General features: G+C 73.5%; 49 protein-coding genes (1 of these 49 cut by a window edge). 20 read left to right on the top strand and 29 right to left on the bottom strand.

Annotated elements, in window-relative coordinates; translation table 11 throughout:
- On the bottom strand, positions 1-397 hold the 5' portion of the coding sequence (locus AB0L89_RS18895; RefSeq protein WP_365142129.1) for a Zn-ribbon domain-containing OB-fold protein. 143 nt of this gene lie to the left of the window's left edge; 397 of the gene's 540 nt are visible here — the first part of the coding sequence; the start codon lies at positions 395-397; its stop codon lies beyond the left edge, outside the window.
- 192 nt (positions 398-589) lie between these two features.
- Between AB0L89_RS18895 and AB0L89_RS18890 the strand changes: the two genes are divergently transcribed.
- The 3 genes from AB0L89_RS18890 (at position 590) to AB0L89_RS18880 (ending at position 5,426) form a co-directional block, all read left to right on the top strand.
- The gene (locus AB0L89_RS18890) at positions 590-1,747 is read left to right on the top strand and encodes an NAD(P)/FAD-dependent oxidoreductase (protein WP_365142127.1); all 1,158 of its coding nucleotides are present in this window, start codon (positions 590-592) and stop codon (positions 1,745-1,747) included.
- Positions 1,748-2,224: 477 nt separating this feature from the next.
- Positions 2,225-4,450, top strand: a complete 2,226-nt coding sequence (locus AB0L89_RS18885; protein ID WP_365142125.1) for an acetate--CoA ligase family protein — start codon at positions 2,225-2,227, stop codon at positions 4,448-4,450.
- A 148-nt stretch (positions 4,451-4,598) separates the two neighbouring features.
- Positions 4,599-5,426 carry an enoyl-CoA hydratase-related protein gene (locus AB0L89_RS18880; RefSeq protein ID WP_365142123.1) on the top strand — a complete coding sequence of 276 codons (828 nt, stop codon included), beginning with the start codon at positions 4,599-4,601 and terminating at the stop codon, positions 5,424-5,426.
- 47 nt (positions 5,427-5,473) lie between these two features.
- On the opposite strand, the gene AB0L89_RS18875 is transcribed toward AB0L89_RS18880, so the two are convergent.
- Positions 5,474-6,403, bottom strand: coding sequence for a hypothetical protein (locus AB0L89_RS18875; RefSeq protein ID WP_365142121.1), 930 nt, complete (start codon positions 6,401-6,403; stop codon positions 5,474-5,476).
- A gap of 83 nt (positions 6,404-6,486) precedes the next feature.
- Between AB0L89_RS18875 and AB0L89_RS18870 the strand changes: the two genes are divergently transcribed.
- The gene (locus AB0L89_RS18870) at positions 6,487-7,122 is read left to right on the top strand and encodes a flavin reductase family protein (protein WP_365142119.1); all 636 of its coding nucleotides are present in this window, start codon (positions 6,487-6,489) and stop codon (positions 7,120-7,122) included.
- Here AB0L89_RS18870 and AB0L89_RS18865 read toward each other — a convergent pair.
- Complete coding sequence (locus tag AB0L89_RS18865) at positions 7,112-8,437, bottom strand: MFS transporter (RefSeq protein WP_365142117.1); 1,326 nt, start codon at positions 8,435-8,437, stop codon at positions 7,112-7,114. The two genes, AB0L89_RS18870 and AB0L89_RS18865, sit on opposite strands and share 11 nt — an antisense overlap.
- Before the next feature lie 59 nt (positions 8,438-8,496).
- Between AB0L89_RS18865 and AB0L89_RS18860 the strand changes: the two genes are divergently transcribed.
- A complete protein-coding gene (locus AB0L89_RS18860; protein ID WP_365142115.1) occupies positions 8,497-9,471 on the top strand; it encodes a helix-turn-helix domain-containing protein in 975 nt (324 codons plus the stop codon).
- A 402-nt stretch (positions 9,472-9,873) separates the two neighbouring features.
- On the opposite strand, the gene AB0L89_RS18855 is transcribed toward AB0L89_RS18860, so the two are convergent.
- From AB0L89_RS18855 to AB0L89_RS18845, 3 genes are read right to left on the bottom strand one after another with little or no spacing between them, the layout of a single operon-like run.
- Positions 9,874-10,923, bottom strand: coding sequence for a Zn-dependent alcohol dehydrogenase (locus AB0L89_RS18855; protein WP_365142680.1), 1,050 nt, complete (start codon positions 10,921-10,923; stop codon positions 9,874-9,876).
- A 12-nt stretch (positions 10,924-10,935) separates the two neighbouring features.
- The gene (locus tag AB0L89_RS18850) at positions 10,936-12,222 is read right to left on the bottom strand and encodes an acyl-CoA dehydrogenase family protein (protein ID WP_365142113.1); all 1,287 of its coding nucleotides are present in this window, start codon (positions 12,220-12,222) and stop codon (positions 10,936-10,938) included.
- A 14-nt stretch (positions 12,223-12,236) separates the two neighbouring features.
- The gene (locus AB0L89_RS18845; protein WP_365142111.1) at positions 12,237-13,148 is read right to left on the bottom strand and encodes an SDR family NAD(P)-dependent oxidoreductase; all 912 of its coding nucleotides are present in this window, start codon (positions 13,146-13,148) and stop codon (positions 12,237-12,239) included.
- Between the two features lie 83 nt (positions 13,149-13,231).
- Here AB0L89_RS18845 and AB0L89_RS18840 point away from each other — a divergent pair, with 83 nt between their 5' ends.
- Positions 13,232-14,200, top strand: coding sequence for a cyclase family protein (locus AB0L89_RS18840; protein WP_365142110.1), 969 nt, complete (start codon positions 13,232-13,234; stop codon positions 14,198-14,200).
- Between the two features lie 443 nt (positions 14,201-14,643).
- Here the strand turns inward: AB0L89_RS18840 and AB0L89_RS18835 are convergent, their stop codons facing one another.
- The 3 genes from AB0L89_RS18835 to AB0L89_RS18825 form a co-directional block, all read right to left on the bottom strand.
- Entirely contained in the window at positions 14,644-15,249 is a 606-nt protein-coding gene (locus tag AB0L89_RS18835; RefSeq protein WP_365142108.1) for an ATP-binding protein, read from the bottom strand.
- A 500-nt stretch (positions 15,250-15,749) separates the two neighbouring features.
- Entirely contained in the window at positions 15,750-16,670 is a 921-nt protein-coding gene (locus AB0L89_RS18830; RefSeq protein WP_365142106.1) for an acyl-CoA dehydrogenase family protein, read from the bottom strand.
- Between the two features lie 8 nt (positions 16,671-16,678).
- Entirely contained in the window at positions 16,679-17,821 is a 1,143-nt protein-coding gene (locus AB0L89_RS18825) for an acyl-CoA dehydrogenase family protein (protein WP_365142104.1), read from the bottom strand.
- A gap of 156 nt (positions 17,822-17,977) precedes the next feature.
- On the opposite strand from AB0L89_RS18825, the gene AB0L89_RS18820 reads away from it, so the two are divergent.
- Positions 17,978-19,543, top strand: coding sequence for an AMP-binding protein (locus AB0L89_RS18820; RefSeq protein ID WP_365142102.1), 1,566 nt, complete (start codon positions 17,978-17,980; stop codon positions 19,541-19,543).
- 57 nt (positions 19,544-19,600) lie between these two features.
- Here the strand turns inward: AB0L89_RS18820 and AB0L89_RS18815 are convergent, their stop codons facing one another.
- Positions 19,601-20,113, bottom strand: a complete 513-nt coding sequence (locus tag AB0L89_RS18815; protein WP_365142100.1) for an EF-hand domain-containing protein — start codon at positions 20,111-20,113, stop codon at positions 19,601-19,603.
- A 207-nt stretch (positions 20,114-20,320) separates the two neighbouring features.
- On the opposite strand from AB0L89_RS18815, the gene AB0L89_RS18810 reads away from it, so the two are divergent.
- Positions 20,321-20,749: a hypothetical protein gene (locus tag AB0L89_RS18810; RefSeq protein ID WP_365142098.1), complete on the top strand. Its 429-nt coding sequence runs from the start codon at positions 20,321-20,323 to the stop codon at positions 20,747-20,749.
- Between the two features lie 14 nt (positions 20,750-20,763).
- Here AB0L89_RS18810 and AB0L89_RS18805 read toward each other — a convergent pair whose 3' ends face one another.
- Positions 20,764-21,138, bottom strand: coding sequence for an STAS domain-containing protein (locus AB0L89_RS18805; RefSeq protein WP_365142096.1), 375 nt, complete (start codon positions 21,136-21,138; stop codon positions 20,764-20,766).
- Between the two features lie 301 nt (positions 21,139-21,439).
- Between AB0L89_RS18805 and AB0L89_RS18800 the strand changes: the two genes are divergently transcribed.
- A complete protein-coding gene (locus AB0L89_RS18800; RefSeq protein WP_365142094.1) occupies positions 21,440-22,027 on the top strand; it encodes a sigma-70 family RNA polymerase sigma factor in 588 nt (195 codons plus the stop codon).
- Positions 22,024-23,328: a zf-HC2 domain-containing protein gene (locus tag AB0L89_RS18795; RefSeq protein WP_365142092.1), complete on the top strand. Its 1,305-nt coding sequence runs from the start codon at positions 22,024-22,026 to the stop codon at positions 23,326-23,328. The genes AB0L89_RS18800 and AB0L89_RS18795 overlap by 4 nt, the downstream gene beginning before the upstream one ends.
- Positions 23,329-23,373: 45 nt before the next feature.
- Here AB0L89_RS18795 and purU read toward each other — a convergent pair whose 3' ends face one another.
- Positions 23,374-24,243: a formyltetrahydrofolate deformylase gene (purU, locus tag AB0L89_RS18790; protein WP_365142090.1), complete on the bottom strand. Its 870-nt coding sequence runs from the start codon at positions 24,241-24,243 to the stop codon at positions 23,374-23,376.
- 55 nt (positions 24,244-24,298) lie between these two features.
- Complete coding sequence (locus tag AB0L89_RS18785) at positions 24,299-24,799, bottom strand: hypothetical protein (RefSeq protein WP_365142678.1); 501 nt, start codon at positions 24,797-24,799, stop codon at positions 24,299-24,301.
- A 118-nt stretch (positions 24,800-24,917) separates the two neighbouring features.
- On the opposite strand from AB0L89_RS18785, the gene AB0L89_RS18780 reads away from it, so the two are divergent.
- On the top strand, positions 24,918-26,189 hold the full coding sequence (locus AB0L89_RS18780; protein ID WP_365142088.1) for an ABC transporter substrate-binding protein: 1,272 nt from the start codon (positions 24,918-24,920) through the stop codon (positions 26,187-26,189).
- A gap of 79 nt (positions 26,190-26,268) precedes the next feature.
- On the opposite strand, the gene AB0L89_RS18775 is transcribed toward AB0L89_RS18780, so the two are convergent.
- On the bottom strand, positions 26,269-28,098 hold the full coding sequence (locus AB0L89_RS18775) for a hypothetical protein (protein WP_365142086.1): 1,830 nt from the start codon (positions 28,096-28,098) through the stop codon (positions 26,269-26,271).
- A gap of 196 nt (positions 28,099-28,294) precedes the next feature.
- On the bottom strand, positions 28,295-29,683 hold the full coding sequence (locus tag AB0L89_RS18770) for a transcriptional regulator (protein ID WP_365142084.1): 1,389 nt from the start codon (positions 29,681-29,683) through the stop codon (positions 28,295-28,297).
- Positions 29,684-30,020: 337 nt separating this feature from the next.
- Between AB0L89_RS18770 and AB0L89_RS18765 the strand changes: the two genes are divergently transcribed.
- The 4 genes from AB0L89_RS18765 to AB0L89_RS18750 all read left to right on the top strand — a co-directional run bounded on the left by AB0L89_RS18765 (position 30,021) and on the right by AB0L89_RS18750 (position 35,026).
- Positions 30,021-30,680 carry a bifunctional DNA primase/polymerase gene (locus AB0L89_RS18765; protein WP_365142082.1) on the top strand — a complete coding sequence of 220 codons (660 nt, stop codon included), beginning with the start codon at positions 30,021-30,023 and terminating at the stop codon, positions 30,678-30,680.
- Between the two features lie 87 nt (positions 30,681-30,767).
- Positions 30,768-31,550, top strand: a complete 783-nt coding sequence (locus AB0L89_RS18760) for an ABC transporter ATP-binding protein (RefSeq protein WP_365142080.1) — start codon at positions 30,768-30,770, stop codon at positions 31,548-31,550.
- Positions 31,547-33,187 (top strand): transporter, encoded by a 1,641-nt coding sequence (locus tag AB0L89_RS18755; protein WP_365142078.1) that lies wholly within the window; start codon positions 31,547-31,549, stop codon positions 33,185-33,187. Before AB0L89_RS18760 ends, AB0L89_RS18755 begins: the two co-directional genes overlap by 4 nt.
- Positions 33,188-33,652: 465 nt before the next feature.
- Positions 33,653-35,026, top strand: coding sequence for a PAS domain-containing protein (locus tag AB0L89_RS18750; RefSeq protein WP_365142076.1), 1,374 nt, complete (start codon positions 33,653-33,655; stop codon positions 35,024-35,026).
- A gap of 679 nt (positions 35,027-35,705) precedes the next feature.
- Here AB0L89_RS18750 and AB0L89_RS18745 read toward each other — a convergent pair.
- The 4 genes from AB0L89_RS18745 to AB0L89_RS18730 are packed head-to-tail and all read right to left on the bottom strand — an operon-like array spanning position 35,706 to position 39,182.
- Positions 35,706-36,908, bottom strand: coding sequence for an ABC transporter permease (locus AB0L89_RS18745; RefSeq protein ID WP_365142074.1), 1,203 nt, complete (start codon positions 36,906-36,908; stop codon positions 35,706-35,708).
- Positions 36,905-37,612 (bottom strand): ABC transporter ATP-binding protein, encoded by a 708-nt coding sequence (locus tag AB0L89_RS18740; protein ID WP_365142072.1) that lies wholly within the window; start codon positions 37,610-37,612, stop codon positions 36,905-36,907. The genes AB0L89_RS18745 and AB0L89_RS18740 overlap by 4 nt, the downstream gene beginning before the upstream one ends.
- On the bottom strand, positions 37,609-38,682 hold the full coding sequence (locus AB0L89_RS18735; protein WP_365142070.1) for a peptidoglycan-binding protein: 1,074 nt from the start codon (positions 38,680-38,682) through the stop codon (positions 37,609-37,611). Before AB0L89_RS18735 ends, AB0L89_RS18740 begins: the two co-directional genes overlap by 4 nt.
- Positions 38,679-39,182, bottom strand: coding sequence for a hypothetical protein (locus tag AB0L89_RS18730; RefSeq protein WP_365142068.1), 504 nt, complete (start codon positions 39,180-39,182; stop codon positions 38,679-38,681). Before AB0L89_RS18730 ends, AB0L89_RS18735 begins: the two co-directional genes overlap by 4 nt.
- 119 nt (positions 39,183-39,301) lie before the next feature.
- Here AB0L89_RS18730 and AB0L89_RS18725 point away from each other — a divergent pair, with 119 nt between their 5' ends.
- Entirely contained in the window at positions 39,302-39,982 is a 681-nt protein-coding gene (locus AB0L89_RS18725) for a response regulator transcription factor (protein ID WP_365142066.1), read from the top strand.
- Positions 39,979-41,214 carry an ATP-binding protein gene (locus AB0L89_RS18720; RefSeq protein WP_365142064.1) on the top strand — a complete coding sequence of 412 codons (1,236 nt, stop codon included), beginning with the start codon at positions 39,979-39,981 and terminating at the stop codon, positions 41,212-41,214. Before AB0L89_RS18725 ends, AB0L89_RS18720 begins: the two co-directional genes overlap by 4 nt.
- Before the next feature lie 20 nt (positions 41,215-41,234).
- Here AB0L89_RS18720 and AB0L89_RS18715 read toward each other — a convergent pair whose 3' ends face one another.
- The gene (locus AB0L89_RS18715; RefSeq protein WP_365142062.1) at positions 41,235-42,017 is read right to left on the bottom strand and encodes an SIS domain-containing protein; all 783 of its coding nucleotides are present in this window, start codon (positions 42,015-42,017) and stop codon (positions 41,235-41,237) included.
- 159 nt (positions 42,018-42,176) lie between these two features.
- Between AB0L89_RS18715 and AB0L89_RS18710 the strand changes: the two genes are divergently transcribed.
- Both AB0L89_RS18710 and AB0L89_RS18705 read left to right on the top strand, forming a co-directional pair.
- A complete protein-coding gene (locus AB0L89_RS18710; RefSeq protein ID WP_055702402.1) occupies positions 42,177-42,869 on the top strand; it encodes a metal-dependent transcriptional regulator in 693 nt (230 codons plus the stop codon).
- A 642-nt stretch (positions 42,870-43,511) separates the two neighbouring features.
- Complete coding sequence (locus tag AB0L89_RS18705) at positions 43,512-44,375, top strand: alpha/beta hydrolase (protein WP_365142059.1); 864 nt, start codon at positions 43,512-43,514, stop codon at positions 44,373-44,375.
- An 18-nt stretch (positions 44,376-44,393) separates the two neighbouring features.
- Here AB0L89_RS18705 and pdxH read toward each other — a convergent pair whose 3' ends face one another.
- Positions 44,394-45,032, bottom strand: a complete 639-nt coding sequence (gene pdxH, locus AB0L89_RS18700; protein WP_365142676.1) for a pyridoxamine 5'-phosphate oxidase — start codon at positions 45,030-45,032, stop codon at positions 44,394-44,396.
- A gap of 353 nt (positions 45,033-45,385) precedes the next feature.
- On the opposite strand from pdxH, the gene AB0L89_RS18695 reads away from it, so the two are divergent.
- Positions 45,386-46,486: a citrate synthase 2 gene (locus AB0L89_RS18695; RefSeq protein ID WP_365142057.1), complete on the top strand. Its 1,101-nt coding sequence runs from the start codon at positions 45,386-45,388 to the stop codon at positions 46,484-46,486.
- Positions 46,487-46,627: 141 nt separating this feature from the next.
- Here the strand turns inward: AB0L89_RS18695 and AB0L89_RS18690 are convergent, their stop codons facing one another.
- From AB0L89_RS18690 to AB0L89_RS18655, 8 genes are all read right to left on the bottom strand, one after another.
- Positions 46,628-47,218 (bottom strand): TetR/AcrR family transcriptional regulator, encoded by a 591-nt coding sequence (locus AB0L89_RS18690; RefSeq protein WP_365142055.1) that lies wholly within the window; start codon positions 47,216-47,218, stop codon positions 46,628-46,630.
- The gene (locus AB0L89_RS18685; protein ID WP_365142053.1) at positions 47,206-47,940 is read right to left on the bottom strand and encodes an enoyl-CoA hydratase family protein; all 735 of its coding nucleotides are present in this window, start codon (positions 47,938-47,940) and stop codon (positions 47,206-47,208) included. The genes AB0L89_RS18690 and AB0L89_RS18685 overlap by 13 nt, the downstream gene beginning before the upstream one ends.
- 49 nt (positions 47,941-47,989) lie before the next feature.
- Positions 47,990-49,168: an acyl-CoA dehydrogenase family protein gene (locus AB0L89_RS18680; protein ID WP_365142051.1), complete on the bottom strand. Its 1,179-nt coding sequence runs from the start codon at positions 49,166-49,168 to the stop codon at positions 47,990-47,992.
- Positions 49,165-51,072 carry a biotin carboxylase N-terminal domain-containing protein gene (locus AB0L89_RS18675; protein ID WP_365142049.1) on the bottom strand — a complete coding sequence of 636 codons (1,908 nt, stop codon included), beginning with the start codon at positions 51,070-51,072 and terminating at the stop codon, positions 49,165-49,167. Before AB0L89_RS18675 ends, AB0L89_RS18680 begins: the two co-directional genes overlap by 4 nt.
- A gap of 27 nt (positions 51,073-51,099) precedes the next feature.
- On the bottom strand, positions 51,100-52,704 hold the full coding sequence (locus AB0L89_RS18670; protein WP_365142047.1) for a carboxyl transferase domain-containing protein: 1,605 nt from the start codon (positions 52,702-52,704) through the stop codon (positions 51,100-51,102).
- Positions 52,705-52,750: 46 nt separating this feature from the next.
- Complete coding sequence (locus tag AB0L89_RS18665; protein WP_365142045.1) at positions 52,751-54,460, bottom strand: acyclic terpene utilization AtuA family protein; 1,710 nt, start codon at positions 54,458-54,460, stop codon at positions 52,751-52,753.
- Positions 54,457-55,293, bottom strand: a complete 837-nt coding sequence (locus AB0L89_RS18660) for a TIGR03084 family metal-binding protein (RefSeq protein WP_365142043.1) — start codon at positions 55,291-55,293, stop codon at positions 54,457-54,459. The genes AB0L89_RS18665 and AB0L89_RS18660 overlap by 4 nt, the downstream gene beginning before the upstream one ends.
- Positions 55,294-55,416: 123 nt before the next feature.
- Entirely contained in the window at positions 55,417-56,520 is a 1,104-nt protein-coding gene (locus AB0L89_RS18655; protein WP_365142041.1) for an EamA family transporter, read from the bottom strand.
- Positions 56,521-56,776 lie beyond the last annotated feature (256 nt).

The following is a 56,776-nucleotide window of genomic DNA, read 5'->3' as shown; positions in this document are numbered from 1 at the left end:
CCTCCGCCGCCCCCGTCTCCCGGAAGGCGACGCGGAGCGCCATCCCGATCCGCAGCGCGCCCTCCGCGCAGTCGACGACCTCGGTCATCATGCGCGGGCCCTCGGCGAGGTCGACGACCGCGGCGACGTACGGGACACGGCCGCCGAACGGCGGGAGGTCGTTCCGGTGCACCACCGACCAGGTGTAGAGCGTGGCCCGGCCGCTCGCCCGCTCCCAGGTGACGTCCTCGCTCCAGCACTTCGGGCAGAACTCGCGCGGATAGTGGTGCGCGAGGCCGCACGCGCCGCAGCGGCGTATCAACAGCCGCCCCTCCCCGGCCGCTTCCCAGTAGGGCCGGGTGAAGGCATCGGCCTCGGGGAGGTCGAAGCGGGGGGCGGCGGGCAGGTCCGTACTCATCGGAGGAGTCCCTTCACGTACGCGGCCCCCACGGGCGCCGACACCGATCTGACGGTACGTCAGTTCAGCGCACCGCACACGGGGTGCGCAAGGGGCGTACGTCGCGTACAGCCCGTACGCCCGTGATGAATTCGCAATCGGTTCCGGACTTCTCCGTCACCCATCCAGTAATCACGCGGTTACTCTCCCGTCATGACCGACTCGTCCCCTCCACTTATGCCCCAGCAGGACCGCCCGGTGTACGTCATCGGCGGCGGCCCCGGCGGGCTCGCCGCCGCGGCGGCGCTGCGCGCACGCGGTGTGCGCGCGGTCGTCCTGGAGAAGTCCGAACGGGTCGGCGCCTCCTGGCGCGGCCACTACGACCGTCTCCACCTGCACACCACGCGCCGCCTCTCGGCCCTGCCGGGGCTCTCCATACCGCGGTCGTTCGGCCGCTGGGTGTCGCGGGACGACGTGGTCCGCTACCTGGAGAAGTACGCCGAGCACCACCGCCTCGACGTCGTCACCGGAGTCGAGGTGACCGGACTGCGGCGCACCGACGACGGCACGGGCTGGGTCCTGCGCGCCACGGGCGGGCGGGAGTTGACCGGCAGCGCGGTGGTGATCGCCACCGGCTACAACCACACGCCCCACCTGCCGGACTGGCCGGGCCGCGACACGTACTCCGGCGAACTCCTGCACGCCGGCGACTACCGCAACCCCCTCCCCTACGCCGGCAAGGACGTCCTGGTCGTCGGCGTCGGCAACACCGGCGCGGAGATCGCCGTCGACCTGGTCGAGGGCGGCGCCGCCCGGGTCCGCCTCGCGGTGCGCACCGCCCCGCACATCGTGCGCCGCTCCACGATGGGCTGGCCCGCACAGCTCAACGGCATCCTGTGCCGCAGGCTCCCGGTCGCCCTGGTCGACCGGCTCGCGGGCCCGCTCGGCAAGGTCAGCGTCCCCGATCTGACCGCCAAGGGCCTGCCCCGCCCCACCACGGGCCTGTACTCGCGGGCCCGGCAGGGCGCGATCCCGGTGCAGGACGTCGGCCTGATCGACGCGGTGCGCACGGGCCGCGTCGAACCGGTCGCCGCGGTGGAGTCCTTCGAGGACGGCAAGGTCGCCCTCGCCGACGGCACCCGCATCTGCCCGGACGCGGTGATCGCCGCGACGGGCTACCGGCGCGCGCTGGAGGGCCTGGTCGGCGACCTCGGCATCCTCGACGCCCGCGGCCGCCCGACGTCCCACGGCCGCCGCAGCCCCCGGCAGACCCCGGGCCTCTACTTCACCGGCTTCACGAACCCGATCAGCGGCATGCTCCGGGAACTGGCCATGGACGCGGAGAAGATCGCCAAGGCGATAGCGAGGTAGCCCGCGGGGTCAGCACCACGCCCAGGAGGCGCCCCGCAAGGGGCGCGGGGAACTCCGCGAGCGACCACGGTCGACGGAAGGCCGCCGACAAGGCACGCCCCTCGACGGGTGGAGCCCCACTACAAGTGGAGCCCCACGACGAGTGGAGCCCCACGACGAGTGGGCGCCGGGCGGCGAGTGGGCGCCCGGCGACAAGCGGGCACCCGGGGACAAGTGGGCGCCCGGCGAACGGGCGCCCTCGTCCGAATCCCCCCTTGGCACCCACCGGATTCTGCGCTTCCGTGGACAACAGGGCCCCACGCACCACGCCGGCACCACCCCAGAGGGCCCCGCACCGCCCCGGGGCAGGACTCCTCACCGCCCCTGCGCGCCGCCCCCGGCGCCAGGCTTTGCCTGCAGCACCATTCCTGACGCAGCGTCAGTTCAGTAATCTGACTGTGCGTCAGTTAAGTGCTGTCACAAGAAGCGGGCGGACCGATGCTTGGATCGACTCACGGCACCTTCACCACCGACCCCCGCCGCGCGCACGTTGTGGCCTGCGGCGAACTCCCTCCTCGCGCCGTCCACGGCAGAGCCGCCGCGGCGGACGACGTGGACGTCAGCGGACGGCCGCTGCACGCCGACGTACCCGATCTGGACCGCTTCTTCCGCCCCGAGTCCGTCGCCGTCATCGGCGCGTCGGACGCCGAGGGGCGGCCCAACACCGGCATCACCCGCCAGCTCATCGCCTGGGCCGAGCGGGTCGGCGCCCGCCTGCACCCCGTGCACCCCACGCGCGCGTCGGTCTTCGGCATCACCTGCTTCCGCTCCGTCGCCGACCTGCCCGAACAGGTCGATCTGGCCGTGCTGTTGGTCGGCGACCCGCTGCCCGTCGTCGAGCAGCTCGCCGAGGAGAAGGTGCGCTTCGCCGTCGCCTTCGCCTCCGGGTTCGCCGAGACCGGCGAGGAGGGCGCGGCCGCCCAGGAGCGCCTCGCCGCCGCCGTCCGGCGCTCGGGCCTGAGGCTGCTCGGACCCAACACCAACCTCAACGCCTTCGAGCGGTTCCGCGAGGACCTCGAAGGCCCCGCCATCGCGCTGATCACCCAGTCCGGCCACCAGGGCCGCCCCGTCTTCACCCTCCAGGAGCTGGGCATCCGCCTCTCCCACTGGGCGCCCACCGGCAACGAGGCCGACCTGGAGACCGCCGACTTCATCTCCTACTTCGCCGGACGGCCCGAGGTCGGCGCCATCGCCGCCTACGTCGAGGGCCTCAAGGACGGCCGCGCCTTCCTGCTCGCCGCCGACCGGGCCGCGCGACAGGGCGTGCCCGTCGTCGCCGTGAAGGTCGGCCGCACCGAGACCGGCGCCCGCATGGCCGCCTCACACACCGGCAAGCTGACCGGCGCCGACGCGGTGGTGGACGCGGCGATGCGGCAGTTCGGCGTGATCCGCGTCGACGGCCTGGACGAACTCCAGGACACCTCCGCCCTGTTGGCGCGCGCCCGGCCGCCACGGTCCGACGGTGTCGTCGTCTATTCGATCTCGGGCGGCACGGGCGCGCACTTCTCGGACCTGGCGACCGAGGCGGGGCTGTCCCTGCCCACGCTCTCCGACGCCAAGCAGGCGGAGCTGCACGAGTGGATACCCGCGTACCTGAACGTCGCCAACCCCGTCGACAACGGCGGGCACCCCGTCGGTGACTGGCGCGGCCGGAAGATCATCGACGCGATCCTGGACGACCCTCAGGTGGGGGTGCTGATCTGTCCGATCACCGGCCCCTTCCCGCCGATGAGCGACAGGCTCGCGCAGGACCTGGTGGACGCGGCGGAGCGGACGGACAAGCTGGTGTGCGTGGTGTGGGGCTCGCCGGTCGGCACTGAGGAGGCCTATCGCACCACGCTGCTCGGCTCCTCGCGCGTCGCCACCTTCCGCACCTTCGCCAACTGCATCACGGCGGTGCGCGCCTATCTGGACCACCACCGCTTCACCGCCGGCTACCGCTCGCCCTTCGACGAGGCGCCGCGCACCCCCTCGCCCTCCTTCCGCAAGGCGCAGGCCCTGATGCGGCCGGGCCAGCAGCTCAGCGAGCACGCGGCGAAGCAGCTGCTGCGCGCGTACGGGATACGGGTGCCGCGGGAGCAGCTGGTGACCAGCGCGGCGGCGGCCGTGCGCGCGGCCGGGCTCGTCGGCTACCCGGTCGTCATGAAGGCCTCGGGCCCGCAGCTCGCGCACAAGACCGAACTGGGCCTGGTGAAGGTCGGTCTGACCTCGGCGAGCCAGGTGCGGGACGCCTATCGGGAGCTCACGGACATCGCCCGCTATGAGGGCGTCCCGCTGGACGGCGTCCTCGTCTGCCAGATGGTCGAGCGGGGCGTCGAGATGGTCGTCGGCGTCACCCAGGACCCGCTCTTCGGGCCGACCGTGACGGTCGGGCTCGGCGGTGTGCTCGTCGAGGTGCTGCGGGACGCGGCCGTGCGGGTGCCGCCCTTCGGCGAGAACCAGGCGCAGGCGATGCTCTCCGAGCTGCGCGGGCGCGCCCTGCTGGACGGGGTCAGGGGGGCGCCGCCCGCCGACGTCGACGCGCTCGTCGAGGTCGTGCTGCGGGTGCAGCGCATGGCGCTCGAACTGGGCGACGAGATCGAGGAGCTGGACATCAATCCGCTGATGGTGCTGCCCCGGGGGCAGGGGGCCGTCGCGCTCGACGCGTTCGCCGTCTGCCGGTGAGGCGGCCTGCGGTGAGGCGGCTTGCCGTGCGCCGCTCCCGCCCGTCCCCCCGCTCGCCCTCCGGCGCGGCGGAGCCGAACGAACCAGGCCCCGCACGCCACGACCGACACCCCGCACCCACCCCCGTACGAAACGGAGCCACTCCCCCATGACGGCCTCCCCCGACCCCACGACCCCCGGTGATCCCCTCGACTCCTTGATACTCCACACCACTGACAACGCCGTCTCGTGGATCACGCTCAACCGCCCCGAGGCCATGAACGCCGTCACCTGGGACCAGCGCGAACGCGTCATCGCGCTGCTCGACGAGGCCTCCGCCGACCCCGCCGTACGGGCCGTCGTGATCACCGCGACCGGCAAGGGGTTCTGCGCGGGCGCCGATCTGCGCGGCGCGCCCGCCACCGGCGAGCGCGTGGCCGGGGACGTGGCCCGCACCATCCGGCGGGGCGCGCAGCGGCTGATCGCGGCGGTCCTCGACTGCGAGAAGCCGGTGATCGCCGCGGTGAACGGCACCGCGGCGGGCATCGGCGCGCATCTGGCGTTCGCGTGCGATCTGGTGCTCGCGGCGGAACAGGCGAAGTTCATCGAGGTGTTCGTGCGCCGCGGGCTCGTGCCGGACGGCGGGGGCGCGTACCTGCTGCCGCGGCTCGTCGGGCCGCAGCGGGCCAAGGAGCTGATGTTCTTCGGGGACGCGCTGCCGGCCGCCGACGCCGAGCGGCTCGGGCTCGTCAACCGTGTCGTACCGGCGGACGAGCTGGAGAAGACGGCCCGGGAGTGGGCGGAGCGGCTCGCGGCCGGGCCGACCCGCGCGCTCGCCATGACCAAGCAGCTGGTGAACGCCTCCCTGGAGTCGGACCGCGCGACGGCCTTCGCCGCCGAGGCGGCGGCCCAGGAGATCAACATGACCACGGCGGACGCGAACGAGGGGGTGGCGAGCTTCGTGGCACGCCGCTCACCCTCGTACGAGGGCCGTTGACGGTCCCGTGAAGGTGCCGCCCGCGCGCACCCCGACGCGCTCGCGGTTCAGTCCGCGCGCCGCAGCCTCTCGATCTCCGGCGCGTCGGGGTCGCCCGAGGTCACGAAGAGTTCGGGGTCGTCCTCCGTGCCCCCGATGATCCAGCTCCGGAGCCCGTCGCAGGCGCTGTCGTGGGCGTCCTCGGTCCCGGGATCCGCCGTGTCGGCGGGGCCGTCGATCCGGACCGAGGGCCGCTTCAGGTCCGTGTCGACGTCCACGGTCCAGCCGGCGGTGCCGGGGCAGCCGGGCGCCCGGGCGCGGCCGTCCTCGCCCAGCCGCAGTTCGACCGGGCCGCCGTCCTCGCCGTGCCACACGCCGACGAGCTGGTCGGGGCGGAGGTCCGGCGGTGCGTACTCCTTGATCAGGCCCGTCGCGGTGGCCGCGAGGGCGAACGCCACGGTGCCCGCGAGGAGGACGACCGAGGCGGGCACGGACCACAGCCACATCCGCAGGTGGCGCGGCGGCCTGCCGGTGCGGGCCTCGCGCGCCTGGCGGTACGCGACGGCGAGCGCGGGCAGGACGCCGCTCACCGCGATCCACAGGGCGGGTCCGGCGTACGGTCCGCCCAGGGCCGCGAAGAGCACCGCCCACGCCAGGGCCAAGGGCACCAGCGCCGCGAGGTTCCACGCCCATCCGGGGCCGCCGCGCCACCGCGCGGCCGTGCGCCCGAGCGAGACCGCGGGGAGCGTCAGGACCGCCGCGTGCACGAGGCCGACGAACGGGAAGAGCAGTGGCCCGAAGACGAACAGGCAGGCGAGCCCGAAGGCGCCGCCTTGGGGTACTCCGTAGTCGTCGTTGTCGAACGACAGCAGCCAGGACAGCGTGATGGCCGCGGGTATCTGCGCGGCGCAGGCCGCCGCGGCGGCCGTGACGCCGCCATGGCCCCAGGCGTCGCGCACCGCCCCGCGTACGGACTTCTGCCCGTTCCCCCAGTTCATGGGGGTGAAGATACGCGTGGGTCCGGACCGGTCCGACCGCACCCTTCCCATCTGACGACCCGTCAGGTTCAATGGTTGGCGTGATGGGACACGCAGGGATGGCGGCCACCGCCGTCCGCTACCTCAGGTCGGTCGGGGCACCCACCACGGGCCCCGTCGAGGCACTGCCGCGCCCTCGGCTGCGCGCGGTCGGCGAGGACGAGCGGGCGCCGCTCGACCCGGCCGAATTCCGCCGCGTACTGGGCAACTTCGCGACCGGAGTGACCGTGATCACGGCGCCGCCCGCAGCGGACGACCAGGGCGACATCGCCGCGCCGCACGGCCCCGCCGGCTTCGCGTGCCAGTCCTTCGCGTCGCTCTCCCTGGACCCGCCGCTGGTCTCCTTCATGGTGGCGCGTACGTCGACGACGTGGCCGCGCATCGCGCGCGCGGGCGTCTTCTGCGTGAACGTCCTGGGCGCCGGCCAGGGCGAGCTCTGCCGCGGCTTCGCGGTGAGCGGCGCCGACAAGTTCGCCGGGGTGGCCCACGACGCGGCGCCGGTGTCCGGCTCGCCGCGCCTTGCGGGCGCCGCCGCCTGGATCGACTGCACGATCCAGGCCGTGCACACCGGCGGCGACCACCTCATCGTGGTGGGCCGGGTGGACGCCCTCGGGACGGCGGACGACGACGTCGAGCCGCTGCTCTTCCACAAGGGCGCCTTCGGCCGCTTCACGCGCTGAGCGCCACCGGGGCCGCGTCGCGCCGCCGGATCACGAGCACCATCAGCGCCGCCGCCGCGCACAGCGCCCCGGAGGCGTACCAGATCACGTCGTACGACCCGAAGGAGTCCCGCACCACGCCGCCGAGGAACGCGACGACGGCGGCGCCCACCTGGTGCGAGGCCAGGACCCAGCCGAAGACGATCGCGCTGTCGTCGCCGTACTGCTCGCGGCACAGGGCCAGGGTCGGCGGGACGGTGGCCACCCAGTCGAGGCCGTAGAAGACGATGAAGAAGATCATCGGCGGATGGACGTCCGGGGCGAGCAGCAGCGGCAGGAAGAGGAGCGAGACGCCGCGCAGCGCGTAGTAGACGGCGAGCAGGCGCCGGGAGTCGAAGCGGTCCGTGAGCCAGCCGGACGCGATGGTCCCGACGATGTCGAAGATCCCGATGACGGCGAGCAGCGAGGCGGCGGCCGTGGTGGGCATGCCGTGGTCGTGCGCGGCGGGTACGAAGTGGGTCTGGACGAGCCCGTTCGTCGAGGCGCCGCAGATCGCGAAGCTCCCCGCGAGCAGCCAGAACGGGCCGGTCCGCGCGGCCTTGAAGAGCGCGCCGACCGTGCGGCGCGCCGCGCCCGTGACCGGGGCGGGCTTGGGCACGAACTCCTTGGCGCCATACGGCTTCAGGCCGACGTCGGCGGGGTGGTCGCGCAGCAGCAGCCAGACGAAGGGGACGACGACCAGGGCGGCGAGGGCGACCGTGACGGCGGCGGGCCGCCACCTGTACGTGTCGACGATCCAGGCCAGGAGCGGCAGGAAGATCAGCTGCCCCGACGCGGAGGCCGCGGTGAGGATGCCGGTGACCAGGCCGCGCCGCTCGGTGAACCAGCGGTTGGTGACGGTGGCGGCGAAGGCGAGGGCCATCGAGCCGGAGCCGAGCCCGACGAGCAGGCCCCAGCAGAGCAGCAGCTGCCAGGCGGAGTCCATCCACACCGTCAGGCCGGAGCCGCACGCGATCACGACCAGGGCGACCGCGACGACCTTGCGGATGCCGAAGCGGTCCATCAGGGCGGCGGCGAACGGCGCGGTCAGGCCGTACAGCGCGAGGTTGATGGAGACGGCGAGCCCGATGGTGCCGCGCGACCACTGGAACTCCTCGTGCAGCGGGTCGATCAGCAGGCTGGGCAGGGAGCGGAACGCGGCGGCGCCGATGATCGTCACGAACGTGACTGCGGCGACGAACCACGCGCGGTGGATACGGCGGGCACGGCGCTCGGGGCCGTTCTGCGGGGAGGTCCGCGCGGGCGTCTCGGTTGTCTGGGTCACGTCATCCAGCATCCGAAAGCCGTCCGTTCCGAACGAGTGGCCCGAGGGACAGCATTCGCTAGGATCGGGCCATGGCAGAACACCGCGTCGTCGTCCTCGCCCTGGACGGAGTGATCCCCTTCGAGCTGGGCATCCCCCAGCGGATCTTCGGCCGCGCGCGCACCGCGGAGGGCCGGGGCCTCTACTCGGTCGTGACCTGTTCCGTCCGCCCGCCGGGGCCGGTGCGCACGGACGCCGACTTCTCCGTCCTGGTCGAGAACGGCCCCGAGGCGCTGGCCGACGCGGACACGGTCGTGATCCCCGCGTCGTACGAACTGGGGCCGGTGTTCGAGGAGGGCAGGCTCTCCGACGAGCTGGCGGCGGCACTGGCCCGCATCCGGCCGGGGACCCGCCTCGTCGCCATCTGCACGGGCGGGTACGTGCTGGCCGCCGCGGGTCTCCTCGACGGGCGCCCGGCGACCACGCACTGGTCGATGGCCGAGCACTTCCAGCGGCTCTTCCCGCGGATCGACGTCGACGCGGACGTGCTGTTCGTCGACGACGGCGACGTCCTCACGTCGGCGGGCGTGGCCGCGGGGATCGACCTGTGCATCCATGTCGTACGCCGGGACCACGGCACCGCGGTCGCCAACGACGTGGCGCGGCGGACGGTGGTGCCGCCGCACCGCGACGGCGGCCAGGCCCAGTACATCCAACGCCCCGTCCCCGAGCCGCAGTTGGCCACCACGACGGCGGCGCGGGCGTGGGCGCTGGGGCGTCTCGACCAGCCGTTGCAGCTGCGGGACATGGCGGAGCAGGAGGCCATGTCGGTCCGTACGTTCACGCGGCGGTTCCGGGAGGAGGTCGGGGTCAGTCCTCTGCAGTGGCTGACGCAGCAGCGGGTGGAGCGGGCGCGGCAGCTGCTGGAGTCGACCGATCTGTCGGTCGACCAGGTGGCGCGGGATGCGGGGTTCGGGACGGCGCAGTCGATGAGGCAGCACCTTCAGGTGGCGCTGGGGGTGACGCCCACGGGGTATCGCCGCACGTTCCGTGCGACGTCCGTCTGACCTGGCGTGCCCCGCCTGAGCCGGGGCGGGCACCTCCTTCATCGCCGCCCCGGCACGGTCCGGCTGCGCCGGGGCTGGAGCCACACTTATCGCCACCCGGCACCGGGGGCTGTGCCCACCCGTTCCGCCCTGCGGAACGCCTGCCCACAGCAGAGACCACCGACGGCCGGTTGCCGCCCTACGGCCCGAGGGGACGTGGGGGTATGTGCGAACGGAGCACCGAGCCAGCCATAGCGCCTTTGGACTTGAGGCGCGGCGCAGGGATGGCGAGTACGCACATACCCCCGCGGCCCCGCCCCACAGACGAAGCGAGCGCGCAGACCCGACAAGCCGCAGACGCCAACGACGCCCCGCCCAAGACGGACAGCGGGCGCCCCGCCCAAGGCGCCCCGCCAGAAGACGTCAGAACGTCAGCACCCCCCGCGCCACCCGCCCCGCCCCCGCGTCCTCCGTCGCCTTCGCGAAGTCCTCCACCGCGTACGTCGCCGTCACCAGCTCGTCCAGCAGGAGCTGGCCGCTCCGGTACAGCTCCGCGTACAGGGCGAAATCACGCTGCGGCCGTGAACTCCCGTACCGGCAGCCCAGGATCGACTTGTCCAGGAACATGGACGCCACCACGAACGACGCCTCAGCCGTCGCCGCCGGCATGCCGAGCAGTACCGCCTGCCCGTGCCGGTCGAGCAGGTCGACCGCCTCCCGCACCAGCTCCACCCGCCCCACGCACTCGAAGGCGTGGTCGACCCCGTCCGGCAGGACGTCCCGCACCGCTTCGGTCGACCCGAAGAAGTGCGTGGCCCCGAACCGCCGCGCCACCGCCTCCTTCTCCGCGTTCGCGTCGACCGCGACGATCGTCGACGCCCCCGCGATCCGCGCACCCTGGAGCACGTTGAGCCCGATCCCGCCCGTGCCGATCACCACGACGGAGTCCCCGAGCCCGACCCTGGCCCGGTTCAGCGCGGCCCCCACCCCGGTCACGACCGCGCACCCGATCAGCGCCGCCGAGGTCAGCGGAATGCCGTCCGGGATCCGTACCGCCTGCACGGCCTTGACGATCGTGCGCTCGGCGAACGCGGAGGTGGCCGCGAACTGGTACACCGGCCTGCCGCCCCGCGTGAACGGCCGGTCGGGCCGCCCGATGGCCTTGCGGCACATCGTCGGCCGCCCCCGGTTGCACTCCGCGCACGCCCCGCAGCTCGCGATGGTCGACAGCGCCACGTGGTCCCCGGGAGCCACATGCGTCACCCCGGCGCCCACCGCCTCCACCACGCCCGCCCCCTCGTGCCCCAGCACGACCGGCGGCGGGAACGGAATGGTCCCGTCGATCACCGAAAGATCGCTGTGGCACAGCCCCGCCGCGGCGACCGCGACCAGGACCTCCCCGGGCCCCGGGTCCCGTATCTCCAGATCGTGGACGACCTCGGCCCGCTCCCCGTCAAAGACAACGCCCCGCACCACGCACACCCCTCACCGAGGCCCTCTGGCCTCTCTCGGCAGACCGAGCACCCGCTCGGCGATGATGTTCCGCTGAATCTCGTCGGAGCCGCCGTAGATCGTGTCGGCGCGGGTGAACAGGAACAGCCGTTGCAGGGCGTCGAGTTCGTACGGGGCGTCGGCGCGCCAGTCCGCGGGCCCGACCGCGGCGGCCGCACCCCGCACCGCCATCCCGAGCTCCCCGAGCCGCTGGTGCCACCGCCCCCACAGCAGCTTGGCGACACTCGGCGCCCCGGCGTCCCCACCCCGGGAGTCGCCAAGGCCACCCGAACTCCCCAGCGTCCGCAACGCGTTCCACCGCATCACCCGCAGCTCGGCCCACTGCCGCACCAGCCGGTCCCGTACCACGGGATCGCCGACGGCACCGCTCGCCACGGCTTGGCGGACGACACCGGCCAGCTCCTCGGCGAAGCCGATCTGCTGGACCAGCGTGGAGACCCCGCGCTCGAAGCCGAGCAGCCCCATGGCGACGCGCCAGCCGTTGCCGACGCCGCCCACGACGTGCGCGGCACGCGCGTGCGCGCCGTCGAAGAAGACCTCGTTGAACTCGCTGGTCCCGGTCATCTGCCGGATGGGCCGCACCTCGATCCGCCCGGGCTGGTCCATCGGGACCAGGAGGAAGGACAACCCCCGATGCCCCGGGCCACGACCACCCGCGCCGCCTCCGCCTCCGGCCCCGGCCCCGGCCCCGGCTCCGGTCGCGCCCTCCTCCCCCGTCCGCGCCAGCACGAAGCACCAGTCCGCGTCCTGCGCCAGCGACGTCCAGATCTTCTGTCCGCTGATCCGGAACCCGTCCGCCCCGTCCCGCACGGCCCGCGTCCGCAGCCCCGCCAGGTCCGAGCCGGCGCCCGGCTCGCTGTACCCCTGGCACCACAGCGCCTCGCCCCGGGCGATCGCCGGCAGGAACTCGTCGCGCTGTTCCCGGGTGCCGTACGCGAGGAGCGTCGGCGCGAGGAGGTTCTCGCCGATGTGGCCGTAGCGGCCCGGCGCCGACGCGCGCGCGTACTCCTCGGCCCAGACGACCTGCTGGGTCAGCGTGGCCCGCCGGTTGCCGTAGTCGGCACAGTCCCAGCCGAGACCGATCCATCCGCCGCGCCCCAACTCCCGTTCCCAGGCGCGCCGCTGGTCCCCGCCCTCGTGCTCGCTGCCGGGGCCACCGCGCCCGACCGCCGCGGCGAAGTCACCGGTGAGGCGCTCCGCGAGCCAGGCCCGCGCCTCGGCGCGGAACTCCTCGTCCTCGGGCCCGAAGCCGAACTCCACCGCCCCGCCCCCGCCTACGCGTTCGGACGTTCTTTGTTGGCGGCCGCCTTGGCCATGGCCTCCAGCTGCGCCAGCATCGGCATCGGGTCGACCCCCACCGTCCCCGGCAGGAAGTCGGCGATCTTCTCCGGGGTCCAGGCCCCGTCCGCGTACCCGGCGCGCAGCTCGCGCGGCTGGGCCCAGACGGCGATCTTGGGCCCGGCGATCGTGTAGACCTGCCCGGTGATCCTCTCCTCGCGGGCCCGGTCGCTGAGCAGATACGTCACGAGCGCGGCGACGTCCTCCGGCTCGCCGATCTCCTTCAGCTCCATGGGGACGTTCGCCGACATCCTGGTCCGTGCGACGGGCGCCACCGCGTTGGCGGTCACCCCGTACTTGTTGAGGCCGAGCGCCGCGCTCCGCACCAGCGAGATGATCCCGCCCTTGGCGGCGCTGTAGTTGGCCTGCGCGACGGAGCCCTGGTGGTTGCCGCTGGTGAAGCCGATCAGGGTGCCCGAGCCCTGTTTGCGCATCACCGCCGACGCGGCCCGGAAGACGGTGAAGGTCCCCTTCAGATGGGTGGCGACGACCGGGTCCCACTCCTCCTCCGCCATGTTGAACAGCATCCGCTCGCGCAGGATCCCGGCGACGCAGACCACGCCGTCGACGCGCCCGTACTCCGCGAGCGCGACGTCGACGATCCGCTGCCCGCCCGCCATGGTCGAGATGTCGTCGGCGACGGCGACCGCCTCGCCGCCCGCGGCCTGGATCTCCTTGACCACCGCGTCGGCTATCTCACTGGTCGGCTCGCCGCCCTCCATGGAGACGCCGTAGTCGTTGACGACGACCTTCGCCCCCTCGGCCGCCGCGGCGAGTGCGACGGCCCTGCCGATGCCGCGCCCGGCACCGGTCACGGCCACCACCTTGCCTGCCAAGAAGTTCCCCACGTCGGCCCCTTCCCGCGGTTTCTGACGGACCGTTAGATTCTATGACCCGTCAGACATCCGAAGGCAAGCCCCGGGGAGGACTCATGTCGGACTCAGGAGCATCGGCGGACTCGGGCACGGCACCCAGCGCCCTGCCGCCCGAGTTCCACGAGATCGCCAAACGCGTCAACAACTGGGGCCGTTGGGGCTCCGACGACGAGATCGGCACGCTCAATCTCGTCACCGACGACGTCGTGCGCGAGGCCGCGGCCACCGTCCGCACCGGGCGCCGCGTCCCGCTCGCGCTGCCGCTCAAGGAGGACGGCGTACAGACCGGGATGATCCCGGGCCGGATCAACCCGCTCCACACGATGGTGCAGATCAACCAGCAGATCTTCGGCCCCGGCACGGTCGCCACCAGCGACGACGCGGTGACGATGGGCCTGCAGACGGCCACCCACTGGGACGCGCTCACCCATGTCTCGCACTCGGGAACGATCTACAACGGCCGCCCCGCGGACACCATCACGGCCCACGCCGGCGCACGGTTCAGCGGCATCGACAAGGTCCCGTACCTCGTGTCGCGCGGCGTGCTGCTCGACGTGGCGCGCGCCAAGGGCCTGGACCGACTGCCCGGCGACCACCCGGTGACACCCGAAGACCTGGACGAGGCCGAGGAGTTCGGGGGCGTGCGGGTCCGCGCGGGCGACATCGTCCTGGTGCGCACGGGTCAGGTGCAGGTCTATCTCGCGGGCGACAAGCACGCGTACGGATACCCCTCGCCCGGCCTCTCGGTGCGCACGCCCGAGTGGTTCCACGCGCGGGACGTGGCGGCGGTCGCGAACGACACCCTGACCTTCGAGATCTTCCCGCCGGAGATCGAGAACCTGTGGCTGCCGGTGCACGCGCTCGACCTGGTCGAGATGGGGATGCTGCAGGGCCAGAACTGGAACCTGGAAAACTTGTCCACAGCCTGTGCAGAAGATGCGCGGTTCGCCTTCCTGCTGTCCGCGATGCCCGAGCCGTTCATCGGCGGGACGGGCACACCGGTGGCGCCGGTCGCCGTCCTGTGAGACTCCGCCCGCGTCGGACGGCGGCGCGCCGGCTTCCGCCCCGAGCGCGCTGCCGCGCGCGCCGCCCTCCGACTCCGGCGCTCGGCCCTGCCCCGCACGGCCCTGAAGGGACTGACGCCGAAATCGCGACCCGCACTGCGCCGAGGACCTCCGTCACGAGCGCCCTCGACGTCCCCTCGCGGCGAATCGCTGCACACAATCGTGATCAACCGGACACGGTACGTCAACACCCGTCCGGCGATTAATGAATTATGTCTGATTCGCCCCACCCGCGCACGGGCGCGCGCATCGTGGCACACGACGGCGCATACAGGCTCGGAGAGCCCCGCACGGGAGCGAAGGGGGCTCGCACGGCTCAAAGCGGGTGCGGCTCAAAGCGGGTGCGGCTCGAACGGTGCGGCTTCAGACGGTCCGGCTCGGCCGGTGCCGCCCGGCGGCGCGGGTCAGACGGCCTCGTACGCGATGTCCGCGTCGTCGCGCGGCACCCGGCGATAGGCCGGCCCGCCGTAGGCCACTTCCTCGTCGCACACGCCCGCCGGCGCCCCGTCGAACGACGCGTCGTAGGCCGTGCCGTCGAAGGACGCCTCGTCGAAGGCGGCGGCGTCATAGGTCGCGCCGTCGAAGGCCACCGCGGCGACGCCCGGCTCGCACCGGTCCACCTCGCACCAGATGCTCTTGCCCGCGCCCTCGGGCTGCCAGCCCCAGCGGTCGGCGAGGCCGTCGACGAGTTCCAGGCCGCGGCCGTTGGTGTCGTCGCCGTCCGCGTGGCGCGGCGCGGGCGGCCGGGTGCTGCGGTCGGCGACCTCGACCCGGACCGTCCCCGGCGCGTCGGCGGGGACACCGGGGAGCAGCATGCGCAGGACGGCCGGACAGCCCGTGTGCACAACGGCGTTGGTGACGAGCTCCGAGATCAGCAGGATCAGCGTCTCGGCGACCGGCTCGTCGGCCTCTATCCCCGAGCACGCGAGTCGCGAGCGGGCCCACCGCCTGGCCCGTCCCACCTCGGCGGGGTCGGCCCCGACCTCCAGCTGAACTTGAAGCTCCTGCACCGCTCACACCATCCGAACCGGCGGACACATCGCCTCGCGACTCCACAGGGTCACGGAACGTGATCCCCTTGGGAGACAGCATGATTGACGTTCAGTCACCCCAACAAGCGCTTCGGGCATATTCCAGCGCGAAGGAGTACGTGTGCTGCATACTGTGCGACGCACGCCACGGGGGGTCGAACAGGCGGGCACGATTCCTCGTCCCGCGCCACGAGCGGCGGGCATTGCCGGGTCCGGAGTCGCCTCAGGGGCAACACCGGGATGGCTCAGCCTCAGAACCACTCGCATCTCACACAAGGTACCCGAGCCGGACGCCGACTCCGTGCCGTGACGAGTCACGCGTAGGACACAACCCGATATCGACGCTCAGTAGCCTGGGCGCGGCCGGGTTCCCGGGCCGACAACAACGGGACAAATCGCACGATATCGGGTAGACCAATTTTTCGAAGGGCTCGATTCCCCGTTCCCGTGGGGCCCGGCCGCCGGGCGGCCGCGCGCCCTCAGAGCGCCGCCGCCAGCTCCTCCTCCGCGTCCCGCGCCGAGCACCCCAGCTCCGCCCGCACCCAGGCCCGCTTGAGGTGCAGATGCACGTCGGCCTCCCAGGTGAACCCCATGCCGCCGTGGACCTGGAGGCAGTCCCGCGCGTTGCGCACGGCCGCGTCGTCGGCGAGCAGCTTGGCCCCGGCGATCTCCGTCGGGTCCTTCGTCACGGCCGCCGCGTACACGGCGGCGCGGGCGACCTCGGCCCGTACGAGCATCTGCGCGCAGAGGTGCTTCACGGCCTGGAACGCCCCGATGGGCCGCCCGAACTGCTCGCGCTCACGGGCATATTGGACGGCCGTCCCACAGGTACGGGTGGCACTGCCGAGCTGTTCGGCGGCGTAGAGGAGGGTGGCCTCGGCCCTCCGGGCACCCCGGGCGCCCCGGGCGCCCCGAAGGCCCTGAGTGCCCTGAGTGCCTTGAGCGCCCTGAGTGCCCCGCGCCGCCGCTTCGGCCCCCCGCACCCGGTGCAGCGGCGTCAGCGGGTCGACCGAGCGGAGCGGCTCGGCGCCGGTCACGTCGCCCAGCACCACGTCCGCCTCGTCCAGCCACGGCACCAGCGCGCCGTCGACCGCCGTCACCACGACCTCGCCCGACGCGGCGCCCGGGACGTCGCCCGCCGCGAGGAAGGAGGCCACCGCGGGCCCCGGCAGCAGGGCGCGGCCCGCCTCCTCGAAGACCAACACGGCCTCCGGGAGCCCCAGTCCGACCCCGCCCTCCGCCTCGGGCAGCGCGAGCGAGAAGAACCCGGCGTCCCCCAGTTCGCGCCAGAGCGTCCGGTCCAGGCGTTCCGTGGCGTCCCGCAGGGTGAACCGGCCCTCCAGGAGCGCGCGCAGCCCGTCCCGCAACGCCACCTGGTCCTCCGTGAGTTGGAAATCCATACGGACCCTCACCGCCCCTTCGGGAGGCCGAGAATCCGCTCGGCCACGATGTTCTGCTGGATCTGCGAGGTGCCCGCGGCGATGGTGTACGACAGCGAGGAGAGCCGGTCGAGGTTCCACTCGTGGCCGAGGTCGAGGGCGCCCGCGCCGAGGACCTCCGCGGCGGCGTCGTACAACTCCTGGCGCGCGTGCGAGTACCGCAGCTTGAAGACCGAGCCGCCCACCCCGGGTACGCCGCCGGTGCGCTGGGCCTCGCTCACGTTCCACTGCGTGAGCCGCCACAGCGCCGAGAACTCCGCGGCCAGCCGGCCGAGCCTGCGCCGCAGCACCGCGTCGTCCCAGCGGCCGTTCTTGCGCGCCTCGCGGGCCAGTTCGCCGAGGACGCGCCGGCAGGCCACCACCTCCCCCACGAAGGCGGTGCCCCGTTCGTACGACAGGGTCACCATCGTCACGCGCCACCCGTCGTTCTCGTCCCCGACGCGGTTGGCCACCGGCACGCGCACCTCGTCGAGGAACATCTCGGCGAACTCCGTGGACCCGGCGAGCGTGCGCAGCGGGCGGACCGTGATGCCGGGGGCGTCCATCGGCAGGGCGAGCCAGGTGATGCCCCGGTGCTTGGGCACGGCCTCGCTCACCGGGGTCGTGCGCACCAGGAGCTCGCACCAGTCGGCGACCTCGGCATGGGAGGTCCAGATCTTGGACCCGCTCACTACGTAGTGGTCGCCGTCGCGCCGCGCGCGCGTGCGCAGCGACGCGAGGTCGGACCCGGCGTCGGGCTCGCTGAAGCCCTGGCACCACACGTCGTCGCCGCGCAGGACGGGCGCCAGCCACCGCTCGCGCTGTTCGGGGGTGCCTTCGGAGGCGATGGTCGGGCCCGCGTGCAGCAGTCCCACGAAGTTGGCGCCCACGTAGGGGGCGCCCGCCTTCTCGGTCTCCTCCAGGAAGATGAGCCGCTGCGTGGGCGAGGCGTCCCAGTGGACCTCTCCGTAGCCCGCGTCGTACAGCATGCGCTGCCAGGTGGTGTCGTAGGCGCGGCGGCCGGGCCAGTCCTGGGGCGAGGGCTTGGCGGGGAGGTTCGGCAGCACCGTCGCGAGCCAGTCGCGCAGCCCCGCCCGGAAGGCCTCCTCCTCCTCGGTGTACGTGAGGTCCATGCGCTGTGTCCCCTCCGGCCCCTGCGACGCCATCTGATGCCCCGTCAGATGGCAGGCTAGCCCCGCACCCCTGGACCGACAAGGCGCGGAGCCTTACGCTCTCGGCACGATCTGACTACCCGTCAGTTCAGCCGGTTCGGCTGGGAGGGGATCGCGTTGAGGACCTCGGAGAACGAGACCGCGTACGAACTGGGGGCGTCCCGCACGCTCTGGGAGCTGATCGCGCGCCGCGCCGCCCTCACCCCCGACCGGCCCGTCCTGCTCCAGGCCGCGGCCGACCCCGCCGACGACCGCACACTGACCTTCGGCGCGCTGCGGGACGGCGCCGAGCGCGTCGCCGCCGGCCTGTACGGCATGGGGGTGCGCCCCGGCACGGTCGTCGCCTGGCAGCTGCCCACCCGGATCGAGACGGCCCTGCTCTCCTTCGCGCTCGCCCGCATCGGCGCCGTCCAGTCGCCCGTCATCCCCTTCTACCGCGACCGCGAAGTCGGCTTCGCCCTGCGGGAGTCGAAGGCGGAGTTCTTCGCCGTGCCGGGCGCCTGGCGCGGCTTCGACCACCTGGGGATGGCGCGGCGGCTCGGCGCGCGGGGCGTCTTCGAGGCGTACGACGCGCTGCCCGACGGCGACCCGGCCGTGCTGCCCCCGCCGCCCTCCGACGGCACGGCGGTGCGCTGGATCTACTGGACCTCGGGCACCACGTCCGACCCCAAGGGCGTGCTGCACACCGACCGTTCGCTGATCGCGGGCGGCTCCTGCCTGGCCCATGCCCTGCACCTCAAGGAGTCGGACGTCGGCTCGATGGCGTTCCCCTTCGCGCACATCGCCGGGCCCGACTACACCGTGATGCTGCTGCTCTACGGCTTCCCCGCGGTCATGTTCGAGCACTTCGCGCTGCCCGCCGCGCTCGACGGCTACCGAAGGCACGGCGTGACCGTGGCGGGCGGTTCGACGGCCTTCTACTCGATGTTCCTCGCCGAGCAGCGCAAGCTCCCCGCGGGGCAGAAGGTCATCCCGACCCTGCGCCTGCTCGCGGGCGGCGGGGCGCCCAAGCCGCCCGAGGTCTACCACGCGGTCGTCCGCGAGATGGGCTGCCAGCTCACCCACGGGTACGGCATGACCGAGGTGCCGATGATCACCATGGGCGCGCCGGACGACACCGCGGAGAACCTCGCGACGACCGAGGGGCTGCCCCCGCAGGGCATGGAGATACGCGTCACCGACGCCGACGGCAAGGAGCTGCCGCCCGGCACGGACGGCGAGGTGCGGCTGCGCGGGGAGGCCGTCTGCCAGGGGTACTTGGACCAGGAGCAGAGCGCGGCCGTCTTCGACGCCGACGGCTTCCTGGTCACCGGCGACCTCGGCCACCTCAAGGAGAGCGGCCATCTCGTCCTCACCGGGCGGGCGAAGGACATCATCATCCGCAAGGGCGAGAACATCTCCGCCAAGGAGATCGAGGACCTGCTCCACCAGCACCCGGCCGTGGGCGAGGCGGCGGTCGTCGGCCTGCCCGACCCCGAGCGCGGGGAGCGGGTGTGCGCGGTGGTCGAACAGCGCGTCGACTCTGGCAAGTTGACGCTGGAGGTGCTCACCTCGTACCTGCGCGGCGAGGGCCTCGCCACCCACAAGCTGCCGGAACAGCTGGAGCTCGTCGAGGCGCTGCCCCGCAACGAGACGCTGCGCAAAGTACTCAAGTACCGGTTGCGGGAGCGGTTCTCGGACTGACGTCGCGAAACGGCGGGGGCGGGTACCGGCACCGGTACCCGCCCCCGTCCGCGCCGGCTACTCCGGCACCGTGAAGTACTGCGCGAACGCCGTCACGATCTCCTGCTCCGCGACCCGGCCGTCCCCGTCGCCGTCCAGCGCGGTGGCCACCGTCGCGGCGACGTCCTCGGGCACGCCCAGTGCCTTCAGCGCGCGCCCGGCCTCGGCCGGGGTCACCGCGCCGTCGCCGTCGCCGTCCGCCACGGCGATCATCGCGTGCAGGAAGGGCCGCGCGATCTCGGCGAACCGACCCGGGTTGTCCCGCAGCCGCTTCACCGCGCCGCCCACGAACTCGTCCCGGGTGATCCGCTGGTCCCCGTCACGGTCCGCGATGCCCGCCATGCCCTGCCAGAACGCCTCGGCCCCGATGTAGAGGGCCTGGCCCTTCTCGGACCGCGCCGTCGCGGTGAACTCCGCGCACAGGGCCGCCGCCGCCGTGCTGAAGTCCTCACGGGAGATGTAGCCGTTGCCGTCCTGGTCGAAGGTGGCGAACCGGGCCGCGATTTTACGCTCGTACTCGGCACTGTCCATGGTCTTCGGGCCGCCTCACTTCCGCGGTTGGATGCTTGGTCAGGGGGTGTGTCCCCGGCAGCGAGCGTACGTGCTCGGGCGCCGCCCGGAGGCGGGAAAGCGACGCTTGTGCCAAGACCGCCGGAATTCCGGGACACAGGTGTGTCACAAGGGTGATGTGCTGCACTGTTGCACGTGGAAGCGGTTGCGGCGAGTGTCATAGCGGTGGTGGGAACTCTTCTGGGCGCGGGGGTCACGCACGCGTTCCAACGGAGGTCGATCGAGCGGACGGAGCAGTTCACGCGCGCGGAGAAACTCCGCCAGGAACGGATCGACGCGTACTGCGCGTACGCGGGGGCGCTGGTCAACTACCGGCGGATCCTGGTCGACCGCTGGTTCAGCAGGACGCAGAACCGCGAGGAGAGCGAGGAGACGCGCTTCCGCTCCTACGAGCTGCGCTCCGAGGCCCAGGAGGCACTGTTCCGGGTGCAGTTGCTCACCGGCGACGACGAGCTGGTGCGGCTGGCCGCGGAGACCCTCGACCAGGTGGCCGACGTGCACAGGACCGACGACCGCGCCGAGCTGGGCGAGCGGCGCCGGGTCTCGCGCGATGCCATCAACTCCTTTGTGGCGGCGGCCAAGCGGCACGTGGGCTGAGGACCGCGCGCCCGCTACGCCGACATCGGCGCCGCCTCTTCGTCCAGCGCGGCGCGCACGTCCGGGTAGACCTCGAACAGGCGCCGCACGCCGAGGGCGGCGAGCACGCGGTTCACGTGGGAGCCGTCGACGGCCCCCTTGGCAGGCAGGATCAGCCGCAGCCTGCCCTGGCAGGAGCGGATGAGCCGGCGCGTGGCGATCAGCACGCCGACGCCGCTGGAATCACAGAACAGCACTTCGGAGAGGTCGAGCACGATGCTGCGGCGGCCGTCGGCCACCGCGTCGTGCACACGCTGGCGCACCACGGGTGAGGTCAGCAGGTCCATCTCGCCGGCCACGCACAGCACGGCCCAGCCCTCCTGCTCGTCCACCGTCACCTTGAGGGTCACGCGCCACGCCTCCCGCTCGCCCTGCCTGCCCACTGTTCCGCAGTGATCCGGAAGCAGTCCCTACGGTTCGTTCTGCTTCGGCTGCCCCACCGCTCCCCCATGAAACACCAGCAGGTCACCGTCAATATCATCCGGTGCCCTGTGAGACGCACGCTTTACCGCAAACAGTTGTGCGCTGTCGGCAAACAGGAGTGCTCCACCGAGGGTGGCCACTACATTCGAAGGAGAGGCAGGGCCGGAAGTACGGCACGGGACGTACGGTCGGAGAAGGCAGAACAGGGCAAGCGCACGAGGGGGACGCATGCCGAAGGACGCGCCGCGGCGCTGGGACCACCGCATGCAGCAGCGGCTCGCGCACGGCGAGGCCGCCGCGCTGGGCGAGCTGTACGACCGCTTCGCCTCGCTGGTGCACGGCCTGGCCCACCGCGTCCTCGGCGACGAGGGCTCCGCGGACCGCATCACGCGCGAGGTCTTCACGCACATCTGGGAGAACCCCGACGCGTACGACCCGCGGCAGGGCCCCCTGCGCTCCTGGCTCGCCACCCTCACCCACCAGCGGGCCGTCCGCAGGCTGCGCCAGACCGAGTCCGCCGCCCTCGCGCTCGGCGAGGGCACCACGGAGGACCTGGAGCGCAAGGTCCGCAAGGCCTCCGTCGCCGCCCGCGCGGACTACATCGTCACGGCCATGCCCACGCCGCTGCGCGCCGCCCTGGAGCTCGCCTACTTCGAGCGCCGCGACTACCGCCAGACGGCCGCCGACCTCGGCGTCACCGAGGACGAGGCCCGCCGCAGACTCCGCCTGGGCCTGCAGCTCCTGTCCACGGCCAACGACACCGGCGACCTCTCCGCGGGACCGGGCACCACGCCCGGATTCGGGACAGCGCTGTGACCGGCGCCGACCGCCCCGAGCCCCAGGAGGAGCCCGACCAGCCGGACGCCGCGCCGCGCATACCGCTGCCGCGCACCTCCGTGGAGGACACGGGGCGGCCCGTGCCCGACCCGCCCGCGGCCCCGGACCCCGCGGACGCGCCCCCGGAACCCGCGCCCCTGGTCCTGGAACACCGCGTCCTGAAGTCGCTCCTCGGCGCCTGGGCGCTCTCCGCCTGCTCCCCGGAGGAGGCCACCGCCGTCGAGGAACACCTGGGCGACTGCGGCCCCTGCGCGGAGGAGGCGCTGCGGCTGCGCGACGCCGTCGGGCTGCTGCACCCCGAGGAGAGCCTCGACCTCGACCCCGGGCTGCGCACCCGCGTCCTGGAGAGCTGCCTCGGCCGCCGCCCGCCGCGCATCCCGGTGCCCGAGTGGGCCGTTCCCTACGACGCGGAGACCGCCCGCCTCGACGCCCTGCTCCAGGACATCGGCGACGCGGAGTGGCACGCCCCGGTGCGGCTGCGCTGGTTCGAGCAGGACGCCTCGGTCACCCGGAAGACCACCGTGGCCGGGGTCATCGCGCATCTGCTCGCCGTCGACGGCATGGTCGGGCTCTCCCTCGGCCTCGACGACCCGCTCGGCCCCGAGATCGTGGTCCCCCGGGACCCCGCCCAGCGCACCGAGGCGTACTGGCGCGCGTCGTACTTCCCGCCCACGCGCGCGGTGCGCACCCCCTGGCGGGTGCAGACGCACGAGCTGATCCGCAGGGTGTCGTTCGCGGGCGGCGGCTCGGGCAGGCTGCCCGTGCCGTACGGGACGGCGCCCGCCGGTCCCGGCGCCGGGACCGGACAGGAGATCGAGCTGCCCCTGCGGGACTCGATGGTCGACCGCGCCTTCGAGTGCTGGATCCACGCGGGCGACATCGCCGACGCGGTGGACTATCCGTACGAGCCGCCCGCGCCCCGGCACCTCCACCACATGATCGACCTGGCCGCCCGGCTGCTGCCCGGCACGCTCGCCGAGCGCCGCCGCACCGGGCTCGCCACCCCGCCGCGCGCGCTCGTCGCGGCGGGCACGCCGGGCCGCAGCCTGCGCCTGGAGATCGAGGGTCTCGGCGGCGGCGAGTGGCTGATCCCGCTCGACTCCCCCGGCGCGACCGCGTCGGCCGAGCACGAGGTGGCCCATGTGGCGCTGGACGGCGTGGAGTTCTGCCGGCTGGCGGCGGGCCACGTCTCCCCGGAGGAGGCGGCCGCGGGCCAGCTCGGCGACCGCGAGGCGATCCGCGACGTCCTGTTCGCGGCGGCCTCGCTCAGCCGGATGTGAGCGGAGCCGCCCGGCCGGACGTACCGGGCCGGGCGAGGACCGCGGCTAGGCGAAGACGACCGTGCGGCTGCCGTTGAGCAGGATGCGGTGCTCCGCGTGCCACTTCACGGCCCGCGCCAGCGCCTGGCACTCCACGTCACGGCCGATCGCGACCAGCTGGTCGGGGGTGACGTCGTGGCCGACCCGCTCGACCTCCTGCTCGATGATCGGCCCCTCGTCGAGGTCGGCCGTCACGTAGTGCGCGGTGGCACCGATCAGCTTCACGCCGCGCGCGTGCGCCTGGTGGTAGGGCTTGGCGCCCTTGAAGCTCGGCAGGAAGGAGTGGTGGATGTTGATGATCCGCCCGCTGAGCGCCTTGCACAGGTCGTCCGAGAGCACCTGCATGTAGCGGGCGAGGACGACCAGGTCCACGTTCTCCTCGCGCACCAGCTCCAGGAGCCGCGCCTCGGCCTGCGGCTTGTTGTCCTTGGTCACCGGGATGTGGTGGAAGGGGATGTCGTACGAGGCGACGAGCTCGGCGAAGTCCGTGTGGTTGGAGACGACGGCGGCGATCTCCACGGGCAGCGCGCCGATCCGCGAGCGGAACAGCAGGTCGTTCAGGCAGTGCCCGAACTTCGACACCAGCAGGACGATGCGCATCCGGTCCTCGGCGCGGCTGATCCGCCAGTCCATGTGGAAGGAGTCGCCGACCGCGGCAAAGCTCGCCCGCAGCTTGTCGACGGTCACCGGCGCCTCGGCCGAGAAGTGCACGCGCATGAAGAACAGTCCGGTGTCGTGGTCGCCGAACTGCTGGCTGTCCTCGATGTTGCAGCCGGTCATGAAGAGATAGCTCGACACGGCGTGCACGATGCCCTGCTTGTCGGGGCACGAGAGGGTGAGGACGTACTGCTCAGCGGGGGCGGACTGCTCGTTCATGCAGGCAAGGGTCCCATATGCGACGACCCCGGCGGGCGGGCGTTCCGCAGTGTGGCTACGCGGACCGCGTCAGGATCCGCAGCACGTCCAGGGTCTGCGGCGGCACGTCCGGATCCTCCCCGTCGCCCGCCGCGAGGCGGACATGGGCGTCCCGGGCGGCCCGCACGGCCTCCGGCCAGCCCGGGTGGTCCAGATAGACGGACACCTGCGCGTCCGGCCCCACCTCGTGCATGATCCGCAGGACCCGCAGCACCGCCGTGTCGACGAGCGCCGCCTCCTGCGGGTCACGGAAGATCGTCCCGACGTACTTCTCCGCGGACCAGTTGTCCAGCCAGGTGTCCTCGACCAGCCGGTACACGGCATCGGTCACGTCCCCGTACTCCGCGTGCCCCGCGAGCCAGCACTCGCGCTGGAAGTCCGGGTCGGAGAGCATGTGCAGCGCCGAGCGCACGTTGCTGCGCCAGCGCCACCACGGCATGTCGTTGGTCGGCATGCCGCCCATGGTGCTAGAGCGACGGCCGCGACGGGAAGACTTCTCCGAACCTTGCACGGTCAGCGATCGTACGTTCCCACCCCGCGCACGCGAACCGGACCCCGCCCGTTCACCTTCATGTCACTGTCCGTTGAGAACGAGTCACTCCACGGTTGGCCCGCCACCGGAATCGTGCAGGGACATGACCGGCAGGCGACGCACCTTCCTCCCCCGCCCCTCCCGCACCGCAGTACTCTCCGCGGCCGTGGCGGCGTGTACGTCCCTGATAGCCGGGTGCGGGGTCATCCCTGGAGCCACGGGGGGTTCCAGGGACGACCCCATCACCGTGATGACCTGGGCCCCCGAGAAGACCAAGGCCACCAACAAGCCGGGCGTCCCCGCCATGGCCCAGGCCTACGCGCGCTGGGTCAACGCGCACGGCGGACTCGACGGCCGCGAGCTGAAGGTCCTCACCTGCAACGACCACAACGACCCGGTGGGCGCCGCGGACTGCGCGCGCGAGGCCGTCGACCAGGACGTCGTCGCGGTGGTCGGCGCGTACAGCCAGCACGGCCGCTCCTTCCTCGCCCCGCTGGAGGTCGCCGGCATCCCCTACATCGGGGGCTATGGCATCACCGACGACGAGTTCAGCAGCCCGCTCTCCTACCCGGTCAACGGCGGCGAGCCCGCGCTGATGGCCGGAAACGGCCGCCAGCTCGCCTCCCGCTGCGCCCGCGTCTCCCTCGTACGCCCCGACACCCTCGCCGGCGACGAACTGCCCAAGCTGCTCAACCAGGGCCTGGCCGACGGCCACCACAAGCCCGTCGCGGACATCCGCGCCCCCGAGGACAGCACCGACCTCACCCCGCAGGCCGAGCAGGCCCTGCGGTCCGCGGGCACGCGGGACGGCTGTGTGACGGCCGCGCTCGGCGCGCGCACCGACACCTTCTACGACTCGTTCCGCCGCACCCGGCAGGACTATCCGCCGGTACGGATCTCCTCGGTGCTCGGCAGCGTCGACCAGTCGCTCGTCGACCGCACGGGCGGCGCGAGCGGCCCCTACGAAGGCGCGTACGTCACCGGCTGGTACCCGGCGTCCGGTGATGCCCGGTGGGACCGGATGCGCGAGGTGATCCGGGAGCAGGCGTTCGGCGACAACCGGGTCGACCCCTCGGACGCGGGCGTACAGACGACCTGGATCGCGTACACCGTCCTGAAGCAGACCGTCGAGTCGCTCGACGGCGACGACGTCACGGCCCAGTCGCTGCGCCGCGCCCTGGACGGCGGCCTCCGGGTCGACACGGGCGGGCTCACGCCGCCGCTGAGCTGGCGCTTCGAGGACCTGCTCGCGGCCAGCGAGTTCCCGCGCCTGATCAACTCGGGCGTCACGTTCCAGGTGGTGCGCGACGGGCGGCTCGTCCCGGCGCGCCGGGGCTTCGTGAACGTGGAGAAGACGCTGGAGCAGACGGCCTAGCGCCTCCGGGCCGCACGGCGACGGCCCTCGCACCCGCCGTCCGGGTGCGAGGGCCGTTTCCGTGCGGCCGTGCGGCGGATCAGAGCTGGGTCTTGTTCCGCTCGGTCAGTCCGTACTTGCGGGCGATCGCGTTCCAGTGGTTGGCGGCCTGCTCCTTGGCGGGGGTCGCCGCGTTGCTCTGCTTGTTGCCCGCCACGGTCTGCGAGGTGGTGCGGGCGTGGCCCTTCTTGCAGCCCTTCTTGCCGGCGCGGGCCACCTGGTCCGCCCACGCGGCGTAGTGGTTGTCGGCGGCGGCCGACGCCTTCCAGGCCTTGTTGAGGGAGGCGGTCAGCTGGTCGTTGGCGGGGAGCTTGTCGACCTTGAGGCCGGCGAGCCGGGTGACCAGGCCGTTGCGCTGCTTGGCGGCGGCGCGCAGGTCCTCCGCCGACTGGCCGAGGTTCTTGCAGGCGCCCACGTTGCGTACGGCGGCGATGACCGAGTCACGGCTGTTGTTGCTGTCGGCCAGGAGCTTGTCCAGGGCGACCGCCTGGTCCTTGGCCGGGTCGGCGGTCGGCGAGGGCCGCTCGTCGGGCTCGGCGGACGCGGAGACGGGCTTGCCGTCGTCCTTGCTCTCGTCGTCGTCACCGCTGCTGGAGCTCAGGAGGGCGCCCGCGCCGATGCCCAGCGCGGCGATGCCGACACCGACGGCGGCGAGGAGGGGCACCTTCTTCGAGCCGCCGCCACCGCCACCGCCGCGGCCACGGCCTCCGTGACCCCGGCCGCCACCGCCCTGCTCGGGGGCGGGCGCGGGGCCCGGCACGTCGACGCGGGGCATCTGCTGGGTGGAGGCGGGGCCCTCGGGCTCGGTGCGGAAGAGGCTGTCGAACTCGGCGGGCGGCTGCCGGTCGCCGGGGGCGCCGGGGCGGATGCCGTAGGGGGCGGCGGCCGGCTCGGGCGGCACGCCCTGGCCCGCGGGGGCGCCCGGGACGGGGGCGATGTACTGGGTGGCCTCGCTGTCGGGCGAGGCGCCGGGGGGCACGGCGCCCGGGGCGGCCGCGGCGGGCATGGCACCGGGGGCGGCGCCGGTCACGGGCGCGTTGGGTCTGCCGAGGAACTGCGTGGCGTCGGCGGCGGGAGTCTCGGGCGGCAGGGCTCCGGGTCCCACCGGGGGTATGTACTGCGTCGCGCCCTCGTCGGCACCGCCCGCGGCGGGCACGGGCGGCAGGTACTGGGTGGCGCCCTCGTCGCCGGCCGCGGGCACCGGCGCGATGTACTGCGTGGCGTCGCTGTCGGACGGTGCGCCGGGCGCGGCGACGGACGGCAGCGGCATGCTCTGCGGGACCTGGACGGCGGGCGGCGGCCCGGCGGGCAGCTGCTGGTGCTGCGCCACGGGCGGCAGCGGCTGCGCCTGCGGCGCGGCGTGCGCCCCGTGCCCCTGATGCGCCCCGTGCGCGCCCTGGACCGGCTGTCCGCCGTACGACGGGTCGCCGGGGCCCTGCTGCGGCGCGGGGGCCGCGTGGGCGCCGTGGGACGGCGGCGCGGCATGCGCGCCGTGGGCGGCCTGGGGCTGCGCGGGGTACCCCTGGGCTCCGTAGCCCTGGGTGCCGTAGCCCTGATCGCCGTAGGCCTGGCCGCCGTACCCCTGCTGGGGCGTGCCCTCGGCGGGCAGCGGCTGGGCGGCGGGCTGCTGTGGGGTGTCCCACGGCTGGCCCTGGCCGTATGTGTGGCCGCCCGGCGGCGGGCCCGCCGTGTCGGGCCCCCAGGGCTCGCCCCACGGGCTGCCGCCCGACGGGGCGCTGTGCCGGCCGGCGGTGCCGGGAAGCAGCGGCGCGCTGCCGTCCGCGGGCAGCACGACGCCCTCGTGGGCGGGCCGGGCCGCGGGCTGCTGCGGATCGGAGGAAGCAGCGCCCTGACCGCTCTGCTGCGTCACCGGGACTCCTACGAATGGGGGACCTACGGAACCGTCGGGTCACGCTACCGGGTCGCCACATCGCTCTGCCACGCAGCTCAGAACGCCGCCCTCCGCTCGGCGGCCGCAGTAACGAAACCTCCCTCCCGGACGCTGTTTACGGCTGGGCACGGATTTTGGGCGCGGGCACGGGCTTTTCGGCGCGCGTACGGGCCCCTCACGCCGCCTGGATGTCGACGCGCGCCCCGAACTCCCTTACCACCGGCTCCTCCCGGTACGGCTCCAGGCGCTGCTGGAAGTCCTCCAGATACTCCGCGCCGCGGTTGGAGCGCAGGGTGCCGAGGAGTTCGACGGCCTTCAGGCCCGTGTGGCAGGCCTGTTCCACCTCGCGCCGCTGGACCTGCGCGGTCGCCAGCAGGACCAGGCCGATGGCGCGGCGCCGCGCGCGCGTCTCGGGGTGGCCGTCCAGGGACTCCTGGGCGCTGCGCGCCGCCGCGTCCGCCTGGCCCAAGTCGCGGTGGCAGTGCGCCATTTCGTCGGCCAGATAGGCGTGGTCGAAGTGCCGGATCCACACCGGGTCGTCGCCCGAATCGCCCTCGCCCGCCGCCCGGTCCATCGCCTCGACCGCGCGGCCCGCCACGGCCTGCGTGACCCGGGCGTCGCCCAGCAGCGCGTGCCCGCGCGCCTCGGCGGCGTAGAACATCGCCTCCGCGCGCGGGGTGACCCGTCCGCGCGTCCCCTCCTGGGCGGCCCGCGCCAACTGCGCGATCTCGCGCGGGTTCCCGAGCTGGGCGGCGAGGTGGCTCATCGACGCCGCGAGCACATACCCGCCGTAGCCCCGGTCGCCCGCCGCCTGGGCCAGGCGCAGCGCCTGGATGTAGTAGCGCTGGGCGAGTCCGGGCTGGCCCGTGTCGACCGCCATGTAGCCCGCGAGCTCGGTCAACCGGGCTACCGCGGCGAACAGTTCGCGCCCGACCGCCTCGCGGTAGGAGCCCGCGAGGAGCCCGGAGACCACGGAGTTGAGGTAGTGGACGACGACCGGCCGCACATGGCCGCTGCCGAACTGGTGGTCGAGCTGGGTCAGTGCCTCCGTCGTCGCCTTGACGGCCGCCACGTCCGACATGCCCACACGCGGGCCCGCCGTCCGGCCGACCTGCGGGTCCGGCGAGGAGATCAGCCAGTCACGGCTCGGCTCGACGAGCGCGGACGCGGCGACCGAGGAGCCGGAGAGGAAGTCCCGGCGGCCCACGTCGCTGCGCCACAGCTCGCAGACCTGCTCGATGGCGCCCAGGACGGTCGGCGAGAACTGCAGCCCCACTCCGGAGGCGAGGTTCTTGCCGTTCGCCATGCCGATCTCGTCGATGGTGACGGTCCGGCCCAGCTTGCGGCCGAGCGCCTCCGCGATGATGCCGGGGGCCCGGCCGCGCGGCTGCTGCCCGCGCAGCCAGCGGGCCACCGATGTCTTGTCGTAGCGCAGGTCGAGTCCGTGTTCCGCTCCGCACATGTTGACCCGGCGGGCCAGTCCGGCGTTGGAACAGCCGGCTTCCTGAATGAGCGCCTGCAGCCGTTCGTTGGGCTGCCGCGCGACGAGAGGCCTGGCGGCCATGGCGTACCCCCTGTGTGCACCGTGGACCATCGTGGGGGGCGGCCGTCGCGGGCCGCCTCAGGATGATCAATGCCCTTGGGGCAAGGCGAAGATGCACCACTAAAGAAGCAAATGAAACCATGAAGAACAACAAGTACGACTCTGTCCGGACCTGTCGGACCCCGGCTTCCTCCGAGACGACCTCCGATTGCCCCTGACCTGGCTACCCGCGCCCGGATGCCAATCCCCATGCGCGCCCCCACCCGTGCTCCCATGCGCCCCGCTCGCAGGATCGATGCTCCTCCCCCGCCCTCGCGTGCGCCCGTAACCCGAGGTGGCGGCGGGAGTTGAGAACTGCGTGGAAGAGACCATCGGAGTCACGTCAGCCGCGCAGATCCCGAAGCAGCGCGGAGAGGCCTTGCTGGATATCGCCGTGCGGTACGCGGAAGAGCGTCACTGGGACGTGTTCCCCGGGACCTGGCTGGAGTCCGCGGAGGGCACCGAGCAGTGCTCGTGCGGGGACACCGCGTGCGCCGTGCCCGGCGCGCACCCCGCCCGCGAGGACTGGGCGACCCAGGCGACCGGCAGCGCGACCGTGGCCCGGCGGCTGTGGCAGAAGCAGCCCAAGGCGTCGATCCTGCTGCCGACCGGGCGGACGTTCGACGCGATCGACGTGCCCGAGACCGCCGGGTTCCTGGCGCTCGCCCGCATGGAGCGGATGGAGCTCACGCTCGGCCCCGTGACCTGCACGCCGGACCGCCGCATGCAGTTCTTCGTGCTGCCCGGCGCCACGGCCAAGGTCCCCGACCTGGTCCGCAAGCTGGGCTGGCCGCCGGCCGCGATCGACCTGGTCTCCCTCGGCGAGGGCGCGTACGTGGCCGCGCCCCCGACCCGCTTCGGCGCCTGCGGCGCGGTCCAGTGGGCCTGCCGCCCCACCGCCGCCAACCGCTGGCTGCCGGACGCGGAGGAGATCATCTCGCCCCTGGCGTACGCGTGCGGAAGGGAAGCCCGCCGCTAGCCTGCCGGGTCACTGCCCCGCGCGCCGAGCGCCTGCGACGTATCGTGCGGGCAGGGGTACGACGGTCTGCGACGGAGGGCGGAACGGGTGACCGAGGCAGCACCGCCGGCGGTACGGGTGACGGGGCTCTGGAAGCGATTCGGCGAGCAGATCGCGGTCGCCGGAATCGACCTCACCCTGCCCGCCGGGAAGTTCATCGGCCTGGTCGGGCCCAACGGCGCCGGCAAGACCACCACGCTCTCCATGGTCACCGGCCTCCTCAGGCCGGACCACGGCACGGTGGAGGTCGTCGGCCACGACGTCTGGCACGACCCCGTGCAGGTCAAGGCCCGCATCGGCGTACTCCCCGAGGGCCTGCGCCTGTTCGAGCGGCTCTCGGGGCGCGAACTCCTCGCGTACACCGGGCGGCTGCGCGGACTGCCCGGTGCCGAGGTCGACAAGCGCGCCACCCAGCTCCTCGACGTGCTCGACCTCGCGGGCGCCCAGCACAAGCTGGTCGTCGACTACTCGACGGGCATGCGCAAGAAGATCGGCCTGGCGGCGGCGCTGCTGCACAACCCGGAAGTCCTCTTCCTGGACGAGCCGTTCGAGGGCGTCGACCCCGTCTCCGCGCAGACGATCCGCGGCGTCCTCGAGCGCTACACCGCCTCCGGCGCCACCGTCGTCTTCTCCTCGCACGTCATGGAGCTCGTCGAGTCGCTGTGCGACTGGGTCGCCGTGATGGCCGCGGGCCGCATCCGCGCCCAGGGCACCCTCGCCGAGGTCAGGGGCGAGGCGCGCTCGCTCCAGGAGGCGTTCCTCGAACTGGTCGGCGCGAACGGCCGCGACGCCGGAACCGACCTGGACTGGCTGGGCGGCGGCGCCCGATGACCGCGCCCGCCGCCACCCCACCCGCGGCGACCCCGCCCGCGGCCACCGGGAACACGGGGATCACCCCCGTCTTCGTACGCCTGAAGCTGTCCCTCCTGCGCAACGGCCTGCGCCAGTCGGCGGGCCGCCGGGCCGCCTACATCGCGTCCGTCACGTTCGCGCTGCTCTTCGCCGCGCTCCAGCTGCTCGGCCTGATCGCGCTGCGCGGCAACGAACACGCCGCCACCGTCTGCGTCCTGCTCGTCGGGGTGCTGGCGCTCGGCTGGGCGGTCATGCCGCTGTTCTTCCCGAGCGGCGACGAGACCCTCGACCCCACGCGCCTGGTGATGCTGCCGCTGCGCCCCCGCCCGCTGGTGCGTGCGCTGCTCGTGGCGTCGCTCGTGGGCATCGGGCCGCTGTTCACGCTCTGCCTGGCGACCGGCGCGACGATCGCCCTGGCCCACGGCGCGGCGGCGGCCGTCACCGGCGTCGTGGCCGTCGCGCTCACCGTGCTGGTCTGCGTGGCGCTGGCCCGCGCGGTCGCCGCCGCCAACATCCGCCTGCTCACCAGCCGCAAGGGGCGCGATCTCGCCGTCCTGAGCGGCCTGGTCGTCGCGATCGGCGCGCAGGCCGTCAACTTCGGCGCGCAGCGGCTCAGTTCGTCCGGGCTCGGCACGCTCGACCCGGCGGCGGACGTGGTGCGCTGGCTCCCGCCGGCCGCGGCGCTCGGCGCGGTGGACTCGGTGAGCGAGGGCGCGTACGCGACGGCCGCGGCGCAGCTCGTCCTCACCGCGGCGGCCCTGCTGGCGCTCCTCGCGCTGTGGCGGCGCAGCCTGACCCGGCTGATGACGACGCCGGACGGGTCCACGCTGGCCACGGCGGAACCGGACAAGGGGGCCTCGCGGGCCTCCGGCGCGCTCGGCAGGCTGCTGCCCGCGGGGCGCGCGGGGACCGTCATGGAGCGCAGCCTGCGCTACGTGTGGCGCGACCCGAAGACCAAGGCGGCCTGGGCGACGTCCCTGGCCATCGGGTTGATCGTGCCGCTCTTCAACGCCCTCCAGGGCACCGGGTCCGTCTACTTCGCGTGCTTCGCGGCGGGGATGCTCGGGATCCTGATGTACAACCAGTTCGGCCAGGACACGTCGGCGTTCTGGATGGTGGCGACGACGATCTCCTCGACGCGCGACGCGTACGTGGAGCTGTGGGGCCGCGCGCTCGCGCTGCTCGCGATCACGCTGCCGTACGCCGCGCTGGTCACCGTCAGCACGACCGCGCTGCTCGGCGACTGGGGCGCGCTGCCGGAGGTGCTCGGCCTGTCGTTCGCGCTGCTCGGCGCGATGCTGGCCACGGGCGCGTGGTCCTCGACGCGCTTCCCGTACTCGATCCCGCAGGAGGGCTACAAGAACGTGGTCCCCGGGCAGGCGGGCCTGGTCTGGATCTCCGTCTTCGGCGGGATGGTCGCGGCGGCGCTGCTGTGCGCGCCGGTCCTGGCGTTCACGATCTGGCTGCACGTCTCGCGGGGGGCCTCGCTGACGTGGGTCGTGCTGCCCGTGGGAGTCGTGTACGGGGCGGCGGTCACGGAGGCGGGCATGCGCCTGGCCGCGCCCCGGCTGGCCCGCCGCCTCCCGGAGATCCTCTCGGCGGTCAGCAAGGGCTGAACCGCGCCGCGCCCCCGCGGGGCCCCGGAGACGCAGGCGACCCGCGAGCCGTGGTCCCTGCCGGACCGGGCGAGCCGGTCGCAGGAAGCCGGCCGGACGTACCGGCGGCTCGCGGGTCGGGTGACTGCTTGGGATTGGGCCGGCTGCACGCTCGTCTCGCGCGCTGGTCCGGCACCGCACTGGGTGTGGTGGCAGGCCGCTAGCCCGCAGCCACCTCTCGCGTCCGCAATGAAATCACTGCAGCAACACCTCCTTTCTCGAGTGATGCACACCTTAGGAAGCGGCGTCGCACCGCTCAACCGGTTTTTCGGAGGGCGCCTTCAGGGGCTCGTGGCGCGTGCGGTAGGCGTAGAGGTGGGGAGGGATGTTGGCACGACGATTTCTCCCCAAGTTCCGGGAACTACCTGTGGGGTGCGTCACGTTCGAGTTGAATGATCTGAGGACACGGCCTGCAGGGGGTTCCAGGTGAGCGCTTCTCGGCAGAGCGGAACTACTGACGAACTGGGTCCTGAAGAACCCGAGCCCGGCGGCGCCGAACTGCTCGCGGCGCTGCTCGACGGGATGGACGCCGCGCTGTGCGCCTTCGACGCCGACGGCGTGGTGACGCACTGGAACCGCGAGGCCGAGCGGGTGCTCGGGTGGTCCGCGGCGGAAGCCGTGGGACGGCGGGGGCTCTCGGGGTGGGCCGTGCGGGCCGCCGACGCCGAGGACGTCGAGAAGCGGCTGCTGTCCGCGATGGACGCGCCGGGCCGGCAGGTGCACGAGTTCGCGCTGCTGACCAAGGACGGCGGCCGGGTGCTGGTGCGCACGCAGTCCGCCTCCGTGCGCGGCGGGGACGGCAAGCCCGCCGGGGTGTACTGCGCCTTCGGCGAGGTGCACGCGCAGATCGACCTGGAGCGGTCCATCGCCCTGAGCGAGGCCCTCTTCGAGAAGGCCACGTGGGGCGTCGTGCTCGTCGACGCGGACCTGCGGCCCGCCGTCATGAACGAACACGCCGCGCGGGCCCTGGGCGTGGGGCGCACGGCCGCGCTCGGGCGTCCGCTGGCCGATCTGCTCGGGCAGGGCGTCGAGGAGCTGGAGAGCGCGCTGGCCCATGTGCTCGCCGAGGGGCCGCCGCCCGCGCCCGCCGAGCTGTGGGTGTCCGTGCGGGCCGGCGGGGGCCAGGAGGACGGCTTCGAGCGGCGGTGCTGGCGCAGCGGCTTCCTGCGGCTCGCCTCGCCGCTCGCGGAGGAGCCCGTGCCGCTCGGGGTCGGCTGGCTCTTCCAGGACGTGACGGAGGCCAAGCAGACGGAGCAGGAGGCGACGCAACTGCGGTTCCGTTCGCAGCAGTTGCACCGGGCGGCGCGGGCCGCCGCCGAGTGCGAGGACCCGATGGAGGCGGCGACGGTCCAGCTGGACTTCGCGCTCGCCGGCTTCGCCGACCACGCGCTGGTGGATCTGGTGGTGAGCGAGGAGCCGGTGCGGCTCGTGCGGGTCGCCGCGACGCCGGCGGGGCCGCCGGGGCCGTGCCTGCCGGTGGCCATGGCGGGTCTTCCCGTGCGCTACCCCGAAGGGCATCCGGCCACGCAGTGCGTGGCGCGCGCCGGGTCGGTCCGCGCGAGCGCGGGGGCGGCGTCGGCCGAGCGGCTGCGGGAGTGGGCCTCCGGGAGGCAGTGGCCCGCGGACTCCGTGCACGCGTTGTGCGCGGTGCTGCGGAGTCGGGGGCGGACGCTGGGGGTCGTGACCTTTCTCCGGGCCGGGGGGCGGGGGCAGTTCGTCCGTGCGGACGCGGATTACGCGGAGAGTGTGGGGGCGAGGGTTGCGGCCGCGCTTGATCTGGCGGGGCGCCTTGAGGGGTGACGGGGCTCTGTACGTTGCCCGGGGTTGCGGCCTCCTTGTCCGGCTGACCTGCACCGGGGGTGCCCCGGCTGCGCCGTGGCGGCGTCGCCTTCGCCCCTGGCCCGGGCCTCCCCTTTCCCGGCGCTCCGCGCCGGTCTTCCCCACCCACCCACCCGTTTCCCCGCACCGCCCTGCGGGACCGGCTGCGCCGGGCCGGGAGCCTCCTTCATCACCACCCGGCACGGTCCGGCTGCGCCGGTGCTTGAGCCACGGTCATCACTGCCCGGCACCGTCCGGCTGCGCCGGGGCTGAAGCCACACTTCCCGCCACCCGGCACCGGGGGCTGTGCCCACCCGTTCCGCCTTGCGGAACGCCTGCCCACAGCAGGAACCGCCGACGGCCGGTTGCCGCCCACCGCGGGGACCACCGGGCCGCTGCCGCAAACGCTCCTGAGGGGACGTGGGGGTATGTGCGAACGGAGCACCGAGCGGGCGCTGGCGCCTTTGGACTTGAGGCGGGGCGCAGGGATGGCGAGTACGCACATACCCCCGCGGCCCCGCCCCACAGACGAACAACAGGCGCACCGCCCAGGCGCCCCGCCAGACGCCCGCAGCCCCGCCCCACCGACGGACAACAGGCGCAGACCGCCAAGGCGCAGACGCCCACGCGCCCGCCCCGCCGGCCGGCGAAAGGCGTACCCCTACGTCGCGTGCAGCGCCAGTGTGGGGGACAGGCGGGCCGCTCGTACCGCCGGGTACAGGCCCGCCACCGTGCCGATCGCCAGGGTCGCGCCGAAGCCGCCCGCCATGGCCCAGGGCGGGACCACCCACGGCAGGCCGCCCGACACCGCGTACGCCGCCGTCGCCGCCGCGCCGAGGGCGACTCCCGCCACGCCGCCCAGGCCCGACAGCATCAGTGACTCCGTCACGAACTGCACCCGGATCTGGCCCCGCGTCGCGCCCAACGAGCGGCGCAGGCCGATCTCGTGGCGGCGTTCGAGGACCGAGATGATCATGGTGTTGGCCACGCCGACCCCGCCGACCAGGAGCGCGATCCCGCCGAGACCGAGGAGCAGCGTCGAGAACGCGCCCTCCGTCGCCGCCTTCGCCTGGAGCGCCGCCGACGGGTCGGTGACCTGGACGTTGCGCGGGTTCTCCGGGTCGATCGACGCGGCGAGCAGCTCCCGGACCTCGCCGACGGAGGCGTCGGAGGAGCGCTCGTACACCGAGGTCGGACGGCCGTCGAAGCCGAGGAACTTCTTCGAGGCGTCCCAGCCGGTCAGCGCCGACCGCTCGACGTCCGGCGCGAGCGGCAGCGGGCCGAGGATGCCGATGACCGTGAAGTAGCGGTCGTCGAGCCAGACCTGCTGCCCGGGGGACGTGACGCCGAGCCGCTCGGCCGCGACGTGTCCGAGGACCACCGAGGGGTAACGGCTGTTCGCCGCGTTGAACCAGCTGCCGTGCGCCATCGTGCCGCGCAACACCTTCAACAGGCCTTCCGTGGCCGCCTTCACGGAGATGCCGCCGGTCTCGTCCGCGGGGATCTTCTCGCTGCGCCGCACGGTCCGCTCGCCGAGATCGCCGGTCGCGCCCACGTCCTCGACGCCGTCGACCCGCGCGACCCGCCCCGCCGCGTCGCGCGGCAGCGTCACCTTCTCGCCGGAGAACATCGCCTCGCCGGGCGAGGCGACCAGCAGGTTCGTGCCCAACGCGTCCAGTTCCCGCATGAGCTGGGCCTTGCTGGAGGACGAGATGCCGACGACGGCGACCATCGTCGCGATGCCGATGGCGATGCCGAGCGCGGACAGGACGACCCGCACGGGGCGGCTGCGCAGCCCGGCGGAGCCGACGTGCAGGACGTCGCGCGGCCCGAGCCGCGCGGACTTCAGCTTCGTACGCTTCACGCGGCGACCTCCGCCCGTCGCGTGTCCGCGACGATCCGCCCGTCCTTGAGCCGCACCTGCCGCGGCAGCCGCCCGGCGATCTCCGTGTCGTGGGTGATGACGGCGATGGTCGCGCCCTCCGCGTTGAGGTCGTGCAGGAGCGCCATGACGGCCTCGCCGGACGCGGAGTCGAGCGCGCCGGTGGGTTCGTCGGCGAGCAGCAGATCCGGTTCGCCGACGACCGCGCGGGCGATGGCGACGCGCTGTTTCTGGCCGCCGGAGAGCTCGTGCGGGCGGTGCTTCATGCGGTCGGCGAGGCCGACGCGCTCCAGGGCGTACGCGGCCCTGCGGCGGCGCTCCGCGCGGGAGAGGCCGGAGTAGAGGAGGCCTTCGGCGACGTTGTCGCGGGCGCTGACGCCGGGGACGAGGTGGAACGCCTGGAAGACGAAGCCGATGTGCCGGGCGCGCAGCGCGGAGAGGCTGCGGTCGGCGAGCGCGGCGACGTCGTGCCCGGCGATGGCGACGGAGCCCGCGGTGGGGCGGTCCAGGGTGCCGACGATGTGCAGGAGGGTGGACTTCCCCGACCCGGAGGGGCCGACGATGGCGAGGAGTTCGCCCGCGGCGACGGTCAGGTCGACGCCGCGCAGGGCGGCGACACCGCCGGGGTACTCCTTGGTGACGCCCCGCAGCTCGACGACGGCGGCGGAGGCTCGGTCCTCGCTCATGCCTTCGGCACCCCGACCTTCATGCCGGCCCGCAGCCCGCCGCCGCTCACCTCGACCCGGCCCTGCCCGAACATGCCGAGCGCGACCTTCACCTCGCGCGTGCGGCCGCCCTCGACGACCTGGACGCCGAAGCCGCCGCCGGGCAGCGCGAGGAGCGCGTTGACCGGCACCGAGAGGACGTCGTCCCGGGTCTCGCCGGTGAGGTTCACGGTGACCGGCGACTGGTCGAAGCCGCCGACCTCGCCGGGGTCGTCGAAGGTGACGGTGACGGGGATCTTGGGGGACTTGTCGGACGGATCGTCGCCGGGCCTGGCGGTCTTGCCGACGGACGCGACCCGGCCCTTGGCGGTCGTGCCGTCGGGGAGCGTGACGGTGACCTTGGCGCCCTTCTTCGCCAGGCCGCCGTCGGCGACGTCGAGCTGGACGCGCACGACCCGTTCGGAGCCGGTCGTGGCCAGCACCGGCCTGCCGGGCGCGACCTGGTCGCCGACGGAGGACTCGGTGGACTTCACGCGGACCGCGGAGGGCTGGAAGGAGATCTGGTCGGGCCCGACGCGGCCGGTCTGCTTGCGGTCGTGGGCCTTCTGCCACCGCTTGACGGCGGCGGCCGTGCCGTCGGTGTAGGTGTCGTCGACGGCGAGCCCGGCGCCGTACCCGAGCGCCACCAGGTTCTCCTCCACCTGGCGTACGTCGTTGCCCTTGTCGCCCGGCTTCAGCGTGCGGTACATGGGCTCGGTGCCGTACATGAGCCGGACCGGCGCGCCGTTGACCTCATAGAGCCGGTCGTCCCTGCCGACCGTGGAGCCGGTCTCCGCGGACCAGGTGAGCGTGCCCGCCGTACCCGCGTTGACCTTGCGTTCCTTGGCGTAGCCGAGGGTGCCGTCGACCTGGCTGCCGCTGCTGAGGTCGCCGCGCTCGACGGACGCGGTGGCCGGCGGCAGCCCCGCGCCCTGCTCGGCGGAGTCGCGCGCGCCGCCGCCCGCGTCGGCGAGGGCGGTGACGGCGATGCCGCCGCCGGTGATCGCGACGAGGGCCACGACGGTGGCGACGACGGCGGTGCGGCGCCTCACTTGACGATGCCCTTGCACGCCTCGGCGGCCTTCTCCATCTTCTTGGCCTCGGCGCCCTGCGGCATGGGCTGGGCCTGCATGGCTCCGCCGTCGAACTTCGGGTCCGGCATGTCGTAGCCGTTCTTGCGCATGCACTGGGCGTACTTGAGCATCTTGTCCTTGTCGGCCTGCGAGACGCCGCCGCCCTTGGCGCCGCCGCCCATGCCGCAGTCCTTCATGGCCTTCTCCATCTTCTCCTTGCTCATGTCGCCGCCGATGGTGAGGCCGCGGCTGTCCTGGCCGGACTTGGGCTCGGGCACGTCCAGGCCGTGCTTGCGCAGGCACTGGCGCTGCTTGTAGGCCTTGTCGGCCTCGGCGCCCTTGCCGCCGTCGGCGCTGTTCGACGACGACTTCGACTCCGAGCCGGAGCCGCCCGAGCAGGCCCCGGCGAACAGGGCGAGCGCGGCGAATCCTGACGCAACGGCCACTGAGCGGGCGCGGGTCCCGGTGACGGTCCTCATGGCTTCCCCTTCACTGCTGGCGTGGGTGACGCGCACAGGCTGGCGGGAAGCGGGATTTCGTTTCTCTCAACGGGGACGCTTACACCGGCGAAAGGTCACTCTCCGGTACACAGGGCGGCATGCGCGTACTGCTGGTGGAGGACGAGGAATTCCTGGCCGAGATGATCGCGGACGGGCTGCGCCGGGACGCGCTGGCCGTCGATGTCGCGGCCGACGGCCTGGCCGCGCTGCGCAAACTCCAGCTCGGCGAGTACGACGTGCTGATCCTGGACCGCGACCTGCCGGGCGTGCACGGCGACGAGGTGTGCCGCCGGGTCGTCGAGCAGCGGCTGCTGACCCGGGTCCTGATGCTGACGGCGGCGGGCACGGTGCGTGACCGCGTGGCGGGTCTGGGGCTCGGCGCGGACGACTACCTCACCAAGCCGTTCGCGTACGACGAGCTGCTCGCGCGCGTGCTCGCGCTCGGCCGCCGCGCGCGCCCCGCGCTGCCGCCGGTCATCGAGCGGGCGGGCCTCGTCCTGGACACCGCGCGCCGCCAGGCCAGCCGGGACGGGCGCCATCTGGCGCTGTCGCGCAAGGAGTTCGCGGTCCTGGAGGCGCTGCTGCGGGCCGACGGCGCGGTGGTCAGCGGCGAGGACCTGATCGAGCAGGTCTGGGAGGAGGACACCAGCTACCGCACCAACGCGGTGCGCGTCGCGCTCTCCAAGCTGCGCGCCAAGCTGGGCGAGCCGTCGGTGGTGGAGACGGTGCCGGGGGCCGGGTACCGGATCACGGGCGACGGCGGGGGGAGCCCCCGGTGAGGGCCCGCGTCAGCGGCGAGCGGGCCCGGCTCACCACCCTGTACGGCGGCCTCCTCGTCCTCGCGGGGGCGCTCCTGACCGGGGTCGTGTACCTGCTGGTGCAGCAGGGCCTGTACTCCTCCATCAGCACGGCGGTGACCACGGCCGTGCCCCGGGGGCCCATGCCGCCGTGGCGGACGGTGCCGGGGGTGCCGGTGCCCGCCTCCTCGCTGACGCCCACCGACGCGGGGTCGGCCAGCCCCACCTCCCAGGAGATGGAGACGATCAAGGGACTCGCCCTGACGAAGATCAGCGATGTGGCGGGAGAGGCCGCCCTGAACCGTCTCCTGACCGTCTCCGCGATCGTCTTCGCCGCGTACGCCGTCCTGTCGATCGCCCTGGCCTGGTGGATGGCCGGCCGGGTGCTCCGCCCGGTCGGCGTGATCACCGGGACGGCGCGGCGCCTGTCCGGGGCCAATCTGCACGAGCGGATCGCGCTGGACGCCCCGCCGGGCGAGCTGAAGCGGCTCGCCGACACCTTCGACGAGATGCTGGACCGCATAGAGCGGCTGGTCGGGGCGCAGCAGCGGTTCGCGGCGAACGCGGCGCACGAGCTGCGCACGTCGCTCGCGGTGCAGCGGGCGGCCGCCGAGATCGGTCTGGCCGGGGAGCCGGACGCGGCGCGGGTGGCGAGGATCCGTACGAAGCTGATCTCCGTCGCCGACGACGGCGAGCACCTCATCGAGGGGCTGCTGCTGCTCGCGGCGTCCGAGCAGGGCCTGGACCGGCGCGAGGCCGTCGCGGTGGACGTCCTCGCGCACGCGGTGGCGGAGGGACTCACCGAGGAGGCCGCCGGGCACGGGGTCGCCGTGGACGTGCGGGCCGAGCCGCTGACGGTGGAGGGCGACGGCGTGCTCCTGGACCGCCTGGTGCACAACCTCGTGGCGAACGCGGTCCGCTACAACGTCAAGGGCGGCCGGGTGGACGTCCGTACCTCGGCGGACGGCGTCCTGGAGGTGTCCAACACCGGTCCCGAGGTGCCCGCGGAGACGGTCCCGCACCTCTTCGAGCCCTTCCGCAGGCTGCACGAGCGCACCCACGCGCGCGGGGAGGGCGCCGGGCTCGGTCTGTCCATCGTCGCGGCGATCGCGCGGGCCCACGGGGCGCGGGCATCGGCGGCGGCGAACGGCGAGGGTGGCGGTCTGACGGTGCGGGTGGAGTTCCCGCGCCCCGAGGGGCCCGAGGGGCCCTAGTGCCGGTGCGCGGGGCAGGCCTAGTGCCGGTAGAAGATCCGGTCGCCGTACTCCTGGAAGACCCGGCCGTTCCAGTCGTGGCCGCCGTCCACGTTCCCGGAGCGCAGCAGCGGCGGCTGGACGCCGCGCGCGGCCAGGCGCTCGATCGCGGCGGCGGTCATGGCCTGCATCAGCGCGTTCGTGACGACGCTGGAGGCGGGGCCGAAGGGCGCGTCGACGCCGTCGAGGGACAGCTCCGCGTCCCCCACCGCGATCTTGGAGTCGACCACGACGTCGCAGTGGTCCTTGAGGAAGGTCCCCGAGACGTGCCGCGACTTCGTCCGGGTCGCGTACGCCACGGAGGTCACGCCGATGACCTTCAGGCCCAGCGCGCGGGCGTTCATGGCCATCTCCACGGGCAGCGAGTTCCGCCCGGAGAGCGAGATGATCACGAGTACGTCGCCGGGGCGGGCCGGCGAGGAGTCGAGGACGGCGCCCGCGAGGCCGTCGACGCGCTCCAGGGCGGAGCCGAGGGTGGCGGGCATCACGTCGACGCCGACCACGCCGGGCACGGCGAGGAGGTTGATCAGGGCGAGGCCGCCCGCGCGGTAGACGACGTCCTGCGCGGCGAGCGAGGAGTGCCCCGCGCCGAAGGCGAAGAGACGCCCGCCGGACTCGACCGCGTCGGCGAGCAGCGCGCCCGCCTCGGCGACGTGCCCGGACTCCTCGTCGCGGACCCGCTGGAGCAGGCCGATCGCGGCGTCGAAATACTGACCCGCCAGCTTGCTCTCGACGCTCTCGCCGCTTCCGCTGCTCTCGCTCATGGAGCTCATTCGCATCACGTTGCGGTCTGGACCAGCGCCCTGTCAACACCGTCGCGGCCCTGTCCCGGCGGGGTTTTCCCCCGGCACGGCACGGTTGTCGGAGGTATGCGTCAGAATTGAGGGCAGGGCCAGCGCACGAGCGAATTCTGAGGGGCACCGATGTCGGGGCTGATTGACACCACTGAGATGTATTTGCGCACCATCCTCGAGCTCGAGGAGGAAGGTGTGGTCCCCATGCGCGCCCGGATCGCCGAGCGGCTCGACCAGAGCGGACCGACGGTGAGCCAGACCGTGGCGCGCATGGAGCGCGACGGCCTGGTGGCGGTCGCCAGCGACCGCCACCTGGAGCTCACCGAGGAGGGCCGTCGTCTGGCCACCCGCGTGATGCGCAAGCACCGCCTGGCGGAGTGCCTGCTCGTCGACGTGATCGGGCTGGAGTGGGAGCAGGTGCACGCCGAGGCGTGCCGCTGGGAGCACGTGATGAGCGAGGCGGTGGAGCGCCGCGTCCTGGAGCTCCTGCGCCACCCCACCGAGTCTCCGTACGGCAACCCGATCCCGGGCCTGGAGGAGCTGGGCGAGAAGGACGGCGCGGACCCGTTCCTGGACGAGGGCATGGTCTCCCTGACGGAGCTCGACCCGGGCGCCGAGGGCAAGACGGTCGTCGTGCGCCGGATCGGCGAGCCGATCCAGACGGACGCCCAGCTGATGTACACGCTGCGGCGGGCGGGCGTGCAGCCGGGTTCCGTGGTGAGCGTGACGGAGTCGGCGGGCGGCGTGCTCGTGGGCAGCAGCGGCGAGGCCGCCGAGCTCACGGCGGAGGTCGCCTCGCACGTGTTCGTGGCCAAGCGCTGAGGCGCGGCGGCGGCCGCCGTCGGCGCCCCACGGGCGCCGGCGCCGGCCGGCCGCGGACCCGACCCATGGACGGCTGTCAACTCCCGTTGTCATAGAGGAAGTTGACAAGACTCCGTAATCTCCACGAGATCTCGCGGAGTCCAAGATTCAGTGTGTGGAATCGCAGCGGCCGAGCGTTTTGCGTGCGAGGCTGTCGCGAGAGGCATATGACCCGAGAGGCATATGCCCCGAGGGCTCTTGACCGTGGCGGCGCCGGGTCTGGCCGCACGGCCGGAGAGGGGGCAGGAGGATGTGCCCGACTGGTGGGCGTGCTCGTACCTGCGGGAGTCCGCGCACGCCCCGCGGACAGGACGGACAAGGTGAGAGCCCCGGCGCCCAAGAGCGCCGGGGCCCATCCTCCCCTGTGCTGACCCGGAGCCCCGAGCTCTCAGGGTCATTCCCCTCGGACCGGTTTCCCCGAGCGGCCCGCCTCCCGGTGAAGATCTCCCCTCGGCCACGCCGGTCAATCCTTGAGCATGGTCACCCGAACGAGGGGTGTTACCGGCGAACCGGCCGCTTTCGAAAAGGGGTTCGATAGCGTGCGGGGGTGCAGGGCAGGACAGGCATGGATCCCGAGCTGACTCCAGGGGGGTGCCAGGAATCATGGTGCGGCGCATCGACGTGACGGGCGCGGGTGGCGTACACCTCGCCGCCTGGGAGTACGCCGACCCTCCCAAGCTCAGGGAGGCCGAGCGGGCCCCGGGAGGGGTGCTGTTACTCCACGGACTGATGGGCCGCGCCTCCCACTGGGCGGGCACCGCCCGCTGGCTCTCCGAGCGGCACCGGGCGGTCGCCCTCGACCAGCGCGGCCACGGCCAGAGCGACAAGCCCGCCGATGGCCCCTACACCCGCGAGGCCTACGTCGACGACGCCGAGGCCGCCCTCGTCCGGCTCGACCTGGCGCCCGCCGTCCTCATCGGCCACTCCATGGGCGCGCTCACCGCCTGGCAGCTCGCCGCGCGCCGCCCCGACCTCGTCCGGGGCCTGATCATCTGCGACATGCGGGCCTCCGCGCTGGGCGCCGCCTCGCAGCGCGAGTGGGAGGACTGGTTCAAGTCCTGGCCGGTCCCGTTCGCCACGCTCGCCGACGTCCGCAAGTGGTTCGGCGAGGACGACCCCTGGGTGGAGCGCCCCAACCCCTCGCGCGGCGAGTTCTTCGCCGAGGTGATGGCCGAGGGCCCGGACGGCTGGCGGCCCGTCTTCGACCGTACGCAGATGCTCAGGTCCCGTGAGACCTGGGTGCACGACGCGCACTGGGAGGAGCTGGTCCAGGTCCGCTGCCCCGCGCTGGTCGTGCGCGGCCAGGACGGCGAGCTGGGCCGGGCCGAGTCCCAGGAGATGGTCCGCGTCCTGCCCCGCGGGGAGTACGCGGAGGTGGCCGACGCGGGACACCTCGTCCACTACGACCAGCCGAGCGCGTGGCGGGCCGCGATCGAACCGTTCCTGGACGGGGTCCTGACCGGGTAGCGGCGCCCGGCCCGTCCCTCAGGGGCTGAGGCGTTCGACGCGCCACGCCGCCCGGCCGGGGGCCGTGCGCACGTACCGCAGGCGGTCGTGGAGGCGGTCCGGGCGGCCCTGCCAGAACTCCACCGCCTCCGGCGTCACCCGGAAGCCTCCCCAGTGCGGGGGCACCGGGACCTGCTCGCCCTCGGGATAGCGCGCCGCCAAATCCGCGTACGCCCGGTCGAGTTCGTCGCGGGAGGCGAGCACGGAGGACTGGGCGCTCGCCCAGGCGCCCAGCTGGGAGCCGTGCGGGCGGGTGCGGAAGTAGGCGACGGTCTCCTCGCGCGCGACGCGCGCCGCCGTGCCCGTGACGATCACCTGGCGGGCCATGGGGTGCCAGGGGAAGAGCAGCGACACGTACGGGTTGGCCGCCAGCTCACGGGCCTTACGGGATTCGTAGTTGGTGAAGAAGACGAAGCCCTGCTCGTCGAAGCCCTTCAGGAGCACCGTGCGGGAGCTGGGCCGGCCCTCGGCGTCGGCGGTCGAGACGACCATGGCGTTCGGCTCGGGGACGGCGTCCCGCTCGCGCGCCGCCTCCTTGAACCAGAGCGCGAACTGGTCCATGGGCGCCGCGGGCAGCCCGTCCTCAAGAAGTCCCTCGCCGGCGTACTGCTGTCGCATGTCGGCCGGTGCAGTCGAGTCGGTCACGCGGTCATCTTGCCGTATACGAAGGGATGTCCGAGGGGGCGCAGGGCACTTCGGAGAGGTGACGTGTGGCACTGAGTGCCGCGTTCCATCGCCAAAGGTGGCACCAAGGGATATCGTCCTGCTGCCGCATCGGTTGGGTGACCACCAGCCTCACGGGGCATCACCGGGGTGAACGTTCCGGACCGCGAGTCGCCGAAATCGCCGGACCCTGGCGTTTTCGACCGTGGAACCGGACCGTAATCGCCCACTTTTGACACATGGTCATGAGCTGATCGCACCCCATCTCTCGAAACCATCATGTCGAACCCATCACGAGGAGCCGCCTGATGTCCGACTTCGTACCTGGACTTGAAGGAGTCATCGCGTTCGAGACGGAGATCGCCGAACCGGACAAGGAAGGCGGTGCCCTGCGCTACCGGGGCGTCGACATCGAGGACCTGGTCGGCCACGTCTCCTTCGGGAACGTGTGGGGCCTGCTCGTCGACGGCGCCTTCAACCCCGGCCTGCCGCCCGCCGAGCCCTTCCCGATCCCGGTGCACTCCGGTGACATCCGCGTCGACGTCCAGTCCGCCCTGGCGATGCTCGCGCCCGTCTGGGGCCTGCGTCCGCTGCTCGACATCAGCGAGGAGCAGGCCCGCGAGGACCTGGCCCGCGCCGCCGTCATGGCCCTCTCCTACGTCGCCCAGTCGGCGCGCGGCCAGGGCCTGCCGATGGTGCCGCAGCGGGAGATCGACAAGGCCGAGACGGTCGTCGAGCGGTTCATGAAGCGGTGGCGCGGCGAGCCCGACCCCAAGCACGTCAAGGCCGTCGACGCGTACTGGACCTCGGCCGCCGAGCACGGCATGAACGCCTCCACGTTCACCGCGCGCGTCATCGCGTCCACCGGGGCGGACGTGGCGGCGGCGCTGAGCGGGGCGGTCGGCGCGATGTCCGGGCCGCTGCACGGAGGTGCCCCGTCCCGGGTCCTCGGCATGATCGAGGAGATCGAGCGCACGGGCGACGCGGTCGCGTACGTGAAGCAGGCCCTGGACAAGGGCGAGCGGCTCATGGGCTTCGGGCACCGGGTGTACCGGGCCGAGGACCCGCGCGCCCGCGTGCTTCGGCGCACCGCCCGTGAGCTGGGGGCGCCCCGCTTCGAGGTCGCCGAGGCGCTGGAGAAGGCGGCGCTCGACGAGCTGCACGCCCGTCGGCCCGACCGGGTCCTCGCCACCAACGTGGAGTTCTGGGCGGCGATCGTCCTCGACTTCGCCGAGGTGCCTGCGCACATGTTCACGTCGATGTTCACGTGCGCGCGGACCGCGGGGTGGTCGGCGCACATCCTCGAGCAGAAGCGGACGGGGCGGCTTGTCCGCCCCTCGGCGCGGTACGTGGGCCCCGCCTCTCGGGGCCCGCAGGCCATCGACGGGTTCGACGAGATCGCCCGCTGAGGTCCGCCTCCGGCGGTCTTTTCCCCGGCCCCGCCCCTTCCCGGACATTCCGGCTCCGCCGGGCGGGGCTCGGCCTTCTGGGGCTCCGCCCCGGACCTCGCTCCTCAAACGACGGAGGGGCTGGATTTCCCGGCCCCCTCGTCAGCGCAGTGCCGACTCCACCAGGACCGTCCACTGCGTCACCACCCGGTCCCGGCGGGCGCCGTCGTCCGTCAGGAGGTTGGCGAGGCCCAGGCCGCGGGCCATGTCCAGGAGGCCCTGAATCGTCTCGCGGACGCCCGGCCGGGACTCGTCCGCGTTCAGGAGTTCCACCGCGATGCGGTGCGTCTCGCGGCCCACGCGGGACTCCAGTTCCGTCACCCGTGAGCCCAGCGCGGGCTCGTTCGACGCCGCCACCCACAGGTGGAGCGCCGCGCGGAAGAGCGGGCCCGTGTAGAGGTCGACGAGGGCCGCGACCACCGAGGCCCGGTCCTGCGCCGGGAGGGCGCGCAGGGCCGTGGAGCGCTGCTCGGCGACGTACTCGACCGCGGCCGTGAAGAGGTCCTCGCGGGTCGGGAAGTGGTGCTGGGCCGCGCCCCGCGAGACGCCCGCCCGCTCGGCGACCACCGAGACCGTCGAACCGCCCCAGCCGTGCTCGGCGAGGCAGGACACCGCGGCCTCCAGGAGCTTCTGGCGGGTGGCGCGGCTGCGGTCCTGCTTGGGCGCGCGGTCGGCGGCGGTCACAGCACCCATGGGCGCTCCCGTCGTTCGAGGAACGCCGTCATCCCCTCGCGCGCCTCGGCGGAGCCGAAGAGCCGCGCGGACAGGGCCATGACGGCCTCCGATTGGTCGTCGAATGCGTCGAGCACCCTAGCCGTGAGCAGCTTCTTCGTCTCGGCCAGGGCACCCGGCGCCGCCGCCCGCAGGCCGTCGAGCAGCGGTTCGAGGGCGGCGCCCGCGTCGGACCCGTACGCCGTCACCAGGCCGATCCGCGCCGCCTCCGCGCCGTCGAAGCGCTCACCGGTGAGGAAGTAGCGGGAGGCGGCGGCCGGGTCGAGGCGGGGCAGGAGCGGCAGGGAGATCACGGCGGGCGCGACGCCGATGTGCACCTCCGTGAACGCGAAGGACGCCCCCGGCCCCGCCACCGCCAGGTCGCAGACGCCGAGCAGCCCGAGGCCGCCCGCCCGCACATGCCCGTCGACGCGGGCGACGACCGGCTTGGGCAGCGCCACGACCTGCCGGAGCAGCGCCACGAACGCGGCGGGGTCCGGCGGCTCCTTCAGGTCGGCGCCCGAGCAGAACGTCGTCCCGGTGTGGGTGAGCAGGACCGCGCGGACGCCGGGGTCCTCGTCGAGGCCGTCGAGCGCCTCGGCGAGGGCGGCCAGGAGCTTCGCCGAGAGGGCGTTGCGCCGCTCGGGGAAGTCCAGGGTGACGGTGGCGATGCCGCGCGCCGGGGAGGAGACGGACAGGGGCATGGGGGCTCCTGGAAGGGGATCGGCGGGACGGGCCGGGAAGCGGCGGGACTCAGTAGGACTTGGGCAGGCCCAGCGTCTGGTGCGAGACGAAGTTGAGGATCATCTCCCTGCTGACGGGGGCGATCCGGGCCACGCGCGAGGCGACGATCAGCGAGGCGAGGCCGAACTCCTTGGTGAGGCCGTTGCCGCCCAGGGTGTGCACGGCCTGGTCGACGGCCTTCACGCAGGCGTCGGCGGCGGCGAGCTTGGCCATGTTGGCGGCCTCGCCCGCGCCCATGTCGTCGCCCTCGTCGTAGAACCGCGCGGCCTTCTGCATCATCAGGCGGGCCAGTTCCAGCTCGATGTGCGACTGGGCCAGCGGGTGCGCGATGGCCTGGTGGGCCCCGATCGGGGACTTCCACACGCTGCGTTCCTTGGCGTACGCGACGGCGCGGGACAGCGCGTACCTGCCCATCCCCACCGCGAACGCGGCCGTCATGATCCGCTCGGGGTTGAGGCCCGCGAAGAGCTGGAGCAGCCCCGCGTCCTCGTCGCCGACGAGCGCCTCCGGGGGCAGCCGCACGTCGTCGAGGACCAGCTCGAACTGCTTCTCGGCGGCCTGGAGTTCCATCGCGATCCGCCGCCGCTCGAAGCCGGGGGCGTCGCGCGGGACGATGAACAGGCACGGCTTGAGGCTGCCGGTCCGCGCGTCCGAGGTGCGGCCCACGATCAGCGTCGCGTCGGCGATGTCGACGCCCGAGATGAAGACCTTGCGGCCGGTGAGGAGCCAGTCGCCGGAGTCGGGGTCGCGGCGGGCGGTGGTGGTGATGCGGTGGGAGTTGGAGCCCGCGTCCGGCTCGGTGATGCCGAAGGCCATGGTGCGGGAGCCGTCGGCGAGGCCGGGCAGCCACTCCCGCTTCTGCGCCTCGGTGCCGAAGCGGGCGATGACCGTGCCGCAGATCGCGGGCGAGACGACCATCATCAGGAGCGGACAGCCGGCCGCGCCCAACTCCTCAAGGACGATGGAGAGTTCGGCTATGCCACCGCCCCCGCCGCCGTACTCCTCGGGCAGGTTCACGCCCAGGTAGCCGAGCTTGGCGGCGTCCGCCCACAGCTCGTCGGGGTGGCCGCCGGACTCGGCGACGCGGGTGAGGTAGTCGCGGCCGTAGCGCTTGCCGAGGGCCGCGACGGCGGCGCGCAGGGCCTGGTGCTCATCGGTTTCGAGGACGGTGCTGCGAGCGGTGCTCATGCGGACTGTTCCTCCTGTACGACGTCCTGGTCGGGCGCCTGGCCGGCGGCCCGTACGACGGCCAGCAGCGCGCCGACCTCCACCTGATGGCCCGGCACGGCGTGCAGGGCGGTGAGCGTGCCGGAGGCGGGAGCGCAGATGCGGTGCTCCATCTTCATGGCCTCCAGCCAGACGAGGGGCTGCCCGGCGGTGACCGGCCGCCCCTCGGCGATGTCCTCGGCGACGCGCACGACGGTGCCGGGCATCGGGGCGAGCAGGGAGCCGGGGGCGCGCCGCGCGGCCGGCTCGGGGAGCAGTGGCAGCGGGGTGAGCGCGGTGTCCGAGCCCGGCGCGGTGACGTGTACGCGTCCCTGCCCGTACCGCGTGACCGTGAACGGCCGCCGTACGCCGTCGACTTCGAGGACGACGAGCGTGTCCGTCACGCTGACGACGCCGACGCCCTCGGCGGTCAGTCCGGCGCGGGTGTGGTCGTAGCGGACCTCGTGCTCGGTGCCGTCGGGCTCGGTGCGGTAGCGCTTGAGGTGGGGCTGGGAGCGCAGGTTGCGCCAGCCGCCGAACCGGGAGCGGCCGTGCGCGTCGGCGAGCGCGGCGGCCAGTGGGGCGTGCGGGTCGGGTGCGGGGGCCGTGAGGGCGGTGGCGTGCCGGTCATAGAAGCCGGTGTCCATGCGGGCGCCGGTGAACTCGGGGTGGCGCAGGGAGCGTACGAGCAGCTCGCGGTTGGTGACCGGGCCGTGGACGGCGGCGCGCTCCAGGGCGCCCGCCAGTTTCCGCACGGCCTCGGCGCGCGTGGGCGCGTACGCGACGGCCTTGGCGAGCATCGCGTCGTAGTGCACGCCGATGGTGTCGCCCGCCGCGTAGCCGCTGTCCAGGCGCACGTCGCCGGGGACGTCGAGGCGGTGCAGGGTGCCGGTCTGCGGGGCCCAGCCGGCCGCCGGGTCCTCGGCGTAGAGGCGGGCCTCGACGGCGTGGCCGTGCGCGGGCGGCGGCTCGGGGTCCAGGGCCTCGCCCTCGGCGACACGGATCTGCAGCGCGACGAGGTCGAGGCCGAACACGGCCTCGGTGACGGGGTGCTCGACCTGGAGGCGGGTGTTCATCTCCAGGAAGTGCGCGCGGCCGCCGGCCACCAGGAACTCGACGGTGCCCGCGCCGCGGTAGTCGGTGACGCGGGCGGCGCGCACGGCCTGCGCGTGCAGCTCCTCGACCAGTGCGGGGGCGAGGCCGGGCGCCGGGGACTCCTCGACGACCTTCTGGTGGCGGCGCTGGAGGGTGCAGTCGCGGGTGCCGAGCGGCCACACGGTGCCGTGCGCGTCGGCCATGAGCTGCACCTCGACGTGCCGGCCGCCCTCGACGTACGGCTCGACGAACACCTCCCCGTCGCCGAAGGCACTGGCGGCCTCGGCCCGCGCTGCGGCCAACTCGGCTGCCAGGTCCTTCAGTTCGCGTACGACGCGCATGCCGCGTCCGCCGCCGCCCGCCGCCGCCTTCACCAGGACGGGCAGGTCGGCCTCGGTGACCTCGCCGAGGGGCGCGATGCCCATGAGTTCCTTGGCGCGCGTCTTGGACGCCATCGCCTCGATCGCCCCGGGCGGCGGGCCGATCCAGGCGAGGCCCGCGTCCAGGACGGCGCGCGCGAACCCGGCGTTCTCGGACAGGAAGCCGTAGCCGGGGTGGATCGCGTCCGCGCCCGCGGCCTGCGCGGCCTTCACGACGAGGTCGCCGCGCAGGTACGTCTCGGCGGGCGCGGCCCCCGGCAGGCGTACCGCCGTGTCGGCCTCGCGCACGTGCAGGGCGTCCGCGTCGGCGTCGGAGTACACGGCGACCGTGGCGATGCCCAGCTCCCGGCAGGTGCGGAAGACGCGGCAGGCGATCTCGCCCCGGTTGGCCACCAACAGCGAAGTGATCATCGGGAGTTCCTCGCAGGAGTCATGGGGTCACATCCGGAAGACGCCGAAGCCGCCGCGCGCGCCCTCATAGGGGGCGGTGTGGATCGCGGACAGGCACAGGCCGAGGACGGTGCGGGTGTCGCGCGGGTCGATGACCCCGTCGTCGTAGAGCCGCCCGGACAGGAACATCGGCAGCGACTCGGACTCGATCTGCTGCTCCACCATGGCGCGCAGCCCGGCGTCCGCCTCGTCGTCGTAGGGCTGCCCCTTCGCGGCGGCGGACTGCCGGGCGACGATGGACAGGACGCCCGCGAGCTGCTGGGGGCCCATGACCGCCGACTTGGCGCTCGGCCAGGCGAAGAGGAAGCGGGGGTCGTAGGCGCGCCCGCACATGCCGTAGTGCCCGGCGCCGTAGCTCGCGCCCATGAGCACCGACAGATGCGGCACCCGCGAGTTCGACACCGCGTTGATCATCATCGCGCCGTGCTTGATGATGCCGCCCTGCTCGTACTCCTTGCCGACCATGTAGCCGGTGGTGTTGTGCAGGAACAGGAGCGGGATGTCGCGCTGGTTGGCCAGCTGGATGAACTGCGCGGCCTTCTGGGACTCCTCGCTGAACAGCACGCCCCGGGCGTTGGCGAGGACGCCGACCGGATAGCCGTGCAGGGTGGCCCACCCGGTGACCAGCGAACTCCCGTACAGCGGCTTGAACTCGTCGAAGTCGGAGCCGTCGACGACGCGGGCGATGACCTCGCGCGGGTCGAAGGGCTTCTTCAGGTCGCCGGGGACGATGCCGAGCAGCTCGTCCTCGTCGTACTTGGGCGGCGCGACGGACACCGGGTCCGGATCGGCGTACTCCTTGCGCCAGTTGAGGCGGGAGACGACGCGGCGGGCCTGGCGCAGCGCGTCGCGCTCGTCCTCGGCGAGGTAGTCGGCGAGGCCGGAGGTGCGGGCGTGCATCTCGGCGCCGCCGAGCGACTCGTCGTCGCTCTCCTCACCGGTCGCCATCTTCACCAGCGGCGGACCGCCGAGGAAGACCTTCGCCCGCTCCTTCACCATGATCACGTGGTCGCTCATGCCGGGCACATAGGCGCCGCCCGCCGTCGAGTTGCCGAAGACGACGGCGATGGTGGGGATCCCGGCGGCCGAGGACTGCGTGAGGTGCTTGAAGAGGGCACCGCCCGGGATGAAGATCTCCTTCTGGGAGGGCAGGTCCGCGCCGCCGGACTCCACGAGGTGGATCGACGGCAGCCGGTTGGCGTGCCCGATCTCGTGCGCGCGGAAGGCCTTCTTGAGCGTCCAGGGATTGGAGGCGCCGCCGCGTACCGTCGGGTCGTTGGCGGTGATCAGGCACTCGACGCCCTCGACGACGCCGATGCCGGTGACCATGGAGGCGCCGACGGGGTAGTCGCTCCCCCAGGCCGCCAGCGGCGACAGCTCCAGGAACGGCGTGTCCGGGTCGAGGAGCAGCTCGATGCGCTCACGGGCGAGCAGCTTGCCGCGCTTGTGGTGCCGGGCGACGTACTTCTCGCCGCCGCCCTCCAGCGCCTTGCCCTGCTCGGTCTCCAGCTCGGCGAGCCGGGCCAGCATGGCCTCGCGGTGCTCGGCGTACTCGGCGCTCTGCGGGTCGAGCGCGGAGGCGAGGACGGTCACGTCCGCACCTCCGGCGGCGCGTGGTCCTCGCGGCGTTCTTCGGGGCTCACAGCAGTACCTCCGGGATGTCCAGGTGGCGGGAGCGCAGCCATTCGCCCAGGGCCTTGGCCTGGGGGTCGAAGCGGGCCTGCGCGGCCACGCCCTCGCCGAGCAGACCCTCGACGACGAAGTTCAGGGCGCGCAGGTTCGGCAGGTCGTGGCGCACGACGGTCACGTCGGCCGTCTCCGGCAGGAGTTCGCGCAGCCGGTCGACGGTCAGTTCGTGGGCGAGCCAGCGCCAGGCGTCGTCGGTGCGCGCCCAGACGCCGATGTTCGCGTCCCCGCCCTTGTCGCCGCTGCGGGCCCCGGCGACACGGCCGAGGGGGGCGCGGCGGGTGGGGCCGGACGGGAGCGGCGCGGGCAGCGGCGGCGGTTTCGGTTCCTCCAGTACGCGGGTGTCGGCGCCGACGGGGACGGGGCGCCGCTCCCCGTCCGGCAGCACGGCGACGTGCGCGACCTCGGCACGGTCCACGTACGCCGCCTCGAAGACGCCGTAGGGGGCGCCCTTGCCGGGCGGTGCCGTCACGTGGAAGCCGGGGTAGCTGCCGAGGGCGAGTTCGATCGCGGCGCCGCTGAGGGCGCGGCCGACCGCGTCCGCGTCGGGGTCGCGCACGACGAGCCGGAGCAGGGCGCTCGCGGTCTCCTCGGTCGACGCGTCGGCGCGGTCGGTGCGGGCCAGCTCCCACCGCACCTCGGCGGGCCGTGACGTGGCGCGGTCGAGGGCGTCCTCCAGCTGGGCGCGCACCAGCGCGGCCTTGGCCTCGACGTCGAGGCCGGTGAGGACGAAGACGACTTCGTTGCGGAAGCCGCCGAGGCGGTTGAGGCCGGCCTTGAGGTGCGGGGGCGGCGCCTCGCCGCGCACGCCGTCGATCCGGACGCGGTCGGGGCCCTCCTGGGTGAGGGCGACGGTGTCGAGGCGGGCGGTGACGTCGGGGCCCGCGTACCGGGCGCCCTGCGTCTCGTAGAGGAGCTGCGCGGTGACCGTGCCGACGTCGACGAAGCCGCCGGTGCCGGGGTGCTTGGTGATGACGGCGGAGCCGTCCTCGTGGATCTCGGCGAGCGGGAATCCGGGGCGGCGCAGGGTGGCCGAGGGGGCGCCGTGCCCGCGCTCGGCGAAGAAGGCGTAGTTGCCGCCGGTGGCCTGGGTGCCGCACTCCAGGACGTGCCCGGCGACGACGGCGCCCGCGAGCCGGTCGTACGCCGTGGGCGCCCACCCGAAGTGCGCGGCGGCGGGCCCGGTGACCAGGGCCGCGTCGGTCACCCGGCCGGTGACGACGACGTCGGCCCCGGCGTCCAGGCACGCGGCGATCCCGGCGCCGCCGAGGTAGGCGTTGGCGGTCAGCGCGCCGGGGAAGCGGGCGCCGAGGTCGTCGCCCTCGACGTGCGCGACCCGCGCCGGGACGCCGACACGCCCGGCCAACTCCCGCACGGCGTCCGCGAGTCCGGCCGGGTTGAGCCCGCCCGCGTTCGCGACGATCCGCACGCCGCGCTCCCGGGCGAGCCCGAGGCACTCCTCCAGCTGCCGCAGAAAGGTCTTCGCGTAGCCGCGCGCGGGGTCCTTGAGGCGGTCGCGGCCGAGGATGAGCATGGTCAGCTCGGCGAGGTAGTCGCCGGTGAGGACGTCGAGGGGGCCGCCGGTGAGCATCTCGCGCAGCGCGTCGAAGCGGTCGCCGTAGAAGCCGGATGCGTTGCCGATCCGCAGGGGGCGCGCGGTCATTCGGCGTGCCCTTCGGGGGTACGTCCCGCGGGCTCGCGTCCCGTGCCGGGTGGGCCCGCGAAGGCCTGCGCGATGTCCAGCCAGCGGTCCGCGTCGGGGCCCTCGGCTCGTACCGCGAGGTCGGACCGGTGGGCGCGCTGCGTGACCAGGAGGCAGAAGTCGAGGCCGGGGCCCGTCACCCGCTGGGCGGCGTCCTCGGGTCCGTACGCCCACACCTCGCCGGACTCCGGCGCGGTCAGCTCGACCCGGAACTCGGCGCCGGGCGCGCTCAGCCCCCGTACGGCGAAGGCGAAGTCCCGCGTGCGCACGCCGATGCGGGCGATGTGCCGCAGCCGGTCGGTGGGGGTCCTGGTCACGCCGAGCGCCTCGGCCACGTCCTGGCCGTGCGCCCAGGTCTCCATGAGCCGCGCGGTCGCCATGGAGGGCACGGCCATGGGCGGTCCGTACCAGGGCAGGCGGGTGCCCCGGGGAGCCTCGGCCAGGGCCTGCCACAGCCGCTCGCGCCCGGTCCGCCAGCGGTCCAGCAGCTCGGCGGGCGGCAGTGCCGCGCCCTCCTCGGCGCCCTCGTCCACGAAGGTGTCGGGCGCCGCGGCCGCCTTGTCGACCTCGGCGGCGAAGGCCTCCGGGTCGGTGGCGGCGAGCAGGGCGGCCCGGTCGGTCCAGGCGAGGTGCGCGATCTGGTGGGCGACGGTCCAGCCGGGTGCGGGCGTCGCGAGGGACCACCGCTCCCGGCTCGGCTCCGCCGCCGACTCCGCCACCGACTCCACTACGAGACGGTCGAGTTCCTCGCTCTCGCTGCGCAGGTCGTCGAGCACGGGCAGGGCATCGGACACGGAACGCTCCCCTCGGGGCACGGCGGTGTGCCTGGGAGCATGGCAGCGGTCGCAGAAACAAGCAAGCGTGCTTGCATGAGTTTCTGGACAGGTGCCGGGAGGGGGCGGGGGTGCGTCGGCGTGCTACGCGGCCGGGTCCGGGGCGGGGTTCGGGGCCGGGTCCGGAGCGGGGCTCGGGGCGGGACTGGGGGCGGGGCTCGGGGCCGGGTCCGTCGACGCCCGTGCCGCCTTGCGGGCCGCCCTGCCCCGGCCCACCTGCGTCCGCACCGCGCCCATGCTCGCCGCGATGACCAGGGCGATCGCCAGCGCCTCCACGACGGACAGGGCCTGGCTCAGGATGAGGAATCCGGCGACGGAGGCCACGGCCGGTTCCAGGCTCATCAGGATCGCGAAGGTGTGCGCGGGCATCCGCCGCAGCGCGAGCAGTTCGAGGGTGTACGGCAGTACGGACGACATCACCGCGACGGCGGCGCCGAGGGCGAGTGTGGCCGGCTGGACCAGCTTCGACCCGGACTCGACGATGCCCAGCGGCAGGATCAGGACCGCCGCGACGACCATCGCGAGGGCGAGCCCGTCGGCGCCCGGGAAGCGGCGTCCCGTGCGGGCGCTGAAGACGATGTACGCCGCCCACATCGCGCCCGCGCCGAGCGCGAACGCCACGCCGGCCGGGTCGAGGCCGCTGAAGCCGCCTCCGCCGCCGAGCAGGAACACGCCGCAGAGGGCGAGTCCCGCCCAGATCACGTTGACCGCGCGGCGGGAGGCGACGACGGAGAGCGCGAGCGGGCCGAGGACTTCCAGGGTGACGGCGGGGCCCATGGGGATGCGGGCGAGGGACTGGTAGAAGAGGCCGTTCATGCCGGCCATGGCCGCGCCGAAGACGATCACCGTGCCCCAGTCGGCGCGGGAGTGGCCGCGGAGCCTGGGGCGGCAGACGGCGAGCAGGACGAGTGCGGCGAAGAAGAGCCGCAGCGCGACGATGCCGACCGCTCCGGCGCGGGGCATCACGGTGACGGCGACGGCGCCGCCGAACTGCACGGAGATGCCGCCCGCGAGGACGAGGCCGACGGGGCCGAGGGCGCCGAAGCGGCTCCGGAGGCCGGTGGCGAGCGCGTCCGGGCCCGTCCCCGGGCCCGCTCCCTCGACTGCTGCCTTGGCCGGTCCCTCGGCCGCCGCGAGGGCCGCGTCGGGGGTGGCCGATGCCGGCTGTTCGCTGCGCGTGACGTTCACGGGACGAGCCTTTCCTGGTGCGGTTTCCGCCGTGCCTGAAGTCCAGTGTCCTGGACTCTACCGTCCAAGGTAGTGCACTGAGACAGGATTGTGGAGCCCTTTCACTCCTGTACGCAAACTGGCGGGGGCGCCTGGGACGGCGTCGCCTGTTGTCCGTCTCGGGGGCGGGGCCGCGGGGGTATGTGCGTACTCGCCATCCCTGCGCCCCGCCCCAAGTCCAAAGACGCCAGAGCTGGCTCGGTGCTCCGTTCGCACA

Source organism: Streptomyces sp. NPDC052114 (genome assembly GCF_040680155.1).
Lineage (GTDB): Bacteria > Actinomycetota > Actinomycetes > Streptomycetales > Streptomycetaceae > Streptomyces.
The sequence above is the reverse complement of the archived record's forward strand: the minus strand, read 5'-3'. Positions and strand labels throughout refer to the sequence as shown.

Bases quoted from the DNA above. Each gene is read 5' to 3' on its own strand.
- AB0L89_RS18890 (WP_365142127.1), top strand. From the start codon at position 590: ATGACCGACTCGTCCCCTCCACTTATGCCCCAGCAGGACCGCCCGGTG.
- AB0L89_RS18885 (WP_365142125.1), top strand. From the start codon at position 2,225: ATGCTTGGATCGACTCACGGCACCTTCACCACCGACCCCCGCCGCGCG.
- AB0L89_RS18880 (WP_365142123.1), top strand. From the start codon at position 4,599: ATGACGGCCTCCCCCGACCCCACGACCCCCGGTGATCCCCTCGACTCC.
- AB0L89_RS18875 (WP_365142121.1), bottom strand. From the start codon at position 6,403: ATGAACTGGGGGAACGGGCAGAAGTCCGTACGCGGGGCGGTGCGCGAC.
- AB0L89_RS18870 (WP_365142119.1), top strand. From the start codon at position 6,487: ATGGGACACGCAGGGATGGCGGCCACCGCCGTCCGCTACCTCAGGTCG.
- AB0L89_RS18865 (WP_365142117.1), bottom strand. From the start codon at position 8,437: ATGCTGGATGACGTGACCCAGACAACCGAGACGCCCGCGCGGACCTCC.
- AB0L89_RS18860 (WP_365142115.1), top strand. From the start codon at position 8,497: ATGGCAGAACACCGCGTCGTCGTCCTCGCCCTGGACGGAGTGATCCCC.
- AB0L89_RS18840 (WP_365142110.1), top strand. From the start codon at position 13,232: ATGTCGGACTCAGGAGCATCGGCGGACTCGGGCACGGCACCCAGCGCC.
- AB0L89_RS18830 (WP_365142106.1), bottom strand. From the start codon at position 16,670: ATGGATTTCCAACTCACGGAGGACCAGGTGGCGTTGCGGGACGGGCTG.
- AB0L89_RS18825 (WP_365142104.1), bottom strand. From the start codon at position 17,821: ATGGACCTCACGTACACCGAGGAGGAGGAGGCCTTCCGGGCGGGGCTG.
- AB0L89_RS18815 (WP_365142100.1), bottom strand. From the start codon at position 20,113: ATGGACAGTGCCGAGTACGAGCGTAAAATCGCGGCCCGGTTCGCCACC.
- AB0L89_RS18800 (WP_365142094.1), top strand. From the start codon at position 21,440: ATGCCGAAGGACGCGCCGCGGCGCTGGGACCACCGCATGCAGCAGCGG.
- purU (WP_365142090.1), bottom strand. From the start codon at position 24,243: ATGAACGAGCAGTCCGCCCCCGCTGAGCAGTACGTCCTCACCCTCTCG.
- AB0L89_RS18780 (WP_365142088.1), top strand. From the start codon at position 24,918: ATGACCGGCAGGCGACGCACCTTCCTCCCCCGCCCCTCCCGCACCGCA.
- AB0L89_RS18770 (WP_365142084.1), bottom strand. From the start codon at position 29,683: ATGGCCGCCAGGCCTCTCGTCGCGCGGCAGCCCAACGAACGGCTGCAG.
- AB0L89_RS18755 (WP_365142078.1), top strand. From the start codon at position 31,547: ATGACCGCGCCCGCCGCCACCCCACCCGCGGCGACCCCGCCCGCGGCC.
- AB0L89_RS18740 (WP_365142072.1), bottom strand. From the start codon at position 37,612: ATGAGCGAGGACCGAGCCTCCGCCGCCGTCGTCGAGCTGCGGGGCGTC.
- AB0L89_RS18730 (WP_365142068.1), bottom strand. From the start codon at position 39,182: ATGAGGACCGTCACCGGGACCCGCGCCCGCTCAGTGGCCGTTGCGTCA.
- AB0L89_RS18725 (WP_365142066.1), top strand. From the start codon at position 39,302: ATGCGCGTACTGCTGGTGGAGGACGAGGAATTCCTGGCCGAGATGATC.
- AB0L89_RS18715 (WP_365142062.1), bottom strand. From the start codon at position 42,017: ATGAGCGAGAGCAGCGGAAGCGGCGAGAGCGTCGAGAGCAAGCTGGCG.
- AB0L89_RS18710 (WP_055702402.1), top strand. From the start codon at position 42,177: ATGTCGGGGCTGATTGACACCACTGAGATGTATTTGCGCACCATCCTC.
- AB0L89_RS18705 (WP_365142059.1), top strand. From the start codon at position 43,512: ATGGTGCGGCGCATCGACGTGACGGGCGCGGGTGGCGTACACCTCGCC.
- pdxH (WP_365142676.1), bottom strand. From the start codon at position 45,032: ATGCGACAGCAGTACGCCGGCGAGGGACTTCTTGAGGACGGGCTGCCC.
- AB0L89_RS18695 (WP_365142057.1), top strand. From the start codon at position 45,386: ATGTCCGACTTCGTACCTGGACTTGAAGGAGTCATCGCGTTCGAGACG.
- AB0L89_RS18690 (WP_365142055.1), bottom strand. From the start codon at position 47,218: ATGGGTGCTGTGACCGCCGCCGACCGCGCGCCCAAGCAGGACCGCAGC.
- AB0L89_RS18685 (WP_365142053.1), bottom strand. From the start codon at position 47,940: ATGCCCCTGTCCGTCTCCTCCCCGGCGCGCGGCATCGCCACCGTCACC.
- AB0L89_RS18680 (WP_365142051.1), bottom strand. From the start codon at position 49,168: ATGAGCACCGCTCGCAGCACCGTCCTCGAAACCGATGAGCACCAGGCC.
- AB0L89_RS18675 (WP_365142049.1), bottom strand. From the start codon at position 51,072: ATGATCACTTCGCTGTTGGTGGCCAACCGGGGCGAGATCGCCTGCCGC.
- AB0L89_RS18665 (WP_365142045.1), bottom strand. From the start codon at position 54,460: ATGACCGCGCGCCCCCTGCGGATCGGCAACGCATCCGGCTTCTACGGC.